This window comes from Bradyrhizobium sp. NBAIM01, assembly GCF_020194115.1.
In the GTDB taxonomy this organism is placed as follows: domain Bacteria; phylum Pseudomonadota; class Alphaproteobacteria; order Rhizobiales; family Xanthobacteraceae; genus Bradyrhizobium; species Bradyrhizobium yuanmingense.
This window is the reverse complement of record NZ_JADYVU010000005.1, coordinates 166,795-221,340: the sequence shown is the minus strand read 5'-3', so window position 1 is coordinate 221,340 and position 54,546 is coordinate 166,795. Positions and strand designations below refer to the sequence as shown.

At 65.1% G+C, this 54,546-nt stretch carries 60 protein-coding genes and 1 tRNA gene (2 of these 61 cut by a window edge); 29 read left to right on the top strand and 32 right to left on the bottom strand.

Translation table 11 applies throughout. The features are described from left to right. The 4 genes from fabG to I6F31_RS18820 all read right to left on the bottom strand — a co-directional run. On the bottom strand, positions 1 to 277 hold the 5' end (the start) of the coding sequence (fabG, locus tag I6F31_RS18835) for a 3-oxoacyl-[acyl-carrier-protein] reductase (RefSeq protein ID WP_025035827.1). It extends 461 nt beyond the left edge of the window; 277 of the gene's 738 nt are visible here — the first part of the coding sequence; the start codon lies at positions 275 to 277; its stop codon lies off the left edge, out of view. A 12-nt stretch (positions 278 to 289) separates the two neighbouring features. Beyond that, complete coding sequence (gene fabD, locus I6F31_RS18830) at positions 290 to 1,249, bottom strand: ACP S-malonyltransferase (protein ID WP_128261999.1); 960 nt, start codon at positions 1,247 to 1,249, stop codon at positions 290 to 292. Positions 1,250 to 1,437: 188 nt separating this feature from the next. Continuing rightward, entirely contained in the window at positions 1,438 to 2,463 is a 1,026-nt protein-coding gene (locus I6F31_RS18825) for a fatty acid desaturase family protein (protein WP_036000715.1), read from the bottom strand. Positions 2,464 to 2,466: 3 nt separating this feature from the next. Beyond that, on the bottom strand, positions 2,467 to 3,171 hold the full coding sequence (locus tag I6F31_RS18820) for a TetR/AcrR family transcriptional regulator C-terminal domain-containing protein (protein WP_036000718.1): 705 nt from the start codon (positions 3,169 to 3,171) through the stop codon (positions 2,467 to 2,469). A gap of 345 nt (positions 3,172 to 3,516) precedes the next feature. Here I6F31_RS18820 and rpsF point away from each other — a divergent pair, with 345 nt between their 5' ends. From rpsF to rplI, 4 genes are all read left to right on the top strand, one after another. Continuing rightward, positions 3,517 to 3,984, top strand: a complete 468-nt coding sequence (rpsF, locus tag I6F31_RS18815) for a 30S ribosomal protein S6 (protein WP_025035823.1) — start codon at positions 3,517 to 3,519, stop codon at positions 3,982 to 3,984. A gap of 5 nt (positions 3,985 to 3,989) precedes the next feature. Continuing rightward, positions 3,990 to 4,229: a 30S ribosomal protein S18 gene (gene rpsR / locus I6F31_RS18810; RefSeq protein WP_007592020.1), complete on the top strand. Its 240-nt coding sequence runs from the start codon at positions 3,990 to 3,992 to the stop codon at positions 4,227 to 4,229. 134 nt (positions 4,230 to 4,363) lie between these two features. Beyond that, positions 4,364 to 5,341: a DUF2232 domain-containing protein gene (locus I6F31_RS18805; RefSeq protein ID WP_057028958.1), complete on the top strand. Its 978-nt coding sequence runs from the start codon at positions 4,364 to 4,366 to the stop codon at positions 5,339 to 5,341. Positions 5,342 to 5,392: 51 nt separating this feature from the next. Next, positions 5,393 to 5,992, top strand: a complete 600-nt coding sequence (gene rplI / locus I6F31_RS18800) for a 50S ribosomal protein L9 (protein WP_036000730.1) — start codon at positions 5,393 to 5,395, stop codon at positions 5,990 to 5,992. Between the two features lie 75 nt (positions 5,993 to 6,067). Here the strand turns inward: rplI and I6F31_RS18795 are convergent, their stop codons facing one another. From I6F31_RS18795 to I6F31_RS18785, 3 genes are all read right to left on the bottom strand, one after another. Next, positions 6,068 to 6,535, bottom strand: a complete 468-nt coding sequence (locus tag I6F31_RS18795; protein ID WP_036000734.1) for a PaaI family thioesterase — start codon at positions 6,533 to 6,535, stop codon at positions 6,068 to 6,070. An 11-nt stretch (positions 6,536 to 6,546) separates the two neighbouring features. Next, positions 6,547 to 7,143: a TetR/AcrR family transcriptional regulator gene (locus I6F31_RS18790; protein WP_036000737.1), complete on the bottom strand. Its 597-nt coding sequence runs from the start codon at positions 7,141 to 7,143 to the stop codon at positions 6,547 to 6,549. A 111-nt stretch (positions 7,144 to 7,254) separates the two neighbouring features. Then, positions 7,255 to 8,103: a hypothetical protein gene (locus tag I6F31_RS18785; protein WP_225185929.1), complete on the bottom strand. Its 849-nt coding sequence runs from the start codon at positions 8,101 to 8,103 to the stop codon at positions 7,255 to 7,257. A 275-nt stretch (positions 8,104 to 8,378) separates the two neighbouring features. Here I6F31_RS18785 and I6F31_RS18780 point away from each other — a divergent pair, with 275 nt between their 5' ends. After that, positions 8,379 to 9,629 (top strand): cyclopropane-fatty-acyl-phospholipid synthase family protein, encoded by a 1,251-nt coding sequence (locus I6F31_RS18780; protein ID WP_225185928.1) that lies wholly within the window; start codon positions 8,379 to 8,381, stop codon positions 9,627 to 9,629. Between the two features lie 9 nt (positions 9,630 to 9,638). Here I6F31_RS18780 and I6F31_RS18775 read toward each other — a convergent pair whose 3' ends face one another. Next, the gene (locus I6F31_RS18775) at positions 9,639 to 9,950 is read right to left on the bottom strand and encodes a hypothetical protein (RefSeq protein ID WP_225112255.1); all 312 of its coding nucleotides are present in this window, start codon (positions 9,948 to 9,950) and stop codon (positions 9,639 to 9,641) included. 445 nt (positions 9,951 to 10,395) lie between these two features. On the opposite strand from I6F31_RS18775, the gene I6F31_RS18770 reads away from it, so the two are divergent. Continuing rightward, a complete protein-coding gene (locus I6F31_RS18770) occupies positions 10,396 to 11,901 on the top strand; it encodes a replicative DNA helicase (RefSeq protein ID WP_036000744.1) in 1,506 nt (501 codons plus the stop codon). Positions 11,902 to 11,955: 54 nt separating this feature from the next. Next, positions 11,956 to 13,233 (top strand): alanine racemase, encoded by a 1,278-nt coding sequence (gene alr, locus I6F31_RS18765; RefSeq protein ID WP_225186012.1) that lies wholly within the window; start codon positions 11,956 to 11,958, stop codon positions 13,231 to 13,233. An 11-nt stretch (positions 13,234 to 13,244) separates the two neighbouring features. Here alr and I6F31_RS18760 read toward each other — a convergent pair whose 3' ends face one another. Then, a complete protein-coding gene (locus I6F31_RS18760) occupies positions 13,245 to 13,460 on the bottom strand; it encodes a cysteine rich repeat-containing protein (RefSeq protein ID WP_036000751.1) in 216 nt (71 codons plus the stop codon). A 39-nt stretch (positions 13,461 to 13,499) separates the two neighbouring features. On the opposite strand from I6F31_RS18760, the gene I6F31_RS18755 reads away from it, so the two are divergent. Then, positions 13,500 to 14,270: an exodeoxyribonuclease III gene (locus tag I6F31_RS18755; protein WP_225185927.1), complete on the top strand. Its 771-nt coding sequence runs from the start codon at positions 13,500 to 13,502 to the stop codon at positions 14,268 to 14,270. 157 nt (positions 14,271 to 14,427) lie between these two features. Here the strand turns inward: I6F31_RS18755 and I6F31_RS18750 are convergent, their stop codons facing one another. After that, positions 14,428 to 15,204: a potassium channel family protein gene (locus I6F31_RS18750; RefSeq protein WP_225133022.1), complete on the bottom strand. Its 777-nt coding sequence runs from the start codon at positions 15,202 to 15,204 to the stop codon at positions 14,428 to 14,430. 138 nt (positions 15,205 to 15,342) lie between these two features. Here I6F31_RS18750 and I6F31_RS18745 point away from each other — a divergent pair, with 138 nt between their 5' ends. The 10 genes from I6F31_RS18745 (at position 15,343) to I6F31_RS18700 (ending at position 22,583) form a co-directional block, all read left to right on the top strand. Next, on the top strand, positions 15,343 to 15,543 hold the full coding sequence (locus I6F31_RS18745) for a hypothetical protein (RefSeq protein WP_141697612.1): 201 nt from the start codon (positions 15,343 to 15,345) through the stop codon (positions 15,541 to 15,543). A 167-nt stretch (positions 15,544 to 15,710) separates the two neighbouring features. Next, positions 15,711 to 16,451: a FadR/GntR family transcriptional regulator gene (locus tag I6F31_RS18740; RefSeq protein ID WP_225185926.1), complete on the top strand. Its 741-nt coding sequence runs from the start codon at positions 15,711 to 15,713 to the stop codon at positions 16,449 to 16,451. Between the two features lie 53 nt (positions 16,452 to 16,504). Next, complete coding sequence (locus I6F31_RS18735; protein WP_225185925.1) at positions 16,505 to 17,404, top strand: NAD(P)-dependent oxidoreductase; 900 nt, start codon at positions 16,505 to 16,507, stop codon at positions 17,402 to 17,404. 10 nt (positions 17,405 to 17,414) lie between these two features. Beyond that, positions 17,415 to 18,098, top strand: coding sequence for an amino acid ABC transporter permease (locus I6F31_RS18730; protein ID WP_036034066.1), 684 nt, complete (start codon positions 17,415 to 17,417; stop codon positions 18,096 to 18,098). 7 nt (positions 18,099 to 18,105) lie between these two features. Next, positions 18,106 to 18,774 (top strand): amino acid ABC transporter permease, encoded by a 669-nt coding sequence (locus I6F31_RS18725; RefSeq protein ID WP_036034095.1) that lies wholly within the window; start codon positions 18,106 to 18,108, stop codon positions 18,772 to 18,774. Positions 18,775 to 18,776: 2 nt separating this feature from the next. Then, positions 18,777 to 19,535 carry an amino acid ABC transporter ATP-binding protein gene (locus I6F31_RS18720; protein WP_036000768.1) on the top strand — a complete coding sequence of 253 codons (759 nt, stop codon included), beginning with the start codon at positions 18,777 to 18,779 and terminating at the stop codon, positions 19,533 to 19,535. Positions 19,536 to 19,556: 21 nt separating this feature from the next. Next, a complete protein-coding gene (locus I6F31_RS18715) occupies positions 19,557 to 20,351 on the top strand; it encodes a transporter substrate-binding domain-containing protein (protein WP_036000770.1) in 795 nt (264 codons plus the stop codon). 72 nt (positions 20,352 to 20,423) lie between these two features. Beyond that, a complete protein-coding gene (gene rpiB / locus I6F31_RS18710; protein ID WP_225133017.1) occupies positions 20,424 to 20,870 on the top strand; it encodes a ribose 5-phosphate isomerase B in 447 nt (148 codons plus the stop codon). A 12-nt stretch (positions 20,871 to 20,882) separates the two neighbouring features. Then, positions 20,883 to 21,800: a ribokinase gene (locus I6F31_RS18705; protein ID WP_225133016.1), complete on the top strand. Its 918-nt coding sequence runs from the start codon at positions 20,883 to 20,885 to the stop codon at positions 21,798 to 21,800. Positions 21,801 to 21,857: 57 nt separating this feature from the next. Beyond that, positions 21,858 to 22,583, top strand: a complete 726-nt coding sequence (locus I6F31_RS18700) for a sulfite exporter TauE/SafE family protein (RefSeq protein ID WP_036034075.1) — start codon at positions 21,858 to 21,860, stop codon at positions 22,581 to 22,583. 12 nt (positions 22,584 to 22,595) lie between these two features. Here I6F31_RS18700 and I6F31_RS18695 read toward each other — a convergent pair whose 3' ends face one another. Both I6F31_RS18695 and I6F31_RS18690 read right to left on the bottom strand, forming a co-directional pair. Next, positions 22,596 to 24,665, bottom strand: a complete 2,070-nt coding sequence (locus tag I6F31_RS18695) for a GGDEF domain-containing protein (RefSeq protein WP_225185924.1) — start codon at positions 24,663 to 24,665, stop codon at positions 22,596 to 22,598. Continuing rightward, positions 24,665 to 25,777 (bottom strand): ABC transporter substrate-binding protein, encoded by a 1,113-nt coding sequence (locus I6F31_RS18690; protein WP_036034080.1) that lies wholly within the window; start codon positions 25,775 to 25,777, stop codon positions 24,665 to 24,667. Before I6F31_RS18690 ends, I6F31_RS18695 begins: the two co-directional genes overlap by 1 nt. Positions 25,778 to 26,003: 226 nt before the next feature. Between I6F31_RS18690 and radA the strand changes: the two genes are divergently transcribed. The 5 genes from radA to I6F31_RS18665 all read left to right on the top strand — a co-directional run bounded on the left by radA (position 26,004) and on the right by I6F31_RS18665 (position 32,179). Further along, a complete protein-coding gene (radA, locus tag I6F31_RS18685; RefSeq protein ID WP_109144017.1) occupies positions 26,004 to 27,449 on the top strand; it encodes a DNA repair protein RadA in 1,446 nt (481 codons plus the stop codon). A gap of 167 nt (positions 27,450 to 27,616) precedes the next feature. Continuing rightward, a complete protein-coding gene (locus I6F31_RS18680; protein ID WP_036000794.1) occupies positions 27,617 to 28,246 on the top strand; it encodes a CvpA family protein in 630 nt (209 codons plus the stop codon). Positions 28,247 to 28,275: 29 nt separating this feature from the next. Further along, positions 28,276 to 29,799 (top strand): amidophosphoribosyltransferase, encoded by a 1,524-nt coding sequence (gene purF / locus I6F31_RS18675; RefSeq protein ID WP_225112248.1) that lies wholly within the window; start codon positions 28,276 to 28,278, stop codon positions 29,797 to 29,799. Positions 29,800 to 29,939: 140 nt separating this feature from the next. Next, positions 29,940 to 30,680, top strand: a complete 741-nt coding sequence (locus I6F31_RS18670) for an SDR family NAD(P)-dependent oxidoreductase (protein WP_225185923.1) — start codon at positions 29,940 to 29,942, stop codon at positions 30,678 to 30,680. Between the two features lie 281 nt (positions 30,681 to 30,961). Next, a complete protein-coding gene (locus tag I6F31_RS18665; RefSeq protein ID WP_050991666.1) occupies positions 30,962 to 32,179 on the top strand; it encodes an ABC transporter substrate-binding protein in 1,218 nt (405 codons plus the stop codon). A 139-nt stretch (positions 32,180 to 32,318) separates the two neighbouring features. Here I6F31_RS18665 and I6F31_RS18660 read toward each other — a convergent pair whose 3' ends face one another. The 9 genes from I6F31_RS18660 to I6F31_RS18620 form a co-directional block, all read right to left on the bottom strand. After that, complete coding sequence (locus I6F31_RS18660; RefSeq protein ID WP_225185922.1) at positions 32,319 to 33,575, bottom strand: TCR/Tet family MFS transporter; 1,257 nt, start codon at positions 33,573 to 33,575, stop codon at positions 32,319 to 32,321. Next, entirely contained in the window at positions 33,572 to 34,954 is a 1,383-nt protein-coding gene (der, locus tag I6F31_RS18655; protein ID WP_225150973.1) for a ribosome biogenesis GTPase Der, read from the bottom strand. Before der ends, I6F31_RS18660 begins: the two co-directional genes overlap by 4 nt. Before the next feature lie 125 nt (positions 34,955 to 35,079). Beyond that, positions 35,080 to 35,634, bottom strand: a complete 555-nt coding sequence (locus I6F31_RS18650; protein WP_225185921.1) for a hypothetical protein — start codon at positions 35,632 to 35,634, stop codon at positions 35,080 to 35,082. Between the two features lie 31 nt (positions 35,635 to 35,665). Further along, the gene (locus I6F31_RS18645; RefSeq protein WP_036022675.1) at positions 35,666 to 36,319 is read right to left on the bottom strand and encodes a tetratricopeptide repeat protein; all 654 of its coding nucleotides are present in this window, start codon (positions 36,317 to 36,319) and stop codon (positions 35,666 to 35,668) included. A gap of 165 nt (positions 36,320 to 36,484) precedes the next feature. After that, a complete protein-coding gene (locus tag I6F31_RS18640) occupies positions 36,485 to 38,077 on the bottom strand; it encodes a class I adenylate-forming enzyme family protein (RefSeq protein WP_225185920.1) in 1,593 nt (530 codons plus the stop codon). Positions 38,078 to 38,149: 72 nt separating this feature from the next. Then, a complete protein-coding gene (locus I6F31_RS18635) occupies positions 38,150 to 38,734 on the bottom strand; it encodes an NnrU family protein (protein ID WP_225185919.1) in 585 nt (194 codons plus the stop codon). 70 nt (positions 38,735 to 38,804) lie between these two features. Further along, positions 38,805 to 39,383 (bottom strand): hypothetical protein, encoded by a 579-nt coding sequence (locus I6F31_RS18630; protein WP_036022667.1) that lies wholly within the window; start codon positions 39,381 to 39,383, stop codon positions 38,805 to 38,807. Positions 39,384 to 39,459: 76 nt separating this feature from the next. After that, positions 39,460 to 40,437: an ABC transporter substrate-binding protein gene (locus tag I6F31_RS18625; RefSeq protein ID WP_225185918.1), complete on the bottom strand. Its 978-nt coding sequence runs from the start codon at positions 40,435 to 40,437 to the stop codon at positions 39,460 to 39,462. Between the two features lie 47 nt (positions 40,438 to 40,484). Continuing rightward, a complete protein-coding gene (locus tag I6F31_RS18620; RefSeq protein ID WP_036022662.1) occupies positions 40,485 to 42,107 on the bottom strand; it encodes a peptide chain release factor 3 in 1,623 nt (540 codons plus the stop codon). Between the two features lie 158 nt (positions 42,108 to 42,265). Here I6F31_RS18620 and sugE point away from each other — a divergent pair, with 158 nt between their 5' ends. After that, positions 42,266 to 42,580 (top strand): quaternary ammonium compound efflux SMR transporter SugE, encoded by a 315-nt coding sequence (sugE, locus tag I6F31_RS18615; RefSeq protein ID WP_036000830.1) that lies wholly within the window; start codon positions 42,266 to 42,268, stop codon positions 42,578 to 42,580. Here sugE and I6F31_RS18610 read toward each other — a convergent pair. The 7 genes from I6F31_RS18610 to I6F31_RS18580 form a co-directional block, all read right to left on the bottom strand. Then, on the bottom strand, positions 42,573 to 43,577 hold the full coding sequence (locus I6F31_RS18610; protein ID WP_036000833.1) for an inorganic phosphate transporter: 1,005 nt from the start codon (positions 43,575 to 43,577) through the stop codon (positions 42,573 to 42,575). The genes sugE and I6F31_RS18610 overlap by 8 nt on opposite strands. A 12-nt stretch (positions 43,578 to 43,589) precedes the next feature. Beyond that, entirely contained in the window at positions 43,590 to 44,234 is a 645-nt protein-coding gene (locus tag I6F31_RS18605; RefSeq protein ID WP_036000836.1) for a DUF47 domain-containing protein, read from the bottom strand. Positions 44,235 to 44,391: 157 nt separating this feature from the next. Beyond that, positions 44,392 to 45,360: a branched-chain amino acid ABC transporter permease gene (locus I6F31_RS18600; RefSeq protein ID WP_225185917.1), complete on the bottom strand. Its 969-nt coding sequence runs from the start codon at positions 45,358 to 45,360 to the stop codon at positions 44,392 to 44,394. A gap of 1 nt (position 45,361) precedes the next feature. Then, the gene (locus tag I6F31_RS18595) at positions 45,362 to 46,225 is read right to left on the bottom strand and encodes a branched-chain amino acid ABC transporter permease (protein WP_036000843.1); all 864 of its coding nucleotides are present in this window, start codon (positions 46,223 to 46,225) and stop codon (positions 45,362 to 45,364) included. 75 nt (positions 46,226 to 46,300) lie between these two features. Then, on the bottom strand, positions 46,301 to 47,521 hold the full coding sequence (locus I6F31_RS18590; protein ID WP_036000846.1) for an ABC transporter substrate-binding protein: 1,221 nt from the start codon (positions 47,519 to 47,521) through the stop codon (positions 46,301 to 46,303). Positions 47,522 to 47,577: 56 nt separating this feature from the next. Then, positions 47,578 to 48,324 (bottom strand): ABC transporter ATP-binding protein, encoded by a 747-nt coding sequence (locus tag I6F31_RS18585; RefSeq protein WP_036022650.1) that lies wholly within the window; start codon positions 48,322 to 48,324, stop codon positions 47,578 to 47,580. Beyond that, the gene (locus tag I6F31_RS18580) at positions 48,317 to 49,072 is read right to left on the bottom strand and encodes an ABC transporter ATP-binding protein (protein ID WP_018317619.1); all 756 of its coding nucleotides are present in this window, start codon (positions 49,070 to 49,072) and stop codon (positions 48,317 to 48,319) included. Before I6F31_RS18580 ends, I6F31_RS18585 begins: the two co-directional genes overlap by 8 nt. A gap of 340 nt (positions 49,073 to 49,412) precedes the next feature. Between I6F31_RS18580 and I6F31_RS18575 the strand changes: the two genes are divergently transcribed. Beyond that, positions 49,413 to 50,060 carry a hypothetical protein gene (locus tag I6F31_RS18575; protein ID WP_167361655.1) on the top strand — a complete coding sequence of 216 codons (648 nt, stop codon included), beginning with the start codon at positions 49,413 to 49,415 and terminating at the stop codon, positions 50,058 to 50,060. Positions 50,061 to 50,063: 3 nt separating this feature from the next. Here the strand turns inward: I6F31_RS18575 and I6F31_RS18570 are convergent, their stop codons facing one another. Beyond that, positions 50,064 to 50,423: an ArsC family reductase gene (locus I6F31_RS18570; protein WP_036000881.1), complete on the bottom strand. Its 360-nt coding sequence runs from the start codon at positions 50,421 to 50,423 to the stop codon at positions 50,064 to 50,066. Between the two features lie 105 nt (positions 50,424 to 50,528). Between I6F31_RS18570 and I6F31_RS18565 the strand changes: the two genes are divergently transcribed. Then, positions 50,529 to 50,900: a tRNA-binding protein gene (locus tag I6F31_RS18565; protein ID WP_225185916.1), complete on the top strand. Its 372-nt coding sequence runs from the start codon at positions 50,529 to 50,531 to the stop codon at positions 50,898 to 50,900. Positions 50,901 to 50,913: 13 nt separating this feature from the next. On the opposite strand, the gene I6F31_RS18560 is transcribed toward I6F31_RS18565, so the two are convergent. Together I6F31_RS18560 and I6F31_RS18555 are read right to left on the bottom strand one after the other, a co-directional pair. Then, on the bottom strand, positions 50,914 to 51,645 hold the full coding sequence (locus I6F31_RS18560) for a glutathione S-transferase N-terminal domain-containing protein (protein WP_225185915.1): 732 nt from the start codon (positions 51,643 to 51,645) through the stop codon (positions 50,914 to 50,916). 86 nt (positions 51,646 to 51,731) lie between these two features. Continuing rightward, positions 51,732 to 51,878 (bottom strand): hypothetical protein, encoded by a 147-nt coding sequence (locus I6F31_RS18555; RefSeq protein WP_192893234.1) that lies wholly within the window; start codon positions 51,876 to 51,878, stop codon positions 51,732 to 51,734. 167 nt (positions 51,879 to 52,045) lie between these two features. Here I6F31_RS18555 and I6F31_RS18550 point away from each other — a divergent pair, with 167 nt between their 5' ends. Then, positions 52,046 to 52,249, top strand: a complete 204-nt coding sequence (locus tag I6F31_RS18550; protein WP_036022634.1) for a hypothetical protein — start codon at positions 52,046 to 52,048, stop codon at positions 52,247 to 52,249. Positions 52,250 to 52,255: 6 nt separating this feature from the next. On the opposite strand, the gene I6F31_RS18545 is transcribed toward I6F31_RS18550, so the two are convergent. Then, positions 52,256 to 52,927 carry a DUF429 domain-containing protein gene (locus tag I6F31_RS18545; protein ID WP_225186011.1) on the bottom strand — a complete coding sequence of 224 codons (672 nt, stop codon included), beginning with the start codon at positions 52,925 to 52,927 and terminating at the stop codon, positions 52,256 to 52,258. 942 nt (positions 52,928 to 53,869) lie between these two features. Here I6F31_RS18545 and I6F31_RS18540 point away from each other — a divergent pair. Together I6F31_RS18540 and I6F31_RS18535 are read left to right on the top strand one after the other, a co-directional pair. After that, a tRNA-Arg gene (locus I6F31_RS18540) sits at positions 53,870 to 54,025 on the top strand. 106 nt (positions 54,026 to 54,131) lie between these two features. Next, on the top strand, positions 54,132 to 54,546 hold the 5' end (the start) of the coding sequence (locus I6F31_RS18535) for a TROVE domain-containing protein (protein ID WP_225185914.1). 911 nt of this gene lie beyond the right edge of the window; the window shows 415 of its 1,326 coding nt (coding positions 1-415); the start codon lies at positions 54,132 to 54,134; its stop codon lies beyond the right edge, outside the window.

The window sequence follows — 54,546 nt, the reverse complement described above, 5'->3', positions numbered from 1 at the left end:
CGCGCGTGATGCCGGCATTGGCGATGAGAATGTCGACCTGGCCCATCGCCGCTTCCGCAGCGGGCACCAGCGCCTCGACCTCATCGGCCTTGGAGAGATTGCAGGGCAGCACGTGGGCGCGCTCGCCGAGCTTGCCGGCAAGCTCGTCCAGCACCTCCTTGCGCGTCCCTGAAATGGCGACGGTGGCGCCCTGCGCGTGCAGCGCCTGCGCGATCGCGCCGCCAATGCCGCCGGTCGCGCCGGTGACGAGCGCCTTTCGGCCAGTCAGATCGAACATTGATGGACTCCTTTAAGCCTGCTTCGCAGCGGCCAATGCATCCTTGGCGGCGGCAATATCGTTCGGGCCGCCGACCGCAATGCCGACGGCACCGTCCGCGATACGCTTGACGAGACCGGTCAGCACCTTGCCGGCGCCGATCTCGAAGAAGCGGGTGACGCCCTGCCCGGCCATGTAAGCCACCGACTCGCGCCAGCGCACCGTGCCGGTGACCTGCTCGACCAGGCGGCGGCGGATCTCGTCGGGATCGGTGATGGCGCTCGCCAGCACGTTCGACACCAGCGGGGCGGCCGGCGCCTTGATCGTGACCTTCGACAGCGCTTCCGCCATGGCATCCGCAGCCGGCTGCATCAACTTGCAATGGAACGGGGCGGACACCGGCAGCAGCATCGCGCGCTTGGCGCCCTTGGCCTTGGCGATCTCGACGGCGCGATCGACCGCAGCCTTGTCGCCGGAGACGACGACCTGGCCGCCGCCATTGTCGTTGGCGGCCTGGCAGACCTGCCCCTGCGCCGCCTCGCCCGCGACCTCCATGGCGGCCTCGTAGTCGAGACCGAGCAGCGCGGCCATCGCGCCGGCGCCGACCGGGACCGCCTTTTGCATTGCGAGACCGCGGGTGCGAAGCAGACGCGCGGTATCCGAAACCGTCAGGCTGCCGGCCGCCGCGAGCGCCGAATATTCACCGAGCGAGTGGCCGGCGACGAAGGCCGCGTCTCGTCCCACGGAAAAACCAGCCTCGGCCTCGAGCACGCGCAAGGTCGCGATAGACACGGCCATCAGCGCCGGCTGGGCGTTCTCGGTGAGCTGGAGAGTTTCGGCCGGACCTTCCCAGATGATGCCGGTCAGCTTCTCCCCGAGCGCGGCATCGACCTCGTCGAATACGGCGCGCGCCACCGGAAAGGCGTCGGCCAGGGCCTTGCCCATGCCGACAGCCTGGGAACCCTGCCCAGGAAATGTGAATGCAGCCGTCATCGGCGCTCCCTGCTGTCAGGCATGATCCCTGTTCTGAACCGGCAGCCGATTTACGCCCGGCCTTAGGCCGTGGTTCCTTGGGCCATGGTTCCGGATCATGCTCCAAAGGGGGCCGTAGACACCGTCCGGGGCCGCACTGTCAAGCCGAGACGGGAACTTGGAGCAGCATTCAACGGGGAATAAGCCCCTCAAAACCCGCCGGCGGTCTGGTTGGCATCGACGTCCGCTCCTGCCCGCGCTCGGCGCGCACTGTTCACCAGTTGCCCCGGCCGATCCTCGCGGTTCGGCTTTGCCGTGGCCAGCCGCAGCACCGAAGCGTAGTTCGGCTGCACTTCCATGCGATCGGCGTACCGGCTCGCACTCAGCAGCCGGTGCACCTTCGGCAGATTGTAGCAGGGCACGTAGAACAACAGATGATGCTCGAGGTGATAGTTCACGTAATACGGCGCGATGAACAGGCGCTCGAGAAAATTGGCATGCGTCGTGCGCGTGTTGCGCAAGGGGTCGCTGCTATCGGGGACGACGGCGTGCTCGGCGATATTGCGGATGCGGGTGATGACCATCATCCACGTCAAGAGCGGCACCAGCCAGAGCAGCGGATAGGCCCACCACACGCCGGCCGCGGCGAGCGCGGCAAACATGATCCCGTTGACCACACATTGCGGGCCGAGCGTCTCCCAGAAATGCGCTGCACGTTGCCGCCATGACCAGTCCTTTGGCCCGAGCGCGTTGAGCAACTGCGCCTTGCGCTGCTGGTAGCCGGTCTGCCCGGTGATGTCGCGGATGAACTTGCGGCGATAGCTCAACTTGGTGATCGGAAACGGCGCCGACAGCACGAGGTCGGGGTCGTCCTCCTGCTGGGTGCGCGCATGGTGCTGAAGGTGATAGCGCCGGTAGCTGCGCGTCTCCGCAAACAGCGGATAGGCGCAGAACCACTGGCTCAGCGTCAGATTGGTTTTCTCGTCGGCGGACAGGCAACCATGTGCGCCGTCATGCATCAGGATCGCAAGGCCGAGCTGGCGCGAGCCGATGATGGCGACGGCGAAGATATAGGTGAGCGGATTGGGCCACCACGCGACCAGCGCGATGGCCGCAATGATCAGCGTCCAGGCGTGCGCGATCAGCGCAGCGCCTTTCCACGTCGCGCGCTGGCGCACCTCGGCCAATTGATCGTCGGTCAGGAAATCGCGGGCACGCATGCGAAGCGCGGTCATGGCCTAACCCTTTCCATTGGAATTGTCGGATGCCTCGCGCGCCTCGACGAGACGCAGGCGGGCGGTGTCTTCAGTGGATTTCGCCTGCTCGCCCAGCACGCGCAGCATCTCGGCGCAGAGCGCCTCGGGCGAGCGGCCCATCGCGTAGCCCTCGAGAATGACGCCGATGGCGACGGCCCAGAACCGCCGCGAGCTTTCGTCGGGCGCGCGCAGCGAGCGCCAGCCGTGCCGCGCGACCTGCCCCGCATAAGCGCGCGTACCCTCGCTGTGCAGGCGCTCGATGGTGCGCTCCACCAGCGGCGCGAGATCCTGGCGACGCCGCGTCAGCGTCAGCGCCTCGGCGAAGAAGGCGACCGAATCGCTCGCCGTCACGGTCTCGGCCAGCGCGTGGGTGTATTCCCCGGGAGTCCGCGCCTTCAGCGCCGCCTGCTCGGTGGCCCGCGCCAGATACAACAGATCGCGGCAGGCGCATTCGACAAACAGCGCCTCCTTGGTGCGGAAGTAATAGGTGATCTGGCTCGGGAACGCGTCCGCGGCGGCCGCGATGTCGGTAATCGACGTGCCTGACAGCCCCCGCTCCCGAAACAGCGGGCTCGCAGCATCCAGGAGCAGTGACCGCATCTTGCGGCCGGCCGAGCGCGTCGCGCGCGCGGCGTGCTTGGGGTCGCCTGCCGCTTCGAGCGGCGCATCGGCCGACGCTTCTGCCATGGGATCCTCTTCGCTGATTTATTTGTATGTTATACAAACAAATAGATCAAGCCGAATCTTGGTATTGAAGGATGGGTTTCTTTCCAGTTGGGGCGGACCGCCTCGGCTTGAAAATGCCCCTCCGCCTTGCAAAGCCGGCCAAAATCCGTATAAGGCGCCCATCCGCAGACCCCGGCCGGGAGCTGAACGGACGGTCTCAGCAAATCATTCGTGATTTTGGTGTGGCAGGGCCAGTCGGCCCGTCGTCCCGTGTTTCCGCCTTCTGAGCTTGATCCCAGAGTCCTTTCCGAAGGCCTCTTAAGGGTTTGACGCCGGGCGATGCGCCAACATGAGGAAAGGACGACCATGCCTCTTTACGAGCATGTTTTTCTCGCGCGTCAGGACGCGAGCCCGCAGCAGGTCGAAGAGCTGACTGCGCAGATGACCGGTATCGTCGAAGGTCTCGGCGGCAAGATCACCAAGACCGAGAATTGGGGCGTGCGCTCCCTCACCTACCGCATGAACAAGAACCGCAAGGCGCACTTCGTGCTGCTCAACATCGACGCGCCGTCCGCGGCGATCGCCGAGATCGAGCGCCAGGAGCGCATCAGCGAGGACGTGATCCGCTATCTCAGCGTCCGCGTCGAGGAGCTCGAGGAAGGCCCGTCCGCGATGATGCGCAAGGCCGATCGCGACCGCGAGCGTGACGATCGCGGCGGTGGCTTCCGCGGCGAGCGTGAAGGCGGCTTCCGTGGCGACCGCGAGGGCGGTTTCCGCGGTGATCGCGGTCCGCGCCGTCCGCGCGATGAAGCTGAAACCACGGATGGGGAGTAAGAATCATGGCTGAAGCTGGTGCACGCCGCCCGTTTTTCCGTCGTCGCAAGAGCTGCCCGTTCACGGGCGCCAATGCTCCGAAGATCGACTACAAGGACTCCAAGCTGCTGATGCGTTACGTCTCCGAGCGCGGCAAGATCGTGCCGAGCCGCATTACCGCGGTGTCCGCGAAGAAGCAGCGTGAGCTCGCCCGCGCCATCAAGCGCGCGCGCTTCCTGGGCCTCCTGCCCTACGTCATTCGCTGATACGACCAATTCGACCGGCGGCGGCTAGCGCCGCCGGTCGCGACTTTTCGAACTCATAAGGCTTCCGGGTCGTCCGGTCGCCGATGGTTGGGGCAAGCGACGCCTCTAACCGCTCGAAGGGAGCGGGACAGCTGATGATGGCCTTTGGACTGATAGCCCTGATCGCCGGCGCTGCGTCGGCCCTGATGTTCGCCTCGATCATCTCGGGGGCGCTGATCGCGCTCGTCCTGTTCTATCTCGCTCCGCTCCCCCTGATGGTCGCCGCGATCGGCTGGGGCCCGCTTTGCGCGAGCATTGGTGGCATCGCCGCTGCGATCGGCCTCGGCGCCCTGTTCGGCCTGCCCTACTGCATCGCCTTCGCCGTCACCGTCGCGTTGCCGGCGTGGTGGCTCGGCCATCTCGTCCTGCTCGGACGTCAGGTGGGAAGCGCCGCGTCTGCCACCGGCACAGCGCCCTCCGCGGAGCCGGAGGTCGAGTGGTACCCGGTCGGCCGCATCCTGCTCTGGATTGCAGGCTTCGCGACGCTGACCACAATGGCCGCTTTGCTCACTCTCGGGACCGACGCGGAGACCATCACCGGCACGTTGCGCCGTGGCCTGACGCGCCTCCTGCGCGCCACCGACCCGCAAACTTCGGGCGAAGCCAGCCAGTTCGTCGACGCGCTGGTGCGCATCGCACCCGCCGCCGCCACGATTGCCGCGACGATGACGCTCACTCTCAACCTCTGGCTCAGCGCCAAGGTGACCGCGACGTCGGGCCGGCTGCGCCGTCCCTGGCCGGACCTCAAGACCACCGAGCTGCCGCAGATGACGCTGGTGGTGCTGTGCATCTCCCTCGCCTTCTGCTTCACCGGGGGGCTGCTTGGCATCGTGGCGCAGATCGCCACCGCCGCGCTGATGATGAGTTATGCGCTGGCCGGTTTCGCCGTATTGCATACGCTGACGCTCGCGCTGAACGGCCGCACGTTCTGGCTCGGCTCGACCTACGCCGCCGTGGTCGTGTTCGGATGGCCCGTGGTCGCGATGGTGATCCTTGGGCTTGCGGATGCCTTGTTTGGCTTGCGCGAACGCTTCCTGCGCAGCCGGCAGCCGCCGCCACTGCCTACACCTTGAGTTCAACCCCGAAACTGAAACCTTCGAGAGCACTTCAAAAGGAGAACGAATATGGAAGTCATTTTGCTGGAACGCGTCAACAAGCTCGGCCAGATGGGCGAAGTCGTGAAGGTTCGCGACGGCTACGCTCGCAATTTCCTGCTCAAGCGCGGCAAGGCGCTGCGCGCCACCGCCGACAACCGGGCCAAGTATGACGGCATGAAGGCCGAGCTCGAAGCGCGCAACCTCGCCTCGAAGGCCGAGGCGTCCAAGGTCGCCGAGAAGATCGAGGGCAAGAACATCATCGTGATCCGCCAGGCCTCGGAAGCCGGCCAGCTGTTCGGCTCGGTCAACGTGCGTGACATCGTGCTCGCGTTCGAAGCCGACGGCGTTTCGCTCGCCCGTCCGCAGATCCAGCTCGACGCACCGATCAAGACCATCGGCAAGCACTCGATCACCGTTGCCGTTCATCCCGAAGTCGAGGTCGAGATCACCGTCACGGTTGCCCGCAGCCAGGACGAGGCCGAGCGCATCAACCGCGGCGAGGACATCTCGACCCGCAATGAGGATCGCGATGCGGCCGCCGAGGCGATCGCCGCCGCCGGCGAGTTCTTCGATCCGGAAGCCCAGCACGACGAGGTCGCGCCGGCGCCGGCTGCGGAAGAGAAGTAAGCAGCTCAACTCGTCATTCCGGGACGGTCCGCAAGACCAGACCCGGATGACGATCCCGATCAAAGCCCGGCTGCCTCACGCGGCCGGGCTTTTCGTTTTGGCAGCGACGTCCTCGCTCAGCATCGCGATCGAGGCCAGCGCGGTGGCCGTATGCTTCTCGACGCCGTCGCTGACGCAGAACACGTCGGCGGCGACCACCGCGACCTGGCGGCCCGGCTTGATCACCCGGGCGCGGCAGATCAGCTTCTCGCCGACCGCGGGCGACAACAGATTGAGCTTGTATTCCGCCGTCAGCGCCGGCTGGCCGCGCGACGTGGCGGCTGCGATCGTGGTGGCGTTGTCGACCAGGAAGGCGGTGACGCCGCCATGGAAGAAGCCGTGCTGCTGTAACAGCTCCGGCCGGCGCTCCACGGCGATGGTGCAGGTGCCGCGCGACAATTCGGAGAGCTCGGCGCCGACCAGGTTCATGAAACCCTGCCGGCCGATATTGGCGTGGATGCGCTCGGCAATCGGCGCAAATTCCGGATCAGCTTCGGCCCGCATGCGATCTCCCCTTATTGCTTGTTGATGCGATCGAACGGCCTCAGCGCACGATTGGCGCAGGCGATCAGCGTGTCCGCCTCGATGCGCGGATCGGTTCGCTCGCGACCCGACAGGAAGGCGCGGCAGAAGATCTGCGCCGGACCGATCAGCTGGCTGACGAACATCACCGGCGTCATCGGCAGAAGTTCGCCGCTTGCCACCAGCGGCGCGCGCCAGCGCTCAATGCCTTCGGCAAGCCGCGCATTCTGCGCCCGCTGGGCGTCGCGCACGTCTTCGCCCCACTCGCTGCGCGAGATCTCGAAGAGGTAGCGCGCCTCGCGCCGGCTGGTGACGACCCAGTCGAGATGCGCCCGGATCAGGCGATCGATGCCCCGCTCGGCGTCGGGGCCGGGATCGAGCGCGGCCAGTATCGCGGCGTGATAGTGCCGCAAGACCTCCAGAAACAACGCACCGGCAAGTTCTTTCTTCGAACCGAAGACGTGGAAGAAGCTGCCGTTGGAAGCCCGCGCGCGGGTGCGGATCGCAGCCACCGTCGCGGCTTCGAAGCCGACGCGGTCGAACACGGCAAGGCCGGCCGCCAACAGATCGTCTCGTACGCTCGCCGTCATGGGCGCCTCCTAGAGCAATACTCTAGAGTACTACTCTAATGACGGTCAAGACGATGCGAAGGCCGCGGATGGGCGCGGCCTTCGCATCGTCGATCGAAAGATCCGGGTGACTTAGCGCGAGATCGGCGGCACCGGCGGACCGGAGGACGCAGGCGGCGCCGGCGGCGGCGGGGCTGCAGCGGTCGCGGGCGGCGCCTGTTCCTGCGGCTTGGCCGCGGGGGCCGGCTCGGCAGGTTTCGGAGCAGCCTCTTCCACCGGCTTGGGCGCGGCCGGCTCAGCGGGCTTGGCGGCGGCTGGAGCGGCCGGCGTCACCTGCGGGACCGGATCGGGCCGCAGCGCCGGCGTCTCGCTGCGCGGCTCGACCTTGGCGCTGTCAGGCTTGTCGGACTCCGGCTTCGGCTCGCTCTTCTTGTCGTCGGTCGCCGGCGCCGCGGCATCGACCTTCGGGGCTTCCTCCGTGCCGGGCTTGGCGCGCCGCTTGCCTTTGCGTGCCTCGGGCGCAGCCTCTCCCTCCGGCTTGGCACCCTCCTCGGCCGGCCGCGCCGCACGCTTCTGGCGCGTACCCTCGGCGGCAGTAGCAGCGCCCTCGCCCTCCGGCCTCGCGGCATCCTGCGCGCGCTGGCGTCGACCCTGTTGTTCAGGCGCGGCGCCGTCCTTCTTGGCGTCCTTGGCCTGATAGCGCGTGTCGGTGGCACCGTTCGAGATCAGATAGGCGGAGAGGACGCCCGCCATATCCGAACTCGTCGTGTAGTGCTGGCGCAGGAATCCCGGCAGCGAGCCGGGCGACACGGACTTCAGCAGCCCGCGCGGGCTCTTGTGGCAGACATTGCAGGTCTGCGAGAACAGCTGCGACGGGGTCTTGCCAGCCTCGAGGTTCGTCGCCTGCGCAAGAACGGAATTAGCCGCACCGAAGCCAATCAGAAGCAACACCGTCGCGAGGCTGAGCGCTCGGCTCGACATTCCCATCATCTCCGTTGAATTTCCGCAAATGCAGCCGGCATCCGGCGCGGCGGCGGTCACCTTTTAACCGATTGAGCCGCGAATGGAAGCAGGTCCGCGCGCAAGGATGTGATTAAGCGGTTTTCGAATATCTACTTTGAACACAGTGCAACTAGCGCAGCCGGAACCGGCTCGCTAGATTTGAATGCAAACGCATAGGAACCGCTGCGGCGCCTGGGCGTCAGTTATAAAGGCCGGGTAGTCGCATCTTTCGGGTTCGCTCGAGAGGATTGCCGATGGACCGTTTGTTGCGTCGATTTCTGTCCCAATTCATCCGCCGCGGGTCGTTGACGGTGACCAGCGCGAGCGGGTCGAAGTTCACCGTCGGCGACGGCTCCGGCGAGCCGGTCGCAGTCCGCTTCGTCACTGCGGACTCCGAGCGGAGGGTCCTCGTCAATCCCGAGCTGGGGCTGGGCGAGGCCTACATGAACGGCGAGTTCGTGGTCGAGCGCGGCACCATAGCTGATGCCCTCGCGATCCTGCTCGATCAACCCGACCCATTGCCGCAGTGGGCAAAGCCGTGGTGGCACCTGCGTTACCTGACGCGGCACCTCAAGCAGTTCAATCCCCGCCCGCGCTCCCGTCAAAACGTCGCTCATCATTACGATCTCGACGGCCGGCTCTATTCGCTGTTTCTCGATGCCGACAAGCAATATAGCTGCGCCTATTTCGAGACGCCCGAGATGTCGCTGGACGACGCGCAGCTTGCCAAGAAGCGGCACATCGCGGCGAAGCTTCTCGTCAGCAATGGCCAGCGCGTGCTCGACATCGGCTCCGGCTGGGGTGGCCTCGGGCTCTATCTCGCCGAGATCGCGAACGCCGACGTCACCGGCATCACGCTGTCGACTGAGCAGCTGGAGGTCGCAAATGCGCGCGCCGCCGAAAAGGGCCTGACGGGCTCGGCCAGATTCCAGCTCCAGGATTATCGCGACGTCGAAGGTACGTTCGACCGCATCGTCTCCGTCGGCATGTTCGAGCATGTCGGGGCGAGGTTCTACGACGCCTACTTCCAGCGCTGCGCCGAGCTGCTGAAGGAAGACGGCGTCATGCTGCTGCATTCGATCGGCCGTTCGCAGGGCCCGGATTCGACCAATCCGTGGATCGCCAAATACATCTTCCCCGGCGGCTACATTCCCGCGCTCTCGGAGGTGCTGCCGGCGATCGAGCGCGCGGGCCTGCTGGTCTGCGACATCGAGATTCTGCGCCTGCACTACGCCGAGACGCTGAAGGCCTGGCGCGAGCGGTTCATGGCGCGGCGCGAGGAAGCCGTGCAGCTCTACGACGAGCGCTTCGCCTTGATGTGGGAATTTTACCTCGCGGCCTGCGAGATGACGTTCCGCAAGCAAGCCATGATGAACTTCCAGATCCAGATCACCCGTCGCCAGGGCGTGGTGCCGATGACCCGCGACTATATCCCGCAGGAAGAAGCCCGGCTGCGGGCCCGGGAGGGCGCGGCCATGCCGAAGCTCAAGCTGGCTGGTGAATAGGTCCGGATCCTAGTGACGCAGGGTCGAAATCCCGGACGTCCGGAAAGACGCCGTTAACGCCAATTGCGCCCGCAATTCCAGCAGGATTTCGGGGGCGACCGGCTGGCGACGTACCTCGGGCCGCTCCGCGTGCTTCATAGCCGCGATCAGCCCCGACAGCCAAAGCCGGCTGCCTGCCTCGCTTCGCCAGTTCTGGTGCTGCCGTTCTGGCTGCATCGCTCGCCTCGTATCCCTGTTGGCGGGGAATGAGATAATCCCCTGCCCATCCGCCTGTTCCGACATGACACCCGAAAGAATCCGGGGAGATGTGATCTGGTTCACAGAAGTCTGGTCGGGCCTGGCTTAGACCGTCGCCATGAGCAAAGAGACCCAAACCTCATTCGACGTGCAGGACGACCTCCGCACCGATTACGCCCTGATCGTCACCGGCGTTGGGGCGGCTCTGGTTGCGCTGGTCTACCTCCTGCTGGTCTGAAGCCGAGCCGAATCGGTCAGCGTGCGTCATTTTGCGCGCCTCTCGGTAGGTCTGCGCGTCAGCCCCCAGGGTTCACGGGTTTCAGGATTTTTCCGCGGCGCGATCACAGCCCTCTGCGCCGAGCGAGTTCCGCCAAAATCCAGTCAAGCGCGGCGCGTGCTGCGACTGCTAATCATCCACCATTTTAACTGAGCGGTTGATAGCGGTCAGCTTTTGCTTCCGCTTTGACCTGCGGCGGCGCTTTATCCCGGCCCCGCATCCGCCCAAGAAAATTGCTAAGCACGTCCGACCATGGCACTGACTGATTCGAACGTTCTCAAACTCGCGCCCGATGCCGGAACTCCCGCCTATCGGAGCGCACCGCACAATATCGAGGCGGAACAGAGCCTTCTGGGCGCAATCCTGGTCAACAACGACGCCTTCTACCGCGTCTCCGACTTCCTGGAGGCCAAGCACTTCTTCGAGCCGCTGCACCAGACCATCTTCGAGACCGCCGGCAGCCTGATCCGGATGGGCAAGATCGCCACCCCGGTCACGCTGAAGACGTTCCTGCCGGCCGATACCGATGTCGGCGGCATGACCATCGGACAATACCTGGCGCGGCTTGCGGCCGAAGCCACCACCATCATCAACGCCCAGGACTATGGCCGCACCATCTACGATCTGTCGTTGCGCCGCGACCTGATCGGCATCGGCGAGGACATGGTCAACGTCGCCTATGACGCCCCGGTCGACTTCCAGCCGCGGGCGCAGATCGAGGATGCCGAGCGAAAGCTGTACGAGCTCGCCGAGTCCGGCCGTTATGACGGAGGCTTCCAGAAATTCTCGCAGGCCCTCACCGTCGCGGTCGATCTCGCGGCCAAGGCATTCCAGCGCGACGGCAAGCTGTCGGGCATTTCGACGGGCCTGCGCGACCTCGACACCAAGATGGGCGGCCTGCAGCATTCCGACCTCATCATCGTCGCGGGACGCCCCGGCATGGGCAAGACGTCGCTGGCGACCAACATCGCCTACAACGTCGCGCAGGCCTACGTGCCGGAGCTTCAGGCCGACGGCACCATGAAGGCCGCCAATGGCGGCGTGATCGGCTTCTTCTCCTGCGAAATGTCGGCCGACCAGCTCGCCACGCGTATCGTGGCCGAGCGCACCGGCATTCCCTCCTCCCACATCCGCCGCGGCGGCATCACGGAGGCCGATTTCGAGAAGATCCGGCAGGTCTCGATCGAGCTGCAGTCGCTGCCGTTCTACGTCGACGCCACCGGCGGCCTCTCCATCGCGCAGCTGATGGCGCGCGCGCGCCGGCTCAAGCGCCAGAAGGGCCTCGATCTCCTGGTGATCGACTACATCCAGCTGCTCTCGGGCTCGGGCAAGCGCGCCAGCGACAGTCGCGTGCAGGAAATCACGGAGATCACGACCAGCCTGAAGGCGCTGGCCAAGGAGCTCAACGTTCCCGTGATCGCGCTGTCGCAGCTCTCGCGTCAGGTGGAATCGCGCGACGACAAGCGGCCGCAGCTCTCGGACCTGCGCGAATCCGGCTCGATCGAGCAGGACGCCGACGTCGTGCTGTTCGTGTTCCGCGAGGAATATTACCTCGCCATGAAGGAGCCGCGCCCCGGCACCGAAGAGCATGCCAAATGGCAGGCCGACATGGAACGCACGGTCGGCCGCGCCGAAGTCATCATCGGCAAGCAGCGCCACGGTCCGACCGGCACCGTCGAGCTGCACTTCGATGCCTCGGTCACGCGCTTCGGCGACCTCGCGCATGACGGCCAGCTGCCGGACCGCAGCGACTACTAGATTGTTCCCCGGGTTGAACGGGGCCGGTCTCTTGCGTAAAACGACGCCATGACAATGGCGTCCGCCCCGAAATCGATCCCGCAATCCGGCCCACTCTCCCCGGAGGCCAACCAGGCTGCCGCGCTCGCCGCCTTCGGCGGCGTGCTGACCGTCGATCTCGATGCAATCATCGCCAATTGGCGCAAGCTCGAGAAGACCGCGGTGCCGGCCGAATGTTCGGCGGTGATCAAGGCCGACGCCTATGGCTGCGGCGCCGAGCAGGTGTCGCGCGCCCTGAGCAAAGCCGGTTGCAAGACCTTCTTCGTCGCCACCATCGAGGAAGCGCGCAAGGTGCGCGCCGCCGTTCCGGAGCCCACGATCTACGTGCTCGGCGGCTATTTCCAGAACACCGGCGAGCACTACGCCAAGATCAATTGCCGTCCGGTGATCGGCGATCTCAACGAGCTCGCCGAATGGGACGTGTTCTGCCGCCGCACCGGCTGGAACGGGGGCGCCGCTGTTCACATCGACACCGGCATGAACCGGCTCGGGCTGACGCTTTCGGAGGCGCAGGCCATCATCCCCCGCATCAACGCCGGCGATCACGGCATCACGCTGGTGATGAGCCATCTGGTCTCGGCCGAGCAGCTCAACAGCCCGATCAATGCCAGACAGCTCGCGACCTTCCGCAGCATCGCCAGTGAGTTCACAGGCGTGCCGGCGGCGCTCGCCAACTCCTCCGGCATCTTCCTCGGCGCGCCCTTCCATTTCGACCTGGTGCGCCCGGGAGCTGCGCTCTACGGCGTCAACCCGACGCCGGAGGCCGACAATCCCATGCAGCAGGTGGTCGACCTCAAGGCGCGCATCGTGCAGATCCGCACCATCGATCGCGGCGAGACCGTCGGCTATGGCGGCACCTGGACCGCGCGGCGGCCGACGAAACTGGCGATCATCGCAGTCGGCTATGCCGACGGCTATTTCCGCGCCGCCAGCTCCAATGACGGCACCCGCGGCGCCGATGTCATCGTGGCGGGCAAGCGCTGCCCTGTCGCGGGCCGCATCTCCATGGACCTGATCGCGATCGACGTCACCGATCTGCCGCCGAACGCGGTGCGGCGCGGCCACATGGTGACGCTGCTCGGCGAAGGCATCACCGTCGACGAGCTCGCGCACCATTTCGGCACGATCGGCTATGAGGTGCTGACCAGCCTCGGCCGCCGCTATGCCCGCGTCTACAAGGGTGGCAATGTCGAGGAGCCGCTGACGAAGCCGGAGCCCGTCTCGAACGCCGGGCAGCCGCCTTCCCCACCGTCGATCGAACAGCCGTCGGCGTTGCCGCCGCTGCCGAGTTAAACCACCCGCACCTACTTCTTCTTCCGGCTGTCCAGCGCCGTCTTGCAGGTGGCGGTGAGCTGGTCGCGCTTGGCGTTGAGGCAGGCGACGATGCCGCCGCCCGGCGCGATGCCGGCGCAGAATTTGTCGTAGTCCGCCTTGCACGCGCCGCGCGTTTCGGCTGACTGTGCCGTGGCCCCGGAGAACGCGACGATGAAGGCGGTAGCGGCAAAGCTCAACTTGGACATTGTATCTCCGGGGACGAAAGGCAGAGCCGGTAGCTCTAGATGAAGATCGCGACATTCAACATCAACAACATCAACCGCCGCCTGCCCAATCTGTTGGCATGGCTGCGAATGGCGAGGCCCGATGTCGTCGCGCTCCAGGAGTTGAAGGCAAGTGATGGCGAATTTCCGGCAGCCGCCATCGAAAGGGCCGGCTATGGCGCGGTGTGGCGTGGACAAAAGACCTGGAACGGCGTCGCCATCCTCGCCCGCAACGCCGAGCCCGTGCTGACGCGCGACCGCTTGCCGGGAAAGCCTGCCGATCTCGAAGCGCGCTACATCGAGGCCGCCGTACGCGGCGTCATCGTCACCAGCATCTATCTGCCCAACGGCAATCCGCAGCCGGGACCGAAATTCGACTACAAGCTCGACTGGTTCGCGCGGCTGCGGCGCCACGCCAACACCTTCATCAAGCAGGACCTGCCGGTGGTGCTCGCCGGCGACTACAATGTCGCGCCCACCGAGATCGACATCTATCCGACGCGCTCATGGGACAAGGATGCGCTGATCCAGCCGAAGAGCCGCGCAGCCTTTGCCGCGCTGGTCGAGCGAGGCTGGTGCGACGCGATCCGCGAGCTGCATCCGGACGAGCGCATCTACACGTTCTGGGACTACAAGCGGAACCGCTGGCCGCGCGATGCGGGCCTGCGGCTCGACCATCTCCTGCTCAGCCCTGCCCTCGCCCCGCGCCTCGCCAAAGCCGGCGTCGACAAGAAAATCCGCGGCGAGGACGGGGCGAGCGATCACGCGCCGGCGTGGGTGGTGTTGCGGTGATCGCGGCCCGACAAAAACCTGAAAAACAACCCCATGCACAGTAGCTGGCCCCAGTCCGCTCAATGACTTACGGGTAAACCGAATCGAAGTTGATCCGTCGGGCAAAACACTGGCATGATGTCACCATCGAAGGCGTCCACGTGGCGCCGAGGGCTCTTCAGATCGCCCCTTCATCGGGAATGTTGAGGACGGTGCCGCAAGCCTTGCAATGCACCGCATCGGCATCGTGCCTCTGGAGCCCGCACGTCGGGCATGGAAACCGCACCTTGTGGGGACTGAGGAGCGCGCGGGCGAGATTGAAGAACAGCGTCACGCCGAAAATCATGATCACGACGGTGATCAGACGACCGAACGTACCCGCCAGCGTGATGTCGCCGAAGCCGGTCGTCGTCAGCGCCGTGACGGTGAAATAGAGGGCATCGGCATAGTTCCGGATCTCGTCGTTGCGAAACTTCTGGGTCTCGTAAACGATCCCGGTCATCACGAAGATGAAAACGGCGAGGTTCGTGACGGCGAAGATGACCTCTTCGTTGCGACGAAAGAACGGGGAATCGATGCGCAGCCTCACCAGCATCTGGTAGTCGCGAAGCAGGCCCAACGTCCGCAGAATCCGGAGAAAGCCGCCCGCCTCGCCGGCAAGCGGCGCCAGGAAGGATACGATCGCGACCATGTCAGCCCAGGTCGCGAGCTGGGTGAATTTTTGAAACGGATGCTGATCGACCAGGAGCCGGGCGGAGAAATCGGCAAGCAGAATAACGCCGAACAGGACGTCGAGCGTCTCGACGATGTCACTGGGCGGCAGGAACGAGGTCGCAATAATGAACAGCACCGTCACGATATCGAAGATGAGCAGCGCATAACGGAAGCGCACGCCGTCCGGCGTTGCGCCCTCGTAAAGGAGTCGGACATTGCTTCTGAGAGACGTGAGGGTCACTGCACCATGATCGCGGTTTGCACGGATGATGGCAACTCGGAGCGTGTGCCGCAACCGACGACGTCTGTATAGCTAGAGTGGGCCTCGCGATTAGGAACCCGGACCGCGACGCGGTGTTGAGCTCTCTTTGGGGGCTGAATGCTCAAACCCGACGATTGTCGCAAGCTTGCGGAGCAATATCGAGCGCGCGCGAATGATGCCACATCGGCGAAGCGCCTCGCCAATGTGCTTCTGAGCGTTTCCAACGCCTATCTCGCTCTGGCGAGCCAACTGGAGCTCCTTGCGTCCGTCGAACATCAGGAGCACGCGAGGAGAGCCGGTCGGAACGTTCAAGGCTGAGCCGTCAGACGAAAGATGCAAACCAAGCCGGCGGCGGCGCCATGAAGCCTCATCATTGCGGTGCCCCGCGATCGAGTTCGCCCCGCTGATCCCTCGGAGGGAAGCCTCTTGACCTCCGCGGCCTGGTAAGCATACTGGTCTGACCACGATCAGACCAAGAGACGGGGATGGAGTTCAAGCGAGCCGCCGACGGCGAAAAGGGGTTCGAGAAGGTGTTTGCCTTCCTGCGCGAGCGCCTGCTTACCGGCTCGCTCAGGCCGGGCGACCGCCTGATTTCGGAGCGCGAGCTCGCCACCCTGCTCGGCGTCAGCCGGCCAATCGTCCGCGAGGCGCTGCGCGCCCTCACCGTCCTCGGGATCGTCGAGATCCGCGACCGCATCGGCACCGTCGTGACGCGGCCAGATGTCTCGGTGCTGAACGACTTCTTCACCTTCGCCCTCGCCCAGCAGGCCGACATGCTCGAGGACGTCATGCAGGCGCGCGTCGCGATCGAATGCCAGGCGATCCGGCTCGCCTGTGAGCGCGCCAACATCGCCGATTTCGAACGGCTGCAGCGCGCGCTGACGAAGATCGGCGAGACCATCGACGAAGCCGATGCAGGCGGCATGGCGGATTTCGACTTCCACCGCGCGATCGTCGTCGCCTCACATTCGGAGACGCTGAGCGTGCTGCACGCCTCCATGGAGGGCCTGTTGACACATTCGCATCGCAGCCGCCGCGAGCTGGTGCAGGCCTTCCCGTCGATGAAGACCTATCTGGTCGACGATCACCGCCGCATCTTCGAAGCCCTCATTGCGCGCGATCCCGAGCGCGCGGATGCGACGCTGCGCAAGCATTTCGCCATCGGCGACGAATACCGCAGACGCGCCGTCGTCGGCGACATCGACAAGACCAGTGCCTCGGGCTGATCGCGCACAGCCCTTCAATCAAGACGCCAATCAAACCGTAACGGACTGACGACATGGGACGGAACGACAAGGGCAAGGTCGGCTTCATCGGCATCGGCACGATGGGGCGGGAGATGGTGCGCAACCTGCAGGCGGCGGGCCACGCGGTCCGCGTCTTCGATCTGAACGAAGCCGCGCTGGCCGACAGCGTCAAGGAAGGCGCGACGCGTGCCAAAAGCCCTGCCGATGCCGCGCAAGGCACCGATATCGTCATCACCATGCTGCCCGACACGCCCCACGGCGAGGCGACGATCTACGGCGAGCAGGGCCTGCTGAATTCCCCGCCGCCGGGCAAGCTGATCGTCGACATGAGCACGATCTCGCCGGTTGTCGTCCGCCGCATCCATTCGGACCTGCAGAAGACAGGCGTCGGCTTCATCGACGCGCCGGTCTCCGGCGGGCCGGTGGGCGCCAAGAACGCCGCGCTCTCGATCATGGCCGGCGGCGATGCGCACACGTTCGCCAAGGCCGAGCCGTTCTTCCGCGCGATGGGCACGACCATCACCCATGTCGGCGCATCCGGCGCCGGCCAGACCGTCAAGCTCTGCAATCAACTGATCTGCGGCATCAACATCCAGGCGATCTGCGAGGCGCTCGCGCTCGGCCGCGCTTCGGGCCTCGATCTCAACCTGCTGCGCCGGGTGCTGCTCGGCGGCTCCGCCGCTTCCTGGATGCTCGACAAGCTCGGCCCCGCGATGATCGCCGGCGACGTCTCCGCGGGCTTCCGGATCGATCTGCAGCTCAAAGACCTTCGCCTGGTGCAGGAGCACGCACAGGCCCTGAACGTGCCCCTGCCCGGCACCGCGCTCGTCACCAGCCAATATGTCGATGCGCGCGCCCATGGCGAAGGCAGCAACGGCAACCAGGCGCTGTTCCGCGTCTATGACCGCATGACCAACCAGACCACCGGCTGACCCTGGAACGATGAGCCTCCAACTCGACTTTCCCGCAGTGCTGGAGCGTTGGCCGAGCTTTCTGGCCGGCGCCGTCCTCACGCTTGAGTTGGCATTCTTCGCGACCGTGCTAGGCGCTTTGCTCGGCACGCTCGCGGCGGTCGGGCGCGGCACGCACAATTCGCTCATTGCAGGTGCCTGCAAAGTCTATGTCGAGACCATCCGCAACACCCCGCTGCTTGTGCAGATCTTCCTGGTCTATTTCGGCCTCGCCAGCCTCGGCCTGAAATACTCCGCCTTCACGGTGGCGGTGGCGGCGCTGACCATCAATGTCGGCGCCTATACCGCTGAGATCATGCGGGCCGGCTTCGAGGCGATCCCGCGCGGGCAGATCGAAGCCGCCGAGGGGCTGGCGCTGTCGCGCTTCCAGATCTACTGGCACATCATCCTGCTGCCGGCGGTCGAGAAGGTCTATCCTGCGCTCACGAGCCAGTTCGTGCTCCTGATGCTGGCCTCCTCGGTCTGCTCGCAGATCTCGGCCGAGGAGCTCACCGCGATCGCCAACTACATCCAGTCGGACACCTATCGCGCGTTCGAGACCTACATCATCGTCGCCGTGCTCTACGTCATCCTGTCGCTGGTGATGCGTGCCGGCTTCTGGGGCCTCGGCCTCCTCCTGTTTCCGCGCCGGCGCCGGCTCGGCACGCCGTTGTGAGATGACCATGGGCGGACATCTCAACATCAATCACCTGATGTTCCTCGGCCAGGGCGCGCTGTGGACCATTGGCCTGTCGCTGATCGCGCTGATCGGCGGCGGCATCGTCGGCTTCGTGATCGCGCTGGCGCGCATCTCGCCGCTGAAATCGGTGCGGCTCGCCAGTGCGATCTATGTCCAGTTGATCCAGGGCACGCCGCTGCTCGTCATCCTGTTCCTCGGCTATTTCGGTCTTGCCGCGATCGGCCTGAAGGTCTCGCCGCTGGTCGCGGCCGGTGCCTCGCTGACGCTCTACGTCGCCGCCTATCTCGGCGAGATCTGGCGCGGGTGCATCCAGTCTGTGCCGAAGCCGCAATGGGAGGCCGCCGAAGGCCTGGCGCTGAGCCGCACCCAGCGCATGGTCAAGGTGATCCTGCCGCAGGCGATCCGCATCGCGACGCCGCCGACCGTCGGCTTCATGGTGCAGATCATCAAGAACACCTCGCTCGCGTCCGTGGTCGGCTTCGTCGAGCTGATGCGCTCAGGCCAGATCGTCAACAACTCGCTGTTCGAACCGTTCGCCATCTACGCCATCATCGCCGTCACCTACTTCGCCATGTGCTATCCCCTGTCGCTGTTCAGCCAGAGGCTGGAACGGCGGATGGGACGTGGCAGGTCCAACCTCGCGCCAGCCTGAACATGCAGCAAAACGCCCCCTCCTCCGAACCGATCGTGTCGCTCCACAACGTGCAGAAGAGCTTTGGCGCGCTCCGCGTGCTCGACGGCGTCTCCTTTGCCGTTGCACGTGGCGAGGTGCTCGCCCTGATCGGCCGCTCCGGCTCCGGCAAGAGCACGGCGCTGCGCTGCATCGACCGCTTCGAGAAGGTCGACGGCGGCCAGATCGTGGTCTGCGGGCATCGCGTCGACCGTCCCGACGTGAACTTGCGTGCGCTACGCCAGGACGTCGGCATCGTGTTCCAGAGCTACAATCTGTTTCCGCACCTCACCATCGAGCAGAACATCACGCTCGCGCCCTGCGCGGTGAAGGGCATGGCGACGTCGCAGGCCAAGGATCTCGCACGAAAAGTTCTGGCGCAGGTCGGGCTGGATGAAAAGCTGCACGCCTATCCCGAGCAGCTCTCGGGCGGCCAGCAGCAGCGCGCCGCAATCGCCCGCTCGCTCGCCATGCAGCCGAAGGTGATGCTGTTCGACGAGGTCACCTCCGCGCTCGATCCCGAACTCACCGGCGAAGTGCTGAAGGTGATCGAACAGCTCGCGGCTGACGGCATGACCATGGTGATGGTTACCCACGAAATGGGCTTCGCCAAGGGCATCGCCGACCGGATCGTGTTCATGCATCGAGGCAAGGTCCACGAGACCGGACCTGCCTCGATCCTGACGTCGCCGACCACGCCCGAACTCACGCAATTCGTGGGGACGGGGAACCTAAAATCATAACAGGGAGAGGAGAACCAAGGGATGACCAACAGAATGGTGCTGGGGACTGCCGCCGCGTTGTGCGGCCTCATCATGATGGCGGCAACGCCCGCGTCGGCCGATCTGCTCGACGACATCATGAAGGCGAAGAAGATCCGCATATCGACCGACCTCGCCATCCCGCCCTCGGGCATGATGGATTCCACCATGAAGCCGACGGGCTCCGATGTCGAAGTGGCGCAGATGCTCGCCAAGGATTGGGGCCTCGAGCTGGAATTCATCCAGACCACCGGTGCGACCCGCATCCCGAACGTCCTGACCGGCAAGGCCGACATCATCATCTCGACCCTGTCGGTGACGGCCGAGCGTGCCAAGGTGATCGACTTCACCAAGCGCTATGCGACGCTGCAATCCGACGTCGGCTGCCTGAAATCGTCGACCGTGAAGGACTGGCCGGACCTGAAGGACAAGTCGATCGGCGTCTCGCGCGGCACCACGCAGGACACAACCTTGTCCAACATGAAGGACAAGGACCTCAAGATCGCACGCTATGACGACGATGCCACCATGGTGACGGCGGCGGTGTCGGGCCAGGTCGACTGCGTCGGCTCGTCCGCGACGATCATCAACCAGATCGGCGTGAAGAATCCCTCGCGCGTGTTCGAGTCCCGGATTCCGCTGGCGACCTTCGACCTCGCGATCGGCCTGAAGAAGGGTGAGCAGCCGCTGATGGACAAGCTCAACGCCTGGATCACCGACAACGTCAAGAACGGCAAGCTCAACGCCATCTACAAGAAATTCCACGGCGTCGATCTGCCGGCGGACATGCGCAGCTGAACCACGGGGAAAGACATCGTGACAGCCGCGCGCGGCTGTCACGGTCAATGCAAAGATCAAGAAGGACAAAGAATGCGTCTCGTCATCGGATCCGACCACGCCGGCTGGCCGCTCAAACAGACCGTCATCAACCACATCCGCAAGCTCGGCCACGAGGTCATCGACGTCGGCTCCTATGACGACAAGCCGGTGGATTTCCCCGACATCGCCCGCGCCGTGGCGGCGAAGGTGACGTCGGGCGAAGCCGCGCGCGGCATCATGGTGTGCGGCACCGGCGTTGGCGCCTCGATCGCCGCCAACAAGATGAAGGGCATCCGCGCCGCGGTCTGCCACGACATCCACTCCGCGCATCAGAGCGTCGAGCATGACGACGTCAACGTCATGTGCATCGGCGCGCAGATCGTCGGCGCCTGGCTCGCTGTCGATCTCGTGTCGTCGTACCTGTCCGCCGAATTCTCCACCGACGAGGATTTCCGCCGCCGCGTGGAGAAGCTGCGCGTCATGGACGAGGAAGGCTGAGGGCTCTCCGCCATGATCCTGGTGTTCGGATCGCTCAACATCGATCTGGTCGCGCAGGTTCCGGTGATTCCAGGTCCCGGCCGAACGGTGCTGGCGCCGTCCTACCGGACGCATTTCGGCGGCAAGGGTGCCAATCAGGCCGTTGCCGCCGCGCGGATCGCCGGGCCTGGACGCGTGAGCATGGCTGGCCGCGTCGGCCGGGACGGATTTGGCGACAGCGCGATCGAGAACCTCAGAGCCAACGGCGTCGACGCCGACCGCGTCATCAGAGCCGACGAGCCGACCGGTTGCGCTTTCATCACCGTCGATCAGGCCGGCGAGAACGCAATCACGGTGGCGAGCGGCGCCAACATGACGGCGCGTGCCGGCGATCTTGCGAGCGAGCTGTTCAATTTGGACACCGTGCTAGTGCTTCAGATGGAGGTGCCCTTTGCGCACGCGCTGGAAGCTGCCCGAAGAACCGCCGCGGCCTCCGGCACCGTCATCTGGAACCTTGCACCCGTTCCGGAGCAGATGACGCGTGAGATGGTCACGGAGCTTCTCGCCGTCACCGACTATCTCCTCGTCAACGAGCACGAGGCGCGCGACGCCGCCACCGCCATCGGTCTGGCGTCCGCCGACTACGAAGCCGCAAGCGCCGGACTCGCGAAGTCCGGCAACCTCACCTGCATTGTCACCGCCGGCGCACAAGGCGCGCTCGCCGTGACGGTGGAAGGCACCCGCCTGCGGGCGCCCGCCCAGCGCATCACGCCGGTGGACACGACCGGCGCCGGCGACACCTTCGTCGGCGCCTTTGCGGCGATGATCAGCGAAGGCGTGTCGCTGCAACGCGCGCTCGAAGTGAGTTGCGAAGCGGCGGCTTTGAAATGCCTCAAGGCCGGCGCCCAGACCGGCATGCCCATGCGCAGCGCGATGGGCTCCCTCGCGTAGGACCGATCGCCCGCATCGCTGCCCGCGGCTAAACTCTCCCGATTCCTGGAGGCTGTTTTGGCCTTTCTCTTCGTCCTCAGCGTCGGCCTCGTCGCCGGCACCATCTCCGGCATCGTCGGCACCGGCTCGTCGATCATGCTGATGCCGGTGCTGGTCTATGCCTATGGGCCGAAGGAGGCCGTGCCGATCATGGCGGTGGCCTCCGTCATGGCGAATTTTTCGCGGATCCTGGCCTGGTGGCGCGAGGTCGATTGGCGGGCCTGCGCGGCCTATTCGGTCACGGGCATCCCGGCGGCGGCGCTCGGCGCGCGGACGCTGCTGGCACTGCCCTCGCATGCCGTCGATCTCACCATCGGCCTCTTCCTGATCGCGATGGTGCCGGTGCGGCACTTTCTGGCGCGGCACGAGCTCAAGGCCAATCTCTGGCATCTCGCCATCGGCGGCGCGCTGATCGGCTATCTCACCGGCATCGTGGTCTCGACCGGGCCGCTCAGCGTGCCGTTGTTCCTGTTCTATGGCCTGTCCAAGGGCGCGTTCCTCGCCACCGAAGCGGCCTCCTCGCTCGGGCTCTATTTCGCGAAGTCGGTGACTTTCGAGCGTTTCGGCGCCCTGACCGGGGAGGTCTTCATCAAGGGTCTGATCGCGGGCGCCTCGCTGATGTCGGGCGCCTTCATCGCCAAACGCTTCGTGCTGCATCTGAGGCCGGAAACCTTCCGCCTGCTGATGGACGCGATCATGATCGCGGCGGGGCTCTCGATGCTCTGGACCGCAACGCAGCCGTGACCCAGCCGCGACTCAGACGGCGAATTCGGGGGTGATCGATGGGCCGTCAGAGACGACGCGGCTCGCCACGGCCGGCTGCCCGTCGAGCCATTGCAGCACGGCCTCGAGTGGCTGCGGCCGCTGATAGAGGAACCCCTGCCCGAGCCGCACTCCGATCTCGCGCATGGCCTCCGCCTGCTCGGCGCGCTCGATGCCTTCGGCGACCAATGTCAGTCCCAGCGTGGCGGCGAGCGAGGCGATGACGCCGACAATGGCCTTGTCCTCGGCGCTGTCGGGGATCTCGCTGATGAACGCCTTGTCGATCTTCACCTTGTCGAGCGGAAACCGGCGCAGATGGGCGAGCGAAGAGTAGCCCGTGCCGAAATCGTCTAGCGCGATCGTGGCTCCCAGGCGCCGCAGGCGATGCAGCGTTTCGGAGGCGCTGGCGATGTTGTTGATCAGCGACCCTTCCGTGATCTCGAGCTCGAGCATCGATGCCGCGACACCGAAGCGCGCACAGGTCGCGCGCAGCTCGGCGGCGAGCGAGTGGTCGGCAAGCTCGGACGGCGGCAGATTGATCGCGATCCGCAGCTGCGGCCTGCCCGCAGCGGCCAATTGCTGCAAGGCTCGGCAGGCATCGGTCAGCACGTAGCGGGTCAGCCGCGCATTGTTCCCGCTGCGCTCGATCAGCGGCAGGAATTCGCCGGGGCCGATCACGCCGTGCTCGGGATGGCGCCAGCGGATCAGCGCTTCCAGACCGACGACCTCATGGCTATCGAGATCGACCTGGCTCTGGTACCAGACCTCGAACTGGCGCTCGGCGAAGCCGGTGGGAATTGCGAGCTCGAGATCCCTGCGGCGGCGATAGTCGCGCTGAAGCGCTTCGTCCAGCACGGCGACCGTGCCGGGCGCCTTGCTCTTGGCGTGATAGAGCGCGATGTCGGCGAGCGTCGGCAGATGCGACAGTTCCGGATCGTCGACGTGGCGCACGGCAAGGCCGATGCTGGCGCGCGGCACCACCTGCTTGTCATGGAGGCGGATCGGCTCGGAAATGGCATCGAGCACGCGTTGAGCGAATGCGTGCGCGGCCCGCTCGTCGCTCACCTCGGGGCGGATGACGACGAACTCGTCGCCGCCGAGCCGGGCGACCCAGTCCTCGGCTTCGACCGCGCGACGTAGGCGCTGCGAAATCTGGACCAGGAACGCATCGCCGGCCTCGTGACCGAAGGTGTCGTTGATGCCCTTGAAGTCGTCGAGATCGATGAAGCAGAACGCGACCAGCGTATCCGGCGCGCCTCCATTCTGGCTCGTCACGGCGAGGCGCTCGGTCAGGGAGCGCCGGTTCGGCAGCCCGGTGAGCGGATCGTGCGTCGCCATGTGCCCGAGCCGGTCCAGCGCGCCGGACGTCGTGTGCTGCATGGCGTTGAAAGCGCGCGCGAGTTGGCCGAATTCGTTCGAGGACGTGACATCGGCCGGATAGGCCCGGCCGTCCTGCTTGCTGCGCTGGATCGCCGACATCATGGCCGCGAGCGGCCGGCCGATGAAGATGTTGGCGGAGATGCGCATGGCGATCAGGGTCGCGAACGTTGCCAGCAGCCCGACGACGAGCAGCAGCAGCAGGCGGCTGCCCGCATCCGCGTACAGCGTCGCACGCGAATAGGCGATGGCGATGCGGCCGGCCTGAACGGCCATATTGCCGTTGCTGTAGTGTATCGGGTGCGAGACTTCGGCGACCGACTGGCCTTGGGGGCGCGCGACCACGCGGGCGATCGCAGCGCCGGTATCGTCATAGACGGCCGCCGCCGCAATGGTCTCGTCGTGCATGATCTCGTTGAGCACGCCCGTGACCTGGTCGTAGCGCATCTTCCAGAGCGGCTCGGCGATCAGCTCGGCCCGGCTCTCGGCGACGCGGGCCATGCGGGCGTCGAGTTGCCTGAGCTGCGACCAGAAGCTCGATGCCTCGACGCCGGCGGAAGCGAGCAATTGCACCAGCAGCAGAACGGGCACGGTGGCCCAGATCATCGCGTGGACGACCGAGCGCAAGCGCGGCGGCGCTGCATGCTCGTTGCGATCCGGCTCGGTCATCGCCTCATCCTGGCGCATCAGTCGGCAACGCCTTCGGCGACCGGCAGCGACGAGATGAGCGCATCGAGGGAAAAGTCATATTGACCGCAGCGCCCGGCCTTCGCCCGGAACCGCGCGAAGTCGATCCGGTCGAACGCACGGGTCTTGATGAGGTCGGCGACCGAAGCGAGATTGTCGCGCGTGATCGCCGACGTCTTGACCTCGACGCGGGGCGAGACGGCAGCAAAATCGCAGCCATCGGCATAATCGCGCAGGAGAACGACGGACCAGCCGCCGAGCAGGAAATGCCCGCCATCGGTCAGGAGCATGCGGCCCGCCTTGATCTCGCGCAGCGCATCCTCCGACCAGTTGAGGCCGACCACCTGGATGTTCTCGCCGGGCACGAGGCCGGCGGCGATCGTCGCGCGCAGCGCGCCGAGCGCCATCGGATCGTTTCCGGCCCAGATCCCGGCGGGCCGGATCTGCTTGCGCGCGGCCCAGCTCAGGTAGTTTGCCGTGACCCGCTCGGCCTCGGACTTCGTCCAGTTGGCGAACAGCATGCGGTCCACCACGACGTCGGAGGCAGCATCCACCGCGAGCGTGAGGCCGGCGTTGCGGGCGATCGAGGCGGGCGTGGTCTCGTCGCCACCGATGCCGAGAATGTGGATCTTGCCGTCCGCGCTCTGCCATTTCTCGGCACGCGCCGCCGTGATCAGCGCATTGGCCATCCGCGCGCCCGCGGTCTGAAGATCGGTCGTGATGTCGCCGAGCCAGGTCTTGAGCTTTTGCCTCGGCGGTCCAAGGCGCACCGCGTCCTCGCCGATCAGCGTGTTCGAAAGCAGCAGCGTCTTGACGCCCGCGGCTTCGGCCGCCTCGAGAATGGGAACGGCGGCGGATTCCTCGTTCGACAGGATGAGGAAGTCGGGCTTGTCGGGACGGGCCACCACGCCGAAGCCGAGCTCCTGCATGGTGCGGTGGTTCCGCTCGCTGGTCAGCACCTCGACATGGGCATCGAGCTTGCGGCCGGCGGCCTGCATGGTCTGCGCGACCATGTCCCAATAGACCTCGCCGGACTTGCCGGGATTGACGAAGACGATGTTGAGCGGTTTGGCGATGCTACCGCCAACGGACCCGAAGACGCCGCAGGCCATGCCCGCCGCGAGCAATATTCGCAGGAATCTCGTCAATTTCGCCGCCCCCATTGGTTCCGAGATTGGACCCACGTCCGCTAAGAATTGGCAAAATCGCACCGGGCACAGCGGCGCAGGGCTAACGAAAGGTATATCTCCCGTGCCGAATTGAGATATTCGAAGCGCCGGCGATCGGCCTGCCAATCCGTGCTATCAGCACATCTGAAACTCGCGACTCGCGCTCCCCATGGCCAAATCCACCCTCTCCTTCGTCTGCCAGAACTGCGGCGCGGCCTATAACCGCTGGCAGGGCAAGTGCGAGTCCTGCGGCGAGTGGAATACGCTCGCGGAAGAAGACACCAGCGGCAGCGTGCCGGTGTCGATCCGCTCCAAGCGCAAGGGAAGAACCTTCGCGCTGGAGAGTCTCGCCGGCAGGAGCCCGGATGCGCCGCGCCTGTCCTCGGGGATGACCGAGCTCGACCGCGTCACCGGCGGCGGCTTCGTGCGCGGCTCGGTGCTGCTGGTCGGCGGCGATCCCGGCATCGGCAAGTCGACGCTGCTGACGCAAGCGACCAGCCTGCTCGCGCGCGCTGGCCACCGCGTCGTCTACATCTCCGGCGAAGAGGCGGTCGCTCAGGTGCGCCTGCGCGCCGAGCGGCTCGGGCTGTCGGACGCGCCGGTGCAGCTCGCGGCCGAGACCTCGGTCGAGGACATCGTCTCGACGCTGTCGGAGGGCGCGGTGCCCCGGCTGATCGTGATCGACTCGATCCAGACCATGTGGACCGACACGGTGGAATCGGCGCCTGGCACGGTGACGCAGGTGCGCGCCTCGGCGCAGGCGCTGATCCGCTTCGCCAAAAAGACCGGGGCCGCCATCATCCTGGTCGGCCACGTCACCAAGGACGGCCAGATCGCCGGCCCCCGCGTGGTCGAGCATATGGTCGATGCGGTGATGTCGTTCGAGGGCGAAGGCTCACAGCAATTCCGCATCCTGCGCGCGGTGAAGAACCGCTTCGGGCCGACCGACGAGATCGGCGTGTTCGAGATGACGGGCCTCGGCCTGCGCGAGGTCACCAACCCGTCCGAGCTGTTCCTGTCCGAGCGCGACCTCGGCACGCCCGGCACCGCGGTCTTTGCCGGCATCGAGGGCACGAGGCCCGTGCTGGTCGAATTGCAGGCACTGGTGGCCCCGACCTCGCTCGGCACCCCGCGCCGGGCCGTGGTCGGCTGGGATCCGAGCCGGCTCTCAATGGTGCTGGCGGTGCTGGAGGCCCATTGCGGGGTCAAGCTGTCCGGCCACGACGTCTATCTGAACGTTGCCGGCGGCCTTCGCATCCACGAGCCCGCGGCCGACCTCGCCGCCGCCGCGGCCCTGGTGTCGTCGCTGGTTAATGCGCAGTTACCCACCGATGCCGTCTATTTCGGCGAAATCTCGCTGTCGGGCGTGGTGCGCCCGGTGGCGCAGACCCCGGCCCGGCTCAAGGAAGCGGCAAAGCTCGGCTTCCAGCGCGCCGTGCTGCCCGAATCGGCACGGGGCGATGCGGGCGGCGATGCCGGACTGTCCCTGAACGCGGTGAACAGCCTGACGACATTGGTGGCCGAGATCGCAGCCCGGGGCTCCCGCCGGGGCGAATCCGGTGCACAGCCAGAGAAAAATGCCACACCGGCCAGATTCCGCCGCGGAGAGGGTTAGGTGGAGGTGACGCCGGAGGCCTCCGCCGCTATACAGCCGTCACAAAAGCAGCATGGGATTGCGTGGTTGCGGCCTTGCCGGGAACGCCGTCTGCCCTTCTTTTAGGGCAGCGGCCAAGCACCGATTCGCTAGAGCACCTTTGAAGTACGAGCGGACCAGACCAGCCGATGCCAGTAACCATCCTCGACCTGATCCTGCTCGGTGTGATGCTGATCTCGGGCCTGCTCGCGATGGTTCGCGGCTTCATGCGCGAAATCCTGTCGATCGCGGCCTGGGGTGCCGCGGCGATCGTGACGCTGTATTCGTTCTCGAAGCTGCTGCCGACCGCCAAGACCTATTTCAACAACGACACGGTCGCGAGCGTCGTCGTGGTGGCCGGCGTGTTCATCGGCACCCTGGTCGTGGTCTCCGTCATCACGGTCCGGATCTCCGACATGATCCTGGATTCGCGGATCGGCGCGCTGGATCGGACCCTCGGCTTCCTGTTTGGGCTGGCTCGCGGGCTTTTGATCGTCGTGGTCGCGTTCCTGTTCTTCACCTGGCTGGTGCCGGACAAGCAGCGCCCCGACTGGGTCAGCGGGGCCAAGTCCCGCGTCGTGCTGCAGGGAACCGGCGATTGGCTGATGGCCCTCTTGCCTGACGACCCCGAGAACACCATCTTGAAGAGATTCAAGAAAAACAAACCAGATGATGATCAAGCTGAATCCGAGCAGCAGCCTTCGGGCAGTGGCGACGGGTACAGTAAGTCGGCTCGTGACGGCATGAAAAAGCTGATCGAGAAACCTGCGGCGCGTTGATAGGGCCCCAAAAGAGAGGCGAGAACGAGATGCGACACCCTGACCAGGACGCCCTGCTTGATCTCGATCCAAACGCCGGTCCAGGCCCGGCGGCGCTTGAGCTTCAGGACGATCTGGAAGGCGATACGCTGCGCGAGGAATGCGGCGTCTTCGGCATCTACGGCCACCCTGATGCGGCCGCCATCACCGCGCTCGGCCTTCACGCGCTCCAGCACCGCGGCCAGGAGGCCGCCGGCATCGTCTCCTACGACGGCAGCCGCTTCCACTCCGAACGCCGCCTCGGCCTCGTCGGCGACACCTTCTCCCGCCGCGAGGTGATCGACCGCCTGCCCGGCAATGTCGCGGTCGGCCATGTCCGCTACGCCACGACCGGCGCGACCATCCTGCGCAACGTGCAGCCGCTGTTCGCCGAGCTCAATGCCGGCGGTCTCGCGGTCGCTCACAACGGCAACCTCTCCAACGGCCTGACGTTGCGCCGCGAGCTCGTCAAGAACGGCGCGATGATGCAATCGACCTCCGACACCGAGGTGATCCTGCACCTGGTGGCGCGCTCCAAGCGCGTCCGCTTCATCGAGCGCTACATCGACGCGCTGCGCGAGATCGAGGGCGCCTATGCGCTGGTCTCGCTGACCAACAAGAAGCTGGTCGGCGCCCGCGATCCGCGCGGCATCCGCCCGCTGGTGCTCGGCGAGCTCGACGGCTGCCCGATCCTGACTTCCGAGACCTGTGCGCTCGACATCATCGGCGCGCGCTTCGTGCGCGACATCGAGCCCGGCGAAGTCATCGTGTTCGACGAGAACGGCCAGGACATCCACAAGCCGTTCCCGCCGATGGCGCCGCGCCCCTGCATCTTCGAATACATCTACTTCTCGCGGCCGGATTCCATCGTGCACGGCCGCTCGGTCTACGAGGTGCGCAAGAATTTCGGCGCGCAGCTCGCGCGCGAGAGCCACGTTCCGGTCGACGTCGTGGTGCCGGTGCCGGATTCCGGCGTGCCGGCCGCGGTCGGCTACAGCCAGTATTCCGGCGTGCCGTTCGAACTCGGCATCATCCGTAACCATTATGTCGGCCGCACCTTCATCCAGCCGACGCAGGCGATCCGCGAATCCGGCGTGCGCATGAAGCATTCGGCCAACCGCGCCGCGATCGAAGGCAAGCGCATCATCCTGATCGACGACTCGCTGGTGCGCGGCACCACCTCGAAGAAGATCGTGCGCATGATGCGCGATGCCGGCGCCAAGGAGGTGCATTTCCGCCTCGCTTCGCCACCGATCCTCTACCCTGACTATTACGGCATCGACCTGCCCGATCGCGGCGGCCTGCTGGCTGCGACGCATTCGCTGGAGGAGATGCGCGAGCTCATCGGCGCCGACTCGCTCGCCTTCCTGTCGATCGACGGCATGTACCGCGCCATGGGCGAGCCCGGCCGCGATCCCGCCAATCCGAAGTTTGCCGATCACTGCTTCACCGGCGTCTATCCGACCCACCTCACCGACCAGACCCAGACCGAGCCGCAGCCGCGGCAATTGTCGCTGCTGGCGGAGGCGAGCTGACCAAGGATCGTCCCCGGGGGGCTCATCGGAGACTTCTTTTCGTCATGGCCGGGCTTGTCCCGGCCATCTTCGTCTGTAATACCCGCCGCAAAGAACGTGGATGCCCGGGACGAGCCCGGGCATGACGGAAGTATTCGACGATGACCAAACCTCTCGCCAACCGTATCGCTCTCGTCACCGGCGCCTCGCGCGGCATCGGTTTCGCCACGGCAATCGCACTGGCGAAAGCCGGCGCGCATATTGTGGCCACCGCGCGCACGCAAGGAGGGCTGGAAGAGCTCGACGACGAGATCCGGAAAGAGGGTGGCAGTGCCACCCTGGTGCCGCTCAACCTCACCGATTCCGACGGCATCGCGCGTCTCGGCGCCGGCCTGCACGAGCGCTACGGCAAGCTCGACATCCTCGTCGGCAATGCCGGCGTGCTCGGCCCCTCCTCGCCGATCGGCCATATCGAGCTGAAGACCTTCAACGACGTGATGGCGGTGAACGTCTCCGCGAACTTCCAGCTGATCCGCTGCATGGAACCGCTGCTCAGGCAATCCGATGCCGGCCGCGCCGTGTTCATCACCTCGGGTGCCGCCAACAAGGCCACCGCTTATGTCAGCCCCTACGCGGCCTCCAAGGCCGCACTGGAGACGCTGGCGCGTGCCTGGGCGCAGGAAACCGCAAACACGAAGCTGCGCGTCAATCTGTTCAATCCGGGCCCGGTGCGCACCCGCATGCGCGCCACCCTGATGCCCGGCGAGGATCCGGCGACGCTCGACACGCCCGAGCAGGTCGCGGAATTCATCGTGCCGCTGTGCGCGCCCGACTGGACCGAGACCGGCAAATTCTACGATTACAAGACCCGCACCCTGATGAGCTTCCGCGCGCCGGCCTGATTGCCCTCCGACGCCTTGGACGTCATGCCGGCGGTAATGTCCGTACCGCCGAGTTCGATACCGGAAAGCACATTTAGAATTTCAAGCCGACATCGAACGCGCTGAAATAGCGTCTCAACGCATTTTGCCCAAAAGTTAACCGATGGATGACGCTACGACGCAGCGTCATCCGGCTTTAGGTGCATTGCCGTCGGCCATGGGACACTGTAGAGCGTCAATTGGAACAAGGCTCCCGAAGAGAGCCGTCCGCATATTTGACAATGGAGGAAGCCTTTATGACGATGCCCGCACGCCGCGCCGCGGCTCTTCTGGCCTGTGCCGCTTTCGGCTTTGCCACATCCGCCTTCGCGCAAGACAAGACCATCAAGATCGGCGTGCTCAACGACATGTCGAGCCTCTATGCCGACATCGGCGGCCCGAACTCGGTGGCGGCAGTGAAGATGGCGGTCGAGGATTCCGGCCTGAAGGCCAAGGGCTGGACCATCGAGGTGCTCTCCGGCGATCACCAGAACAAGCCCGACATCGGCGTCAACATCGCCCGGCAATGGATCGACGCCGACAAGGTCGACGCCATCGCCGACACGCCGAGCTCCGGCGTCGCGCTCGCGGTGAGCAACCTCGTCAAGGAAAAGAATGCGGTGCTGCTCAATTCGGGCGCGGCCACCGCCGACCTCACCGGCAAGGCCTGCACGCCCAACACCGTGTCCTTCACCTACGACACCTACATGCTCGCCAACGGCACCGGCAAGGCGCTGACCAAGGCGGGCGGCGACAGCTGGTTCTTCCTAACCGCGGATTATGCCTTCGGCCATGCGCTGGAGCGTGATACCGGCGCGGTCGTCACGGCGACCGGCGGCAAGGTGCTCGGCGGCGTCAAGCACCCGCTGAACACGGCGGACTTCTCCTCGTTCCTGCTCCAGGCGCAGTCCTCCAAGGCCAAGATCATCGGCCTTGCCAATGCGGGCGGCGACACCACCAACGCGATCAAGCAGGCCGCCGAGTTCGGCATCGTCCAGGGCGGCCAGAAGCTCGCCGCGCTGCTGCTGTTCATCAACGACGTGCACTCGCTCGGCCTGAAGACCGCGCAGGGCCTGACCTTCACCGAGTCGTTCTACTGGGACCTCAACGACCAGACCCGCGAATGGTCGAAGCGTTTCCAGAAGGTCTCGCCCAAGGGCTCGATGCCCTCGATGACGGTTGCGGGCCTCTACGCCGAGATCCTGCATTACCTGAAGGCGATGGAAGCGCTCGGCAGCAATCCGCGTGACGGCGCCAAGGTCGTCGCCAAGATGAAGGAGCTACCGACCGACGATCCGCTGTTCGGCAAGGGCCCGCTGCGCCAGGACGGCCGCCGCCTCATCCCCGCCTATCTGTTCGAGGTGAAGAAGCCGGAGGAGTCGAAGGGGCCGTGGGACTATTACAAGCTGGTCGCCACCATCGCGCCGGAAGATGCGGCCAAGCCGCTCAAGGACAGCGACTGCCCGCTGGTGAAGAAGTAGGATCGTAGGGTGGGTTAGCATGCGGCTGCGCAAAGCGCAGTCCGCTGGCGTAACCCACCTCTTCCGCCTCCGCGGAAATGAAAGAGGTGGGTTACGCCTCGCGGTTTGCGCTTCGCGCGAACCGCGAGGCTAACCCACCCTACGAGACTGTCCTGGTCGCACCCAGCGACCGCACCGCGATCGCCACGCACACCACCATCAGCACCGCGGCGAGCAGGAACGGGGCGCCGGGCAGATGCAGCGGCGCGCTGGCGCCGATGAAATAGGAAAATGTCAGCGTGAACAGGAACGGGCCGACGAGCTGCGACACGCTCTGCACGCTCGCGGTTGCGCCCTGCAGCTGGCCCTGCTGATCCGGCGCGACGAGCCGCGTCATCAGCGCTTGCGAGGCGGCACCAGAGATGCCCCACAGCGCCAGAATGGGAATCCCGAGCCAGGATAGCGGTCCGGTCGGCGCAGCGCCGAGGACCACGAATCCGACCGCGCCGCAGCAGAGGCCGAGCAGGAGCGCGTTGCGCTCGCCGAGCGCATGCACGATGGGGCCGATCGCAAAGCCCTGCACCACCATGGCGCAGATGCCGACCATGGCGAGCGTCAAGCCCACCGTCTTGGCATCCCAGCCGTAGCGATAGGTCGCGTAGAGCACGAAGGTCGAGGGCAGCACGACGTGGGCGACCTGCGCGATGAAGTTGACGATCGACAACGCGGCCAGCAGCGCGTCGGACCGCAGCAGATGCAGCGCTCCGAGCGGACTGGCGCTGCGCCAGCGCAGCGGCGCGCGCTTGTCGGGCGCAAGCGACTCCGGCAGCACGAACAGGCCATAGAGCGCGTTGGCGAAGCTCAGGGCCGCCGCGGCCCAGAACGGCAGGCGCGGATCGATATCGCCGAGCAGGCCGCCGAGCGCTGGCCCCAAGATGAAGCCGGCGCCGAAGGCCGCGCCGATCCGGCCGAAGACCGCCGCACGCCGTTCCGGCGGCGTGATGTCGGCGATATAGGCGAAGGCGGTCGAGATGCTCGCCGAGGTGATGCCGGAGATCACGCGGCCGATGAACAGCCACACAAGCGACGGCGCCAGCGCCATCAAGACGTAATCGGCTGCGAGCCCGAAATTCGACAGCAGCACCACCGGCCGGCGTCCGAAACGATCGGACAGCGCACCAAGCACCGGCGAGAACACGAACTGCATCAAGGCCCAGGCGGTGCCGAACAGGCCGAAGATGCGCGCGGCATGTGCGGTGTCGTTGTCGACGAAGCTTTCGATCAGCTTCGGCAGGACCGGCATGATCACGCCGAGCGCGACCATGTCGAGCAGGATGGTGACGAAGATGAAGGCGACCGCGCCGCGCGGGGCCGGCGCTGCGTCCTGCACCACCGCCTCGCCGGCACCGTCGCTCACGATGGCCGCTTGCGCTTGTGCGCGAAGGGATTGGCCTTCTCGCGCAGCGTGATGCGCACCGGCGTGCCCGGCAGCTCGAAGGTCTCGCGCATGGAATTGGTGAGATAGCGCAAGTAGGATTGCGGCACGGCGTCCGCGCGCGAGCAGAACAGCACGAAGCTCGGCGGCCGGGCCTTGGTCTGGGTGATGTAGTTCAGCTTCAGCCTGCGGCCGGAGACCGCCGGCGGCGGGTTGGCCTGGATCGCCTGCTCGAACCAGCGATTGAGCGCCGAGGTCGGCACGCGCCTGTTCCAGATCGCATAGGCGTCCTGGATCGCCTGCATCAGGCGATCGATGCCCTCGCCCATCAAGCCCGAGACGGCGACGATGGGCACGCCCTTGAGCTGCGGCAGCCAATGATCGGCATCGCGGCGCAGGCCGGAGATCGCGCCGCCGCCCTTGGTCTCCATCAGATCCCATTTGTTGACGGCGAGCACGACCGCCCGTCCCTCGCGCTCGATCAGGTCGGCGATGCGCAGGTCCTGCTCCTCGAAGCGGATCTGCGAATCCATCATCAGCACGACGACCTCGGCAAAGCGCACCGCGCGCAGTGCATCCGCAACCGACAGCTTTTCCAGCTTCTCCTCGATGCGCGAGCGCCGGCGCAGGCCCGCGGTGTCGAAGACGCGGAAATCGCGGCCCTTCCAGTTGATCTCGACCGCGATGGAATCGCGCGTGGTGCCGGCCTCGGGGCTCGTCAGCAGGCGCTCCTCGCCGAGCAGATGGTTGATCAGCGTCGACTTGCCGGCATTGGGCCGGCCGACGATCGCGACCCGGATCGGGCGCGTCGCGGCCTCTTCCTCCGAGATCGGCGCGTCGTCCTCATCGTCGTCTTCCTCGACGGGTTCGGGCATTAGCCTCGCGAGCGCGTCGTAAAGCTCGCCCATGCCCTCGCCGTGCTCGGCCGAGATCTGGATGGGATCGCCGAGGCCGAGCGCGAACGCTTCCATCGCGCCGGCATCGCCGTGCTTGCCCTCGCTCTTGTTGGCGATGAGCAGCACCGGCTTGTCGGCCTTGCGGGCGAAATCGGCGAAGGCGCGATCGGTCGGCGTCAGGCCGATGCGGGCATCGATCACGAAGAACAGCGCGTCGGCCTGCGCGATCGCGGTCTCGGTCTGCTCCTGCATGCGCGCGGTCAGCGAGCCCTTGGCGCCCTCGTCGAGGCCGGCGGTATCGATGATGGTGAAGCGGAGATCACCGAGCCTGGCCTCGCCTTCGCGGCGGTCGCGGGTGACGCCCGGCAGGTCATCGACCAGCGCGAGCTTCTGCCCAACCAGGCGGTTGAACAGCGTCGACTTGCCGACATTGGGCCGGCCGATGATGGCGATCGTGAAGGACATCGGTCATTCGTGCGCTGCCGAGGCTGCGCCTGTCAATGCAACGGGAAATATTGTTTGAGCATGATCTTTTCGGAAAACCGCTTCACACTTTGCGCTAGCGCGGCCCTCCGGGTCCGGATCATGCTCTAGCGCGAGAAGCTGCCGCTCGGCAGCGGTGCCGGGAAGGCGCTCTGCGATTGCTGCTGCGGGGGCTTGGTCGGCTGCGCCTGCTGGGTCGGCTGCGCCTGCTGGGCCGGCTGATCTGGCGGCGGCGCGGTGGTGCGCCTGCGGACGATCTTGTGCTTGGGCGGCGGAGCGGACGTCGCCGGCGCTGCCTCCGGCTGCGCCTCGCCGTCGACCTCGCCGACGGGTGCCTCGGCCGGCGCGGCGGACTGCTTGGTATTCTTTGCCTTGGCCCCCTTTGCCGGCTTGGCCGGCTCCGGCTCGGCAGGCAGGGCCGCGACGGCGGGTGCGTTGGGATCGGGCTGCTGCTGCTGTGCGCCTTTGTACAGGTCCCTCGGCACGCCCTGCTCGAGCCCCGGCACCCCCTCGGGGAAGACCGGCTTGCGGTCGCCCGGCAGCTTCTTCTTGGTGTCGAGGAAGTCGAGCAGATCGCTCGGATCGAAGCTGGAGCAGCCGCCCAGGACGCCGGTGAAGGCGATCAGGACGGCGGCTGCGATCAAGCGTGGCGTGCGGCGCATCTTGGTGTCTCGTTACGTCAGAGAACCGTCGTCAGCTTTTGGCGACGGGTGGCAACAAAGCCTGGAGCGCCTCGGCGCGAGAGCGCAGGCCGGGCGGCGTTTCGCCGTCTCCGTCAATCGCCTCGAGCCATTTGCGGGCTGCAGTCATGTCGTTGTTACGCCAGGCCGACAGCGCCAGCATCTCACGGGCGGTGTGGCGGAAGGTCGATTTCGGCGCGGCGGAAGCTTCCAGCCGCTGCTGGATGTCGGCATAGCCGGCGCTGTCGAGCAGGAGCCCCGCGGCGCGGATCTTGGCCAGATCCTGCCACTCGCCGCCAATGCTGCGGTCCGCGGCGATGTCGTCATACATCTTCGCGGCCGCCTTGGGATCGCGGCTCGCGGCCTCGGCCGCAGCACGCAGCCGCGCCAGGGTGCGATAGCCGGACGGCGCCTTGGCGGCGAGCTCGGTGAAGGCTTTCTCGGCGTCCTCGTGCTTGCCTTGCTCGGACAGCTCGGCGGCCTTCTCGAAAGCGGCGCCGGCCGCGGCGGCCTTCTGGGCCTCCAGATACCTATAACCCTGCCAGCCACCGGCACCGGCGACGATCAGCACCATCAGCGCGATGAAGTAGATCGAATACTTGTCCCACAGCTTCTTGAACTGTTCGCGACGTACTTCCTCGTTGACTTCGTCAAATAATTCAGACACTTATGCCAATCCCATGCCCGTCCGGGTGCGCGCGCCAAAGCGTTCGCGTCAGGAATCCCGTCCCCGTGTGGCGGCGAGGTAGCCTAACGATATGGCGGTGGCAAGGCAAAGCGAGCCCGATCAAGGCGTTAACCACCCGGGACATCCCGGATGCCCCTGCCCGGCTCAAGCTCCCAGCAGCTCCCGCAGCTGTCGCTTCAGCACCTTGCCGTTGGCGTTGCGCGGCAGGGGGTCTGTCGTGATCGCCATGGTTTCGGGAACCTTGTAGTCGGACAGGCGCTCGGCGCACCAGGCGCGCAGGTCCGTATCGGTCACCGGCTGTCGCGTCACCACCACGGCGTGGACGCGCTCGCCCAGCACCGGGCAAGGCCTGGCAATGATCGCGCTCTCGACCACGGCGGGATGGCCGGCCAACACGGATTCGACCTCGGCCGAATAGATCTTCAGGCCGCCGCGATTGATCATGTCCTTCTGCCGGTCGAACACGCGAACGAAGCCTTCCGCATCGACCGAGCCGAGATCGCCGGAATGCCAGAATCCGCCCGTAAAGCTTTCGGCGGTGGCCTTCGGGTTATTCCAGTAGCCCTTGATCACGGAGGCGCTCTGGATCCAGAGCTCGCCGATCTCGCCGGGAGGCAGCTCGCGCCCGTCCGGGCCCATCACAGCGATGCGCGCGCCGGGACACGGCAGACCGACGCTGTCGATGTGGCGCTCGGTCAGCTCGCCCGGCATGATGGTCGAGGGCGAGGTCGTCTCGGTCGCGCCGTAGCAGTTCATCAGCTTCAGGCCGGGAATCTTCGCCTTGAGCTTCTCGATGGTGGCGACCGGCATCGGCGCGCCGCCGAAGCCACCGATCCGCCAGCTCGAGAGATCATAGCCGTCGAAGTCGGGCTGGAGCAGGCAGAGATTGTACATCGCCGGCACCATCACCGTGTAGGTGACGCGCTCGCGCGAGGCGAGCTTGAGGTAATCGGCGGCCTTGAACTCGGGCATGATGATCAGCGTGCCGCCGCAGCGGATCATGGTCGTGATGTTGGCGACGACGCCGGTGACATGGCCGAGCGGCACCGCTGCGATCGAGCGATCGGCTCCCGTCAATTGCAGGCAGGATACGAACACCATGGAGGAATGGACGATGTTGCAATGGGCCAGCATCGCGCCCTTCGGCTTGCCCGTGGTGCCGGAGGTGTAGAGGATCATCGCGGTGTCCTCTTCGCTCACCTCGATCGGTGCCGATGCCGGAGCGTTTTCGGCGAGCGAAGAGAAGCTCGACCGCGCGGCATCGTCATCGATGGCAATGCGATGGATCACACCGGGCACGTCCTTTGTGTCGGGCAGTCGCTCGCCGAGCGAGGCCTCGTGAATCAGGATCTTCGCCCCGCAATCGGCGAGCACATAGGCGATCTCCGGCTTCTGCTGGCGCGTGCTGAGCAGCACGGTCGCCAGCCCCTCATGTGCCGCGGCAAACAGCAGCAGCGGAAACTCGATGCGGTTGCCGAGCAGGATGGCGAGGCGATCGCCGCGCTGCAATCCGAGCTTACGCAATCCCGCAGCGATCCGCGCCGCCTGCTCCGCTGCCTGCCGCCAGCTCAGCCGGACATTGCCGCAGATCAAGGCTTCGCCATCGGCATTGCGGCCGCGCGCCTCCGCGATCATCGCCCAGAGGCTCGATGGCCGATCGCAAAATGCCGGCACAACCCGCTCGCCAAAACGCGACTCGCGCCGCATTGGCGGGATCTGAGATTGCGACCAGTCCATCGGGATCCCTCGGCTTGTTGCTCTCGTTATCTTCCCCGCATGGTCAGGCGAGTTTCGTCTTGTGCTGACCGGCTAGACCCCGATCACGGGCACGCCTATCACCACCGGATGGAACGCGAACGCGAGGGCCAGATAGGCGACCACGCCGACCGCGACCGCGATCAGATCGTTGGTGGCGCCGCCGACCGGAATCGGCGGGGCGCCGGCGTCGGTGCGAGCTTTCAGCGAGATGCGGTCATAGACCGCCCAGGCGAGGAACGAGCCGAACAGGACGATGGAGCCGAAATCGCCATTGGCGAGCAGATGCGCCGCCGCCCACAGCTTGATGCCGGCCAGCATCGGATGCTTCAACGTCGCATAGATGCGGCCACGCATGTAGGACGCCACCACGAGGATGACTGCAGGCAGCATCAAGGCCAACGTGATGTGCTTCATAGCCTTCGGCGGATACCAGACATCGATCCAGCCGGAGCTGCGGTAATGGGCATAGCCCCAGATGATCAGCACCAACCCCGCCAGTGAGACCGCCGAATAAAGGAGCTTGTAGGTCCCCTCGCCCAGCCTCGCGATCGCCTGCGCGCGCGCCTTCCGTCTGGTTGTGAAAATATGGGATGCAAAAAACAGCACCAGCCCCAGGATCATGACCAGCAGACCCACGACATCCTCCCCGCAAAGCAGCCCCCGCCACTGAGGTATCATCGATCGGCCGATGCTCGCAACTCGCGCGCTATTTGCCGAGCTCCCGATTGTCGACATAACGGATCGCGATGGGCCGCCCGGCCAACGCCCCGCCGAGCCCGCTGGTCAATTTCAGCGGCAGACAGGCCTTCAGCGATGCATTGATGGCGTTCAGATAGGTCGTCCGGGTGTCCGCCGGCACGCCCGCAGTCGCGTATGTGAGGCGCGGCGGGCCGATCAGGCCGCCGGTCTTGTTGAAGCTGAAGCGCACCGACATCTGCATGCCTGCGCGCGCATGGTCCGATGGCGGCGACCAGCAGCTGCGCAGCGCGGCGAAGAGGTCGCCTATCGTGTCGAGATCGTGATCGGGCTTCCGGTATTTGGCGCGGTCGGCCTCGGCAGGCACGCTCTCGATCGTGAGCTGGAGGTTCTGGCCGTAAGGGTAGTCGATCTCGGGAATACAGGGGCCGGGCTCGAGCGGGCTGCAATAGGATGGCGTGCAGGGCTCGCCGTCGAGCACGCTGCAAGGCTCGTGCGCGAACGGAATCGGATTGATCTGGCGTCGCTGCGCGTCGGCGGCGATCGAGGTCATTGCCAGCAAGGCAAGAACAAGAATGCAGCGCCACATGTACCGGGACCGCAATGGCATTTGCAACAGGTGGCGACGGCTATGAAAGGTTCAAGGCTAGCCGCGATGGTTCGCTTCACTCGACAATCTGATCCGCTTGCGCCACCAGCGTGGGCGGTAAATTCAGCCCCAACGCATTGGCTGTCTTGAGATTGAGCAGGAACTGGAATTCATTCGGTTGTTGGACTGGCAAGTCTGCGGGACGGGTTCCTCTCAAGACGCGGTCGACATAATCCGCCGAGCGACCGACGAGCTGCGTAATCGAGACTCCGTAAGACATCAGCCCGCCGTCCGTGACAAAGGACGGGAACGGATACATCGCCGGCAGACGATGCGCGGCCGCCGAGTTCAGAATCAATTGCCGATGAACGAGTGGAAATGCATCGGGAAAGATCAGCAGCCCGCCGTCTGGCTGCTCTGCAAAGCGGGAGATCGCCTGTTCGAGCTCGGCGGCGTTGTGCGCCGGCGCCGGAACGAGCTGGAGCTGGACTGCCGGAATGGCCGCCTGCACGGACGGCATCAAGATCATGGGCGCCGTTCGCGGATTGAAGATTGCGGCAACCCTCCGTATCGCGGGTGCCGCCTGCTTGAGCAGTTGCAGCCACTTGCCGGCCATTTCAGGCTCGAAGGTCGTGAAGCCCGTGATATTTCCGCCTGGCTTGCCCAGACTTTGGACGAAACCGGCACCCACGGGATCGGCAACGACCGTGAAGATGATCGGCAAGGTCGGCGCGCGTCGCCTCAGGGCTTCCACAGAGGGAGTGCCGATTGCCAGAAGCACATCCGGCCCCCACTTCACGAGCTCCGCCGCCTGGGCATCGGCAACATTCGGATCGCCGGCCCACCAGCGATACTCGATATGGATGTTGCGCTCCTGTTCCCAACCGAGCTCGCCCAGACGCTGTCTCAGTTTCTGGTAGCCGGCCTGGCTCTCCGGATCGCTCGACCTGCCTCCCGCCAACACACCGATCCGCCGCACATTCCCCTGCGCGGATGTGCTCAGCGGATAGGCCGCCGCGCCTGCAACGAGCATGATGAATTCGCGCCGCCTCATGACCGTCGACCCCGCTGTCCTGCTTCACGGAAAAGGTCTGGGAAACATTACCCCTTCTTCTTGACATCCTTGACGTTGCTGAACTCGATGCCCTCGGCGCGCTCCCGGGTGTAGCCGAGGTAGAACTCGTTCCGGGCGAGATAGACGGGATCGCCATCGACATCGTCGGCAATGCTCGAATTGTTCGCGGCGATGAAGCTGTCGAGCTTCTTGCGGTCCTCCGAGGAGACCCAGCGCGCCAGCTGGAACTCGCTGACCTCGAACTCGACCGGCAGCGAATATTCCGCCTCGAGCCGGGCCTTCAGCACGTCGAGCTGCAGCGCGCCGACCACGCCGACCAGCGCCGGCGCGCCGTCGCGGGGGCGGAACACCTGCACCACGCCCTCTTCCGACATCTGCTGCAGCGCTTCCTTCAGCTTCTTCGCCTTCATCGCGTCGGTGAGACGGACACGGCGGACGATTTCCGGCGCGAAGCTCGGCACGCCGACGAAGTTGAAATCCTCGCCCTCGGTCAGCGTATCGCCGATGCGCAGCGTGCCGTGGTTGGGAATGCCGACGACGTCGCCGGCGAAGGCTTCGTCCGCGACCGAGCGGTCCTGCGCGAAGAAGAATTGCGGGCTCGACAGCGGCATGCTCTTGCCGGTGCGCACGAGCTTGGCCTTCATGCCGCGGCTGAGCTTGCCCGAGCACAGGCGCGCAAACGCGATGCGGTCGCGGTGGTTGGGATCCATGTTGGCCTGGATCTTGAACACGAAGGCGCTCATCCTGGGATCGGTGGCCTCGACCTTGCGCTGGTCGCTGTCCTGCGCGCGCGGCTCGGGCGCAAACTTGCCGAGGCCCTCCAGGAGGTCTCCGACGCCGAAATTACGTAGCGCGCTGCCGAAATAGACCGGCGTCAGATGTCCCTCGCGGAACGCGTCCAGCTCGAACGGCTTCGACGCCTCGGTGACGAGCTCGAGCTCGTCCTTCACGGCGGAGACGTCGAGATTGGCGTTGAGCTTGGCAAGCTCTTCGATCTCGATCTCGAGCGCCGCGCCGGTCTTGGCGCCACCGCCTTCGAGCAGGCGCACGCCGCCATTGACGACGTCATAGGTGCCGAGGAAGTCGCGGCCGCGGCCGACCGGCCAGGTCATCGGCGTGGTGTCGAGCGCCAGCGTCTTCTCGATCTCGTCGAGCAGCTCGAACACGTCGCGGCTCTCGCGGTCCATCTTGTTGATGAAGGTGATGATCGGGATGTCGCGCAGACGGCACACCTCGAACAGCTTTCGGGTGCGCGCCTCGATACCCTTGGCCGCGTCGATCACCATCACGGCGGAATCGACCGCCGTCAGCGTACGATAGGTATCTTCCGAAAAGTCCTCGTGGCCCGGCGTGTCCAAGAGGTTGAAGACGAGGCCCTCGAACTCGAAGGTCATCACCGAGGTCACCACCGAGATGCCGCGTTCGCGCTCGATCTTCATCCAGTCCGAACGCGTGTTGCGCCGCTCGCCTTTGGCCTTGACCTGGCCGGCGAGGTTGATAGCGCCGCCGAACAGCAGCAGCTTTTCGGTCAGCGTGGTCTTGCCGGCGTCGGGATGGGAGATGATCGCAAAGGTCCGCCGCCTCGCCACCTCGGCGGCAAGCGGGGAACGGGCCGGCGATTCGGCTGTGGTGGCGGCGATGTCGGACATGGCGGGAGCGTGTGGCAGGGAAAACGGGCCTGATCAAGCCTCATTTGGTGATTGCGAAGGTTTCCGGCCAGCCCCATATCCCCCTTTTGGGAGGACGACCTCCCTGCCCATCAGCACACCAGCCGCGGGGACGACCCTGCCTTGAATGGAGGGTCGTCATGGCCTGGAGCATCCTGTTCGTCGCCGGTCTCCTCGAGATCACCTGGGCCATCGGCCTGAAATACACCGAGGGCTTTAGCAAGCTTGTCCCGTCCGCGGTCACGCTCGCGGCCATGGCCGGCAGCGTCATCCTGCTCGGATTTGCGCTCAAATCCCTGCCCGTCGGAACCGCCTATGCGGTCTGGACCGGCATCGGCGCGGTCGGCACCGCGACGCTCGGCATGGTTCTGTTCGGCGAGCCGGCGACGGCCTTCCGCCTCGCCAGCATCGGCCTGATCGTCGCCGGCATCGTCGGACTAAAGCTCGTCACTTGACGAGCTGGACCACCCACCAGGTCAGCGCGGCCACGATGGCCGAGGCCGGGATCGTGATCACCCAGGCATAGACGATCGAGCTTGCGACGTTCCAGCGCACGGCCGAGACGCGGCGGGCGGCACCGACGCCGACGATGGCGCCGGTGATGGTGTGGGTGGTCGAGACGGGAACCCCGAGATAGGTCGCCATGAACAGGGTCACCGCGCCTCCCGTCTCGGCGCAAAAGCCCTGCATCGGGGTCAATTTCGTGATGCGCAGGCCCATGGTGCGGACGATGCGCCATCCGCCCATCAGCGTGCCCAGCGCCATCGCCGCCTGGCACGACAGCACCACCCAGAACGGCACCGAGAACTCGCTGCCGAGATGGCCCTGCGAATAGAGCAACACCGCGATGATGCCCATGGTCTTCTGCGCGTCGTTGCCGCCATGGCCGAGCGAATAGAGCGAAGCGGAGACGAATTGCAGGATGCGGAAGGCGCGGTCGACCGCGAACGGCGTCGAGCGCACCGAGGCCCAGGACACGATCGCAACCAGCGCCATTGCGAGCAGGAAGCCAACCAGCGGCGACAGCACGATCGCCAGCACGGTCTTGGACAGGCCGCTCCACACCGCGGCCGAAATACCGGCCTTGGCCAAGCCGCCGCCGACGAGCCCGCCGATCAGCGCGTGCGACGACGACGATGGAATGCCGAGCGCCCAGGTCACGAGGTTCCAGACGATGGCGCCGACGAGGGCTGCGAAGATCACCTGGGCGTCGACGACCGCGGGATCGATGATGCCGGTGCCGATGGTCTGGGCGACGTGCAGCCCGAACACCAGGAACGCGATGAAATTGAAGAACGCGGCCCAAAACACCGCGAATTGCGGCCGCAGCACTCGGGTCGAGACGATGGTCGCGATCGAATTGGCGGCGTCGTGCAGGCCGTTCAGGAAGTCGAACAGCAGAGCGACGGCGATCAAGCCGACCAGGACGGGAAAAGCCAACGCAGCATCCACGGCGGCCCTGCCCTACACTTGCTCGATGACGATGCTGTTGATCTCGTTGGCGACGTCATCGAAACGGTCGGCCACCTTCTCGAGATGGTCGTAGATCTCGACCCCTACGATGAAATCCATCGCATTGCCGTCGCGATGCTTGAGGAACAGCTCCTTCAGGCCGATGTCGTGGAGATCGTCGACACGGCCCTCGAGCTTGCCGAGCTCCTCGGTGATCGCGGTCAGCATGGCGACGTTCTTGCCGATCTCCTGCATCAGCGGCAGCGCACGGCCGACCAGATTGGCGCATTCGATCAAGAGTCCGCCGATCTCGCGCATCGGCGGCTCGAAACTGCGCACCTCGAACAGCATCACGGCCTTGGCCGTCTGCTGCATCTGGTCGATGGCATCGTCCAGCGACGTGATCAGGTTCTTGATGTCGCCGCGGTCGAACGGGGTGATGAAGGTGCGGCGCACCGCCGTCAGCACCTCGCGGGTGATATTGTCGGCGTCGTTCTCGAACTGGTTGACGCGCTGGCAATAGACCGGCGTCTCCTCGCCCCCGTTGAGCATGCCCTGGAGCGCGACCGCGCCCTGGATCACGGTCTGGGCATGGCGGTCGAACAGGTCGAAGAACCGCTCTTCCCTGGGCAGGAACGCACGAAACCATCGCATCATGGAGACAAACTACCGGTTGGAAAATGGTCAGGCCCGCAAGGGCTGTCACAAAACTGTCATAGACCATTTTCGATCCGCGCGCGTGTCGCCTCACGCCCGCGGAGCCGGATCATCCACCGCTTTCATGCATCAATGAAATTGATGCAATACCAGTTACTTAGAGCGAGCGCCGGAAGTAATGCGCGATTTCGCCGACGACGCCGCGGCGGAAGGTGAGCACGCAGACCACGAAGATCGCGCCTTGGATCACCGTCACCCACTGGCCGAAGCCGGCCAGATATTGCTGCATGGCGATGATCACGAAGGCGCCGACCACGGGACCGAAAACGGTGCCGAGCCCGCCGACCAGCGTCATCAGCACGACCTCGCCCGACATCGTCCAGTGCACGTCGGTGAGCGAAGCGTTCTGCGCCACGAACACCTTCAGCGCACCGGCAAGGCCGGCGAGCGTCCCCGACAGCACGAAGGCCAGGAACTTGTATTGGTCGGTGCGGTAGCCGAGCGAGATCGCGCGCTGCTCGTTCTCGCGGATCGACTTCAGCACCTCGCCGAACGGCGAGTTGATGATGCGGAAGATCAGGAGGAAGCCGGCGAGGAAGCCGACCAGCACGACATAGTACAGCACCGTCGGCTTGGACAGATCGAGCACGCCGAACATGCGTCCCTGCGGGATGCCCTGGATGCCGTCCTCACCATGGGTGAACGGGGCCTGGAGATAGATGAAGTACAGGAGCTGCGACAGCGCCAGCGTGATCATCGAGAAATAGATGCCCTGGCGTCGGATCGAGATGTAGCCGGTGACGATCGAGAGCACGAACGCCGCGGCGACGCCGACGAGAATGCCGAGCTCGGGCGGCAGCGCCCAGACCTTCAGCGCATGCGCGCTGCAATAGCCGGCCGTGCCTAAGAACATCGCGTGGCCGAACGACAGCAAGCCGCCATAGCCGACCAGCAGATTGAAGGCGCAGGCGAGCAGCGCAAAGCACAGCGCCTGCATCACGAAGAACGGATAGACGCCCGTGAACGGCACCGCTGCGAGCAGCAGCGCCATCACTGCGAATACAATCATCTCGTCGCGCATTACGCGCGGGGTCACAGGAAGCGTGTCGTCCGTCAGGGTTGTCATCTCAGGCCGCCCTTCCCGTCAATCCCGTCGGCTTCACCAGCAGCACCAGCACCATCAGCACGAACACGACGGTGTTGGAGGCCTCGGGGTAGAAATACTTGGTCAGGCCCTCGATCACGCCGAGCGCAAAGCCGGTGATGATGGAGCCCATGATCGAGCCCATGCCGCCGATCACCACCACCGCGAACACGACGATGATGAGGTCGGCACCCATCAGCGGCCGCACCTGGTTGATCGGCGCCGAGAGGACGCCGGCGAGCGCGGCAAGGCCGACGCCGAGACCGTAAGTGAGCGTGATCATGCGCGGCACGTTGATGCCGAAGGCACGCACCAAGGTCGGATTTTCGGTCGCGGCGCGCAGGTAGGCGCCGAGCTGCGTCTTCTCGATCAGGAACCAGGTCGCAAGGCACACCGCCAGTGAGAACACGACGACCCAGCCGCGGTAGATCGGCAGGAACATGAAGCCGAGATTCATGCCGCCCCTGAGCTGGTCGGGAATGGCGTAAGGCAGGCCCGAGGAGCCGAAATAATTCTGGAACACGCCCTGCACGATCAGCGCGATGCCGAAGGTGAGGAGCAGGCCGTAGAGATGATCGAGCCCGGTCAGCCATTGCAGCATGGTCCGTTCCAGGATCATGCCGAAGATGCCGACGATGATCGGCGCCAGCAGCAGCGCCCACCAATAGTTGATGCCGCCGAGGTTCAACAGGAAATAGGCGACGAAGGCGCCCATCATGTAGAGCGCGCCATGGGCGAAATTGATGATGTTGAGCATGCCGAAGATGACGGCAAGCCCGAGACTGAGCAGCGCGTAGAACGAGCCGTTGATCAGTCCCACCAGTAGCTGAGCGTAGAGAGCCTGCATCGATCCCGCACCCGGTCCCTTCTATTCCTCAAAGACAGGCCGGCGCCGTTGCGCGCCGGCCCGCATCGTTCACCGTTACTTCTTCACCAGCGGACAGGCGCTTTCCGACAGCGGCCGGAAGGCCAGGTCGCCGGGGGTCGTGCCGATCAGCTTGTAATAGTCCCAGGGGCCCTTGGATTCCTCGGGCTTCTTGACCTCGAACAGATAGGCCGGATGCAGCTTGCGACCGTCCGCACGGATCGTTCCCTTGCCGAACAACGCATCGTCGGTCGGCATCTCCTTCATCTTGGCGACCACCTTGGCCCCGTCATGCGGATTGCCGCCCATCGCCTCCAGCGCCTTGAAGTAGTGCAGCAGGCCCGAATAGACGCCGGCCTGCACCATCGAGGGCATCGCCTTGTTCTTCATCCGCTCGGAAAAGCGTTTGGAGAAGGCGCGCGTGCCGTCGTTCATGTCCCAATAGAAGGTCTCGGTGAAGTTCAAGCCCTGCGCCACCTTCAGACCGAGCGAGTGCACGTCGGTGATGAAGAGCAGCAGGCCCGCAAGCTTCTGGCCGCCCGAGACGATGCCGAACTCGGACGCCTGCTTGATGGTGTTGGTGGTGTCGCCGCCGGCATTCGCCATGCCGATGATCTTGGCTTTGGAGGCCTGCGCCTGAAGCAGGAAGGACGAGAAGTCAGCGGTATTCAGGGGATGCTTGACGTTGCCGATCACCTTGCCGCCCGACTTCACCACCACCGCGGCGGTGTCGCGCTCGAGGGCATGGCCAAAGGCGTAGTCCGCGGTGAGAAAATACCAGGTGTCGCCGCCCGCCTTCACCAGCGCCTGCCCGGTACTGTTGGCCAGCATATAGGTATCATAGACCCAGTGGACCGTATTCGGCGAGCATTGCGCGTTGGTGAGATCCGACGTCGCCGCACCTGTGTTGATCAGGATGGAATTCTTCTCTTTGACGATATTGTTCACCGCCAGCGCAACGCCGGAGTTCAGGACATCCATGAAGATGTCGACCTTCTCGACGTCGATCCATTGCCGAGCAATCGTGGAGCCGATGTCGGGCTTGTTCTGATGGTCGGCGGAGATCAGGTCGAGCTTCCAGCCCTTGGCAGCGAGCCCGGAATCCTCGATCGCCATCTGTGCGGCGACGGTCGAGCCGGCGCCACCGAGATCGGCATAAAGTCCTGAATTGTCGGTCAGCACGCCGATCTTGATGTTCTTGTCCTGCGCGACCGCGCCGCCTGCCGCGCCGAGCGCCAGGGCCGTCCCGAGCAACATTGCCGAAATGCTGTGCTTCATAATCCGACCTCCCAATATTCCTTTGATAGTTACTCTCGATCGTCCGGCCTGCTCGGCTACACACCGAGATAGGTGTGGAGCTTGTCCATGTTGGCGGCAAGCTCCGAATTGGAAAACCCGTCAATGATCTTGCCGTGCTCGACTACGTAATAGCGGTCGGCGACGGTGGAAGCGAAGCGGAAGTTCTGCTCGACCAGGAGGATCGTGAAGCCCTCCTTCTTGAGCCGCGCAATGGTATGGCCGATCTGCTGGATGATGACGGGTGCAAGACCCTCGGTCGGCTCGTCCAGCATCAGAAAGCTCGCGCCGGTGCGTAGGATGCGCGCGATCGCCAGCATCTGCTGCTCGCCGCCCGACAGCTTGGTGCCCTGGCTGTTCAGCCGCTCCTTCAGGTTCGGGAACAGCTCGAAGATCTGGTCGAGCGGCAAACCGCCTTCGCGGACAACCGGCGGCAGCATCAAATTCTCGCGGACGTCGAGGCTGGAGAATATGCCCCGCTCTTCCGGACAGAAGGCGACGCCCATGCGCGCGATCTTGTCGGAGGTCGCGCGGATGATCTCCTGGTTGTTGAACTTCACCGAGCCGGTGCGCTTGCCGATGATGCCCATGATCGACTTCAGCGTCGTCGTCTTGCCGGCGCCGTTGCGCCCGAGCAGGGTGACGACCTCGCCCGCGTTCACGTCGAAGTTGATCCCGTGCAGGATGTGAGACTCGCCGTACCAGGCTTCCAAGTTGCGGACTTGCAGGATGTTCCCGCCGGTCGCAGCCCTGGCCGGAGCCTCGGCGATCGCTGTATCAGGCATGACCGGCTCCCAGGTAAGCTTCCTTGACGCGCTCGTCCTTGGTGAGCTCGGAGTAATGGCCTTGCGCGAGCACCTGCCCGCGCGTCAGCACGGTGATGATATCGGAGAGGTTGGCCACGACGCTTAAGTTATGCTCGACCATCAGGATGGTGTATTTCGCGGAGATGCGCTTGATCAGCGCCGCGATCTTGTCGATGTCCTCGTGGCCCATGCCGGCCATCGGCTCGTCGAGCAGCATCATCTCCGGGTCGAGCGCCAGCGTGGTCGCAATCTCAAGTGCACGCTTGCGCCCATAGGGCATCTCGACCGCCGGCGTGTTGGCAAACTCGTTGAGGCCGACATCGTTCAACAGCTCGCGCGCGCGGTCGTTGAAGCGGTTGAGCACCGACTTGGAGCGCCAGAAATCGAACGAAGAGCCATGCTGGCGCTGCAGCGCGACACGGACGTTCTCGAGCGCGGTGAGATGGGGAAACACCGCCGAAATCTGGAACGAACGGACCAGCCCCATGCGGGCCACATCCGCCGGCGCCATCGCGGTGATGTCCTGCCCTTTGTACAGGATTTTCCCGGCCGACGGCTTGAGGAACTTGGTCAGAAGATTGAAGCAGGTCGTCTTGCCGGCCCCGTTCGGGCCGATCAACGCATGAATGCTCCCACGGCGAACCTTGAGCGCAACGTCGCGGACGGCGAAGAAGCCCGCGAACTCCTTGGTCAAGCCTTCCGTTTCGAGAATGAACTCATCGGCCAAACAGTTTTCCCCCTGCCCGCGCGCGGCGCGTGGCTGTCCTTGTTGCTTCGGCTGTCCGGAGGACTTGCAGCCCACCGGGGCGCCGCCTCCGGGCGCGGAATATGCCGGAGGTGACGGGGGTTAGGCAAGGCGGAAAGCTGAGCAGGTCAGGCCTCCGGCCGGGGTACAAATGCTCCCTTAGTCGCAGAGGTCGATGTCGTGCCTGCCCGGCCTTTCCGGTTCGCAAGGCACCGGCCATCAAGCCGTCGTTAACGGTCTTTCGTCTCCCGCGCCAGCCTTCATCGAAAATTTTCCCGCAAGCCTGATCATCCCAGGGTTTTCACGCGCGGAGAATATTGTCTTGGATTTTGCAAGCGCCGCTCCCTCCGTCGTCAAGTCGATCCGCCAGCGTGATCTCCTCAACACGTGGCTGCGACTTTATGCGCGCCAGCAGATCGCTCCCGCGATCTGGGAGTATCAGCCCGCGCGGCTCGAGGAGGAGCTTTCGGATCTCATCTATTATACGGTGGAGCTTTCGACGCCGACGCCGCGTCTGGTCATCCAGAGCGAAGGCACGCGCATCTCGCGCGCCTATGGGCATACCGGCAAGGGCGTTTCGCTCGATGATTACGTCGGGCCGCGGCTCGCACCATACGTGATGCCGATCTATCATGAATGCGTCGCGCGCGGCCTTCCGATCTACAGCGTTGCCGACGTCGACGACGCCTATGGCCGAATCGTCGCGTATGAGCGGCTGCTGCTGCCGTTCCTGACCGACGGCAGGGTCAGCCACGTCATCGCGTCAGTAAAGACCTTCTGCGAGGACGGCGGCTTCGAGATCAAGAATCTGATGCGCGGAAATGACGCGCTGCCGCGCCCGAAGCTGCGGGCCGTGATCGATCGCGAGCTGTTTCATCGCGCCCCGGGCCGCATCGCACCCGCCGATCCGGTCGAGTTCTCGGACCAGCCGGGCCGCGCCATCTCCAACGAGATCATTGAGCTGAACTAGCCGTCAGCGCGCCTTGCCGCCGACCTCCTTGGCATAGATATCCGGCTTGAAGCCGACCAACAGCTTGCCGCCGATTTCGAGCACCGGCCGCTTGATCATCGATGGTTGCGCTAGCATCAAGGCCAACGCCTTCTTCTCGGTGAGGCCTTCCTTGTCGGAGTCGGGCAGCTTCTTGAAGGTCGTCCCGGCGCGATTGAGCAGGGTCTCCCAACCGACCTTGTCGCTCCACTGCTTCAACCTGTCCTTCTCGACACCCGCCGCCTTGTAGTCGTGAAACGCGTAAGCCACGCCATGGCCATCGAGCCAAGCGCGGGCCTTCTTCATGGTGTCGCAGTTCTTGATGCCGTAGATGATGGTGGGCAAGACGGTCCTCGCGCATGGCGTAGCGGTGATGTGCGTGGCGTTGTACGAAACTCCGCGTCGCGCGACAATGTCGCGAGACGCGTCACCCCACCGAACGGACATCCCATGCACGTCACCCACGATCCCACAGCGGCGGCCGCACCGACCATCGACTTCGACACATTCCTCGCGGTCGACGTCCGTGTCGGCACCATCGTCGACGCCAAACCGTTTCCGGAAGCGCGCAAGCCGGCCTGGCGGCTGTGGATCGATTTCGGCCCCGCCATCGGCGTGCGCAAGAGCTCGGCCCAGATCACCGAAAACCACCCGCTCGAAACCCTCGTGGGCCAACAGGTCGCGGCCGTCGTCAATTTCCCGCCGCGCCAGATCGGCCCGGTCGTCTCCGAGGTGCTGACGCTCGGCTTCCCCGATGCCGACGGCAAGGTCGTGCTGGTGCAGCCGAGCAAGCCGGTGCCGAACGGCGGACGGCTGTTCTAGCCTCAGGGCCTTGTCAGGGCCTTGCCGGAATGTTCAATCCGCGCTGCACCGCGGGACGCGCGAGGCCGCGTTCGAGCCAGGCGCCGACCGCCTTGAACTGGGCGAATTCGACGAGATCGCCGGCGCCGTAGAAGCCGATGAGATTGCGCACCCAGCCGAGCATGGAGATGTCGGCGATGGTGTAGTCGCCATCCATGAACCATTGCCGGCCGGCGAGGTGCGCCTCCATCACGCCGAGCAGGCGCTTGGACTCGTCGACGTAGCGTCCCAGCGGCCGCTTGTCCCCGTAGTCCTTGCCGGCAAATTTGTGAAAGAAGCCGACCTGGCCGAACATCGGCCCGACGCCGCCCATCTGGAAGTGCAGCCATTGCAGCGTCTGATAACGCCGCGCGGCATCCTGCGGCAGCAGCTTGCCGGTCTTCTCCGCGAGATATTGCATGATCGCCCCGGACTCGAACAGCGCCAATGGTTTCCTGTCGCGGGGACCGTTGGGATCGAGGATCGCCGGAATCTTACCGTTGGGATTGAGCGAGAGGAATTCGGGCGTCTTCTGGTCGTCCTTGCCGAAGTCGACGAGATGCGCTTCGTAAGGAAGCTCGATCTCCTCCAGCATGATCGAAACCTTGACGCCGTTCGGCGTCGGCAGCGAATAGAGCTGAAGCAATTCCGGATGCTTGGGTGGCCAGCGCCTGGTGATCGGAAAGACTGACAGACGGTCCCAGTTGGGGACAGGAATGGAGGACATATCGGACATCGGGACTCTGGGTGCATGGACTGAGGCGTGCTCAATCTAGGCAAGGTACCGCACCGCGCAAGTCACTTCCGGCTGTGCTAGGGCGGCAGTGTCGCCATCGCCACGAACGGGGGCATTGCTTCATACTGCAGCCTCGACTCGATGAACCGTTGACCCGTGATCAGCAGCAGGGCCGTAAAGGCAACCGCGAGCATCGCGGTCGCCAATTGGCACACGTCGTACATGGTATTCTATATCCCTCGACAGCCTCTGGCTTAGAACGTCGGCTCAGGCGCCACGTTCCAGACGGCAACCAAATATTGCTACTTTTTCCCGATCCTGCTGCGAAGTGCTCGTGCTGTTCCGGCGGCTTGCGCAGGGGACCAATGGCCCCCTCGCGCGTTGTCGCTCAATGAACATCGAGAAACGCGCTCTGCTCGACCACGCTGAACGCTGTCGCCGCGTCGCGAACGATCTTACGCACAGCAAAGCGGCGCAGCGGTTGCGGGCGATGGCCGACGAGTACCAAGCGCGAGCAGCGAGACTGGGCGACGAGGGCGGCTCATATCCAGGCCCCAACAGCCGCGGTCATCTCGAAGGCGAAGTCGAGGGCTGATCGCCTTCAGAAGTTGATCTCCATCCGTAGTCCGCGCGTATCGATCCTGCCGTCACCAACGGATTGCGTGCTGTCGCGCGCTGCGACGGCGCAGGCACAGGCGTCGATGAGATCGTCGCGACCGATCCCGGTGCCGTGGCGAAGCTTCAACCATCGCTTGACCTTGCTGAAGCCGCGATCTCTCAGCAGTGCGATTCGCTGCTCACGGCCTCGAGGCAAGGTCTTTGGTTCGAGGCGCACTCGCCCGGCCAGATTCCAGAAGATCAATTCGGGATGCGCTTCGCCGATCGTCGCCTGCCGCGCCGGCGTCATGGCCTCGTCGACCTCCTTCATCTTGTCCCTGATATTCCAGAGTTGCGCCGACACGCCCCTGCCCTCGCCTTCGTGCTTCCAGTAATGGCGATTGGCCGCTGCCATGTCGTGGAACGCCCAGAGGTCGCGGCGCGCGCCGAGAAACACGGCTGGGCCGATCAGTTCGCGTGCGCGCAAATCGCAGGCCCGGTAGCCGCTCGCGTTCAGTCCGATCGGCATGTCGATCATCGCGCGGGCGTGCGGGATTGCGAGCAGACGCATCAGGCTTGGCGAATAATCGAAGCCCTGATCGCCGCGCTCGTCGATCCACGCTGCGACCCAGCCGAAGCGAAATCCGTCGAGCCCCAGATAGTTTTTGCAAGTCATGCGTCCGTCAATTTCAGTTTCCGCGCGCGTCTCGCTTGACATCCGCAAGTTGCGGGCGTATGTCCCGCGCCCTCGCAAGCACTTCCGTTTGCGACAGACACCATGAACCGAGCGATGTCGTACCGCTACGAAAGAATTATCCGCATACCGAATAGCCCAATGCTGTTCGATTGCGCATGCCCGGCTCATGGGAGCGATCTTGCCTGACCGCAAGATCGACAGTCCGCTTCTCACGGACCCTCCCGAGCCTGCCGCTCCGGAGGGTTTTTTGTTGCCCGCCGCGCGGCCCCACCGAACATCCCGGCAATGGCCGGAACGAGAGACCCGGATCTCGGGGCTCGCGCTGGAGAGGCGCGTGCCCAAGTGCGCGGGGCCTGCCGGAGGGAACGAGGCGATGAGCCGGACACCGATGGCAGAGCGAACCCAGTGGGTTCGCAATGTGCGGCGCGTCGACAGCGCCGCGATCGAATTTTTGTAACTCGGTTTGCCGTGAGGGATCGCGGCTCAACCGACGCTGGTGGTGAAGATATCGGATACTTCTCCACACGGCACAGCGGGTATGCCTCCCGCCTTTGACACACGCACCGGGATGCGGCCTCGGAAAAGGCTTGCACGCGGCCCGGCGCAGGATCTGTCCGTTGGGGACAGAGACTGTGTTGTTGTCACTGAAAGCCGATATCGCCCGTTCCCCAGCGTACCCATCAATGGCCGATGCGAAAGCACTGGCCTGGCGGTGGTGAAGATGTCTGTTACTTCGTGGTAAAGGCGGGAAAGCGCCGAGCAGGTTCGAACCCTGCGCGCCGAAAGGCGGATCGCCCGCAAGGGCAGCAACAGCATCGATCGTTCCCCGCCAACCCCATCACGATCCGTGGTGAAGATTTCTGTTACTTCGCCTGCAACGCGAGAGGTCGCGGGTTCGAATCCCGCCCGGTGTCCCATGCACCGGTAGCTCAGAGGATAGAGCGCTTTCCGGCGAGCTTCGGCTCGTCGGGTACAGCAATCGCCCGTTCCCGGATCGTGTCCCCTAGCCACCGCCGGTGGTGAAGAGCGCTGTTACTTCGGATCGCAATGTCGAAGGTTCGACTCCTTCCGGACGAAAGTCCGTAGCTCAGCGGTAGAGCATGTGACTTGCCCGCAACGGCAGTACAGCCTCGCCTGTTCCCCGGCACCGTTTCCATCCCCATCAACCCAAGAGGAGGCCATCATGGTCAGGGTCAACAAGATCGTTCGCGCCTTCACGCGGGAGGGCGCACGCGCTGTACGCTTCACCCCGGAGATGGAGCTGAAGCGCGCGCTGATGAACTGCCTCCTGTGGGAGGACCAGTTCTACGAGGATGGCGTCGCCATCGCCGACCGCATCAATGCCCTCGTGCCCAAGGTCGCGCCCGCGCGCGTCGCGCAGCTTGCGATCGAGGCGCGCGAGGTGATGAAGCTGCGGCACGCACCGCTGCTCGTCATCCGCGAGATGGCGCGCAGCGAGAAGCACCGCACCCTCGTTGCCGACACGCTCGCCCAGGTGATCCAGCGTCCCGACGAGATGACGGAGCTGCTCGCGATCTACTGGGCGGATGCGCTGGGGCCGATGCAGCAGCGCAAGCGCCAGCCGGTCTCGGCACAGG

Excerpts from the sequence above, each read along its gene's own strand:
- fabD (WP_128261999.1), bottom strand. The coding sequence starts at position 1,249 with ATGACGGCTGCATTCACATTTCCTGGGCAGGGTTCCCAGGCTGTCGGC.
- I6F31_RS18825 (WP_036000715.1), bottom strand. The coding sequence starts at position 2,463 with ATGACCGCGCTTCGCATGCGTGCCCGCGATTTCCTGACCGACGATCAA.
- I6F31_RS18820 (WP_036000718.1), bottom strand. The coding sequence starts at position 3,171 with ATGGCAGAAGCGTCGGCCGATGCGCCGCTCGAAGCGGCAGGCGACCCC.
- rpsF (WP_025035823.1), top strand. The coding sequence starts at position 3,517 with ATGCCTCTTTACGAGCATGTTTTTCTCGCGCGTCAGGACGCGAGCCCG.
- rpsR (WP_007592020.1), top strand. The coding sequence starts at position 3,990 with ATGGCTGAAGCTGGTGCACGCCGCCCGTTTTTCCGTCGTCGCAAGAGC.
- I6F31_RS18805 (WP_057028958.1), top strand. The coding sequence starts at position 4,364 with ATGATGGCCTTTGGACTGATAGCCCTGATCGCCGGCGCTGCGTCGGCC.
- rplI (WP_036000730.1), top strand. The coding sequence starts at position 5,393 with ATGGAAGTCATTTTGCTGGAACGCGTCAACAAGCTCGGCCAGATGGGC.
- I6F31_RS18795 (WP_036000734.1), bottom strand. The coding sequence starts at position 6,535 with ATGCGGGCCGAAGCTGATCCGGAATTTGCGCCGATTGCCGAGCGCATC.
- I6F31_RS18790 (WP_036000737.1), bottom strand. The coding sequence starts at position 7,143 with ATGACGGCGAGCGTACGAGACGATCTGTTGGCGGCCGGCCTTGCCGTG.
- I6F31_RS18785 (WP_225185929.1), bottom strand. The coding sequence starts at position 8,103 with ATGTCGAGCCGAGCGCTCAGCCTCGCGACGGTGTTGCTTCTGATTGGC.
- I6F31_RS18780 (WP_225185928.1), top strand. The coding sequence starts at position 8,379 with ATGGACCGTTTGTTGCGTCGATTTCTGTCCCAATTCATCCGCCGCGGG.
- I6F31_RS18770 (WP_036000744.1), top strand. The coding sequence starts at position 10,396 with ATGGCACTGACTGATTCGAACGTTCTCAAACTCGCGCCCGATGCCGGA.
- alr (WP_225186012.1), top strand. The coding sequence starts at position 11,956 with ATGGCGTCCGCCCCGAAATCGATCCCGCAATCCGGCCCACTCTCCCCG.
- I6F31_RS18760 (WP_036000751.1), bottom strand. The coding sequence starts at position 13,460 with ATGTCCAAGTTGAGCTTTGCCGCTACCGCCTTCATCGTCGCGTTCTCC.
- I6F31_RS18755 (WP_225185927.1), top strand. The coding sequence starts at position 13,500 with ATGAAGATCGCGACATTCAACATCAACAACATCAACCGCCGCCTGCCC.
- I6F31_RS18745 (WP_141697612.1), top strand. The coding sequence starts at position 15,343 with ATGCTCAAACCCGACGATTGTCGCAAGCTTGCGGAGCAATATCGAGCG.
- I6F31_RS18740 (WP_225185926.1), top strand. The coding sequence starts at position 15,711 with ATGGAGTTCAAGCGAGCCGCCGACGGCGAAAAGGGGTTCGAGAAGGTG.
- I6F31_RS18735 (WP_225185925.1), top strand. The coding sequence starts at position 16,505 with ATGGGACGGAACGACAAGGGCAAGGTCGGCTTCATCGGCATCGGCACG.
- I6F31_RS18730 (WP_036034066.1), top strand. The coding sequence starts at position 17,415 with ATGAGCCTCCAACTCGACTTTCCCGCAGTGCTGGAGCGTTGGCCGAGC.
- I6F31_RS18725 (WP_036034095.1), top strand. The coding sequence starts at position 18,106 with ATGGGCGGACATCTCAACATCAATCACCTGATGTTCCTCGGCCAGGGC.
- I6F31_RS18720 (WP_036000768.1), top strand. The coding sequence starts at position 18,777 with ATGCAGCAAAACGCCCCCTCCTCCGAACCGATCGTGTCGCTCCACAAC.
- I6F31_RS18715 (WP_036000770.1), top strand. The coding sequence starts at position 19,557 with ATGACCAACAGAATGGTGCTGGGGACTGCCGCCGCGTTGTGCGGCCTC.
- rpiB (WP_225133017.1), top strand. The coding sequence starts at position 20,424 with ATGCGTCTCGTCATCGGATCCGACCACGCCGGCTGGCCGCTCAAACAG.
- I6F31_RS18705 (WP_225133016.1), top strand. The coding sequence starts at position 20,883 with ATGATCCTGGTGTTCGGATCGCTCAACATCGATCTGGTCGCGCAGGTT.
- I6F31_RS18695 (WP_225185924.1), bottom strand. The coding sequence starts at position 24,665 with ATGCGCCAGGATGAGGCGATGACCGAGCCGGATCGCAACGAGCATGCA.
- I6F31_RS18690 (WP_036034080.1), bottom strand. The coding sequence starts at position 25,777 with ATGGCCTGCGGCGTCTTCGGGTCCGTTGGCGGTAGCATCGCCAAACCG.
- radA (WP_109144017.1), top strand. The coding sequence starts at position 26,004 with ATGGCCAAATCCACCCTCTCCTTCGTCTGCCAGAACTGCGGCGCGGCC.
- I6F31_RS18680 (WP_036000794.1), top strand. The coding sequence starts at position 27,617 with ATGCCAGTAACCATCCTCGACCTGATCCTGCTCGGTGTGATGCTGATC.
- purF (WP_225112248.1), top strand. The coding sequence starts at position 28,276 with ATGCGACACCCTGACCAGGACGCCCTGCTTGATCTCGATCCAAACGCC.
- I6F31_RS18670 (WP_225185923.1), top strand. The coding sequence starts at position 29,940 with ATGACCAAACCTCTCGCCAACCGTATCGCTCTCGTCACCGGCGCCTCG.
- I6F31_RS18665 (WP_050991666.1), top strand. The coding sequence starts at position 30,962 with ATGCCCGCACGCCGCGCCGCGGCTCTTCTGGCCTGTGCCGCTTTCGGC.
- der (WP_225150973.1), bottom strand. The coding sequence starts at position 34,954 with ATGTCCTTCACGATCGCCATCATCGGCCGGCCCAATGTCGGCAAGTCG.
- I6F31_RS18650 (WP_225185921.1), bottom strand. The coding sequence starts at position 35,634 with ATGCGCCGCACGCCACGCTTGATCGCAGCCGCCGTCCTGATCGCCTTC.
- I6F31_RS18640 (WP_225185920.1), bottom strand. The coding sequence starts at position 38,077 with ATGGACTGGTCGCAATCTCAGATCCCGCCAATGCGGCGCGAGTCGCGT.
- I6F31_RS18630 (WP_036022667.1), bottom strand. The coding sequence starts at position 39,383 with ATGTGGCGCTGCATTCTTGTTCTTGCCTTGCTGGCAATGACCTCGATC.
- I6F31_RS18625 (WP_225185918.1), bottom strand. The coding sequence starts at position 40,437 with ATGAGGCGGCGCGAATTCATCATGCTCGTTGCAGGCGCGGCGGCCTAT.
- I6F31_RS18620 (WP_036022662.1), bottom strand. The coding sequence starts at position 42,107 with ATGTCCGACATCGCCGCCACCACAGCCGAATCGCCGGCCCGTTCCCCG.
- sugE (WP_036000830.1), top strand. The coding sequence starts at position 42,266 with ATGGCCTGGAGCATCCTGTTCGTCGCCGGTCTCCTCGAGATCACCTGG.
- I6F31_RS18605 (WP_036000836.1), bottom strand. The coding sequence starts at position 44,234 with ATGATGCGATGGTTTCGTGCGTTCCTGCCCAGGGAAGAGCGGTTCTTC.
- I6F31_RS18600 (WP_225185917.1), bottom strand. The coding sequence starts at position 45,360 with ATGACAACCCTGACGGACGACACGCTTCCTGTGACCCCGCGCGTAATG.
- I6F31_RS18595 (WP_036000843.1), bottom strand. The coding sequence starts at position 46,225 with ATGCAGGCTCTCTACGCTCAGCTACTGGTGGGACTGATCAACGGCTCG.
- I6F31_RS18590 (WP_036000846.1), bottom strand. The coding sequence starts at position 47,521 with ATGAAGCACAGCATTTCGGCAATGTTGCTCGGGACGGCCCTGGCGCTC.
- I6F31_RS18585 (WP_036022650.1), bottom strand. The coding sequence starts at position 48,324 with ATGCCTGATACAGCGATCGCCGAGGCTCCGGCCAGGGCTGCGACCGGC.
- I6F31_RS18565 (WP_225185916.1), top strand. The coding sequence starts at position 50,529 with ATGCACGTCACCCACGATCCCACAGCGGCGGCCGCACCGACCATCGAC.
- I6F31_RS18560 (WP_225185915.1), bottom strand. The coding sequence starts at position 51,645 with ATGTCCTCCATTCCTGTCCCCAACTGGGACCGTCTGTCAGTCTTTCCG.
- I6F31_RS18555 (WP_192893234.1), bottom strand. The coding sequence starts at position 51,878 with ATGTACGACGTGTGCCAATTGGCGACCGCGATGCTCGCGGTTGCCTTT.
- I6F31_RS18550 (WP_036022634.1), top strand. The coding sequence starts at position 52,046 with ATGAACATCGAGAAACGCGCTCTGCTCGACCACGCTGAACGCTGTCGC.
- I6F31_RS18545 (WP_225186011.1), bottom strand. The coding sequence starts at position 52,927 with ATGACTTGCAAAAACTATCTGGGGCTCGACGGATTTCGCTTCGGCTGG.